At 67.9% G+C, this 57,391-nt stretch carries 49 protein-coding genes, 1 tRNA gene and 1 pseudogene (1 of these 51 cut by a window edge); 16 read left to right on the top strand and 35 right to left on the bottom strand.

All coding sequences use genetic code 11. From position 1 onward, the window contains the following. From E3O39_RS12895 to rsmI, 3 genes are all read right to left on the bottom strand, one after another. Window positions 1–571, bottom strand: the 5' portion of a protein-coding gene (locus tag E3O39_RS12895; protein ID WP_134448209.1) for a TatD family hydrolase. Its footprint begins 362 nt before the window's first position; the window shows 571 of its 933 coding nt (coding positions 1–571); its start codon is at window positions 569–571; its stop codon lies off the left edge, out of view. After that, on the bottom strand, window positions 564–2,126 hold the full coding sequence (gene metG / locus E3O39_RS12890; RefSeq protein WP_134448207.1) for a methionine--tRNA ligase: 1,563 nt from the start codon (window positions 2,124–2,126) through the stop codon (window positions 564–566). Before metG ends, E3O39_RS12895 begins: the two co-directional genes overlap by 8 nt. Window positions 2,127–2,188: 62 nt before the next feature. After that, window positions 2,189–3,052: a 16S rRNA (cytidine(1402)-2'-O)-methyltransferase gene (rsmI, locus tag E3O39_RS12885; protein ID WP_134448205.1), complete on the bottom strand. Its 864-nt coding sequence runs from the start codon at window positions 3,050–3,052 to the stop codon at window positions 2,189–2,191. 51 nt (window positions 3,053–3,103) lie between these two features. On the opposite strand from rsmI, the gene E3O39_RS12880 reads away from it, so the two are divergent. The 3 genes from E3O39_RS12880 (at window position 3,104) to E3O39_RS12870 (ending at window position 7,120) form a co-directional block, all read left to right on the top strand. Beyond that, on the top strand, window positions 3,104–4,651 hold the full coding sequence (locus E3O39_RS12880) for a dolichyl-phosphate-mannose--protein mannosyltransferase (RefSeq protein WP_241985068.1): 1,548 nt from the start codon (window positions 3,104–3,106) through the stop codon (window positions 4,649–4,651). A 223-nt stretch (window positions 4,652–4,874) separates the two neighbouring features. Then, on the top strand, window positions 4,875–5,975 hold the full coding sequence (locus E3O39_RS12875; RefSeq protein ID WP_134448201.1) for an acyl-CoA desaturase: 1,101 nt from the start codon (window positions 4,875–4,877) through the stop codon (window positions 5,973–5,975). Window positions 5,976–6,079: 104 nt separating this feature from the next. After that, window positions 6,080–7,120 carry a YeiH family protein gene (locus tag E3O39_RS12870; RefSeq protein ID WP_134448199.1) on the top strand — a complete coding sequence of 347 codons (1,041 nt, stop codon included), beginning with the start codon at window positions 6,080–6,082 and terminating at the stop codon, window positions 7,118–7,120. 271 nt (window positions 7,121–7,391) lie between these two features. On the opposite strand, the gene E3O39_RS12865 is transcribed toward E3O39_RS12870, so the two are convergent. Beyond that, window positions 7,392–8,576, bottom strand: a complete 1,185-nt coding sequence (locus E3O39_RS12865) for an FAD-dependent oxidoreductase (protein ID WP_134448198.1) — start codon at window positions 8,574–8,576, stop codon at window positions 7,392–7,394. A gap of 206 nt (window positions 8,577–8,782) precedes the next feature. Here E3O39_RS12865 and E3O39_RS12860 point away from each other — a divergent pair, with 206 nt between their 5' ends. Together E3O39_RS12860 and E3O39_RS12855 are read left to right on the top strand one after the other, a co-directional pair. After that, window positions 8,783–10,159, top strand: a complete 1,377-nt coding sequence (locus tag E3O39_RS12860) for an L-serine ammonia-lyase (RefSeq protein ID WP_134448195.1) — start codon at window positions 8,783–8,785, stop codon at window positions 10,157–10,159. Between the two features lie 108 nt (window positions 10,160–10,267). Then, complete coding sequence (locus E3O39_RS12855; protein ID WP_134448193.1) at window positions 10,268–10,789, top strand: LysM domain-containing protein; 522 nt, start codon at window positions 10,268–10,270, stop codon at window positions 10,787–10,789. A gap of 427 nt (window positions 10,790–11,216) precedes the next feature. Here the strand turns inward: E3O39_RS12855 and E3O39_RS12850 are convergent, their stop codons facing one another. Beyond that, entirely contained in the window at window positions 11,217–12,269 is a 1,053-nt protein-coding gene (locus E3O39_RS12850) for a Gfo/Idh/MocA family oxidoreductase (protein WP_134448192.1), read from the bottom strand. Between the two features lie 104 nt (window positions 12,270–12,373). Further along, window positions 12,374–14,872 (bottom strand): RNA helicase, encoded by a 2,499-nt coding sequence (locus tag E3O39_RS12845; protein WP_134448190.1) that lies wholly within the window; start codon window positions 14,870–14,872, stop codon window positions 12,374–12,376. A 149-nt stretch (window positions 14,873–15,021) separates the two neighbouring features. On the opposite strand from E3O39_RS12845, the gene E3O39_RS12840 reads away from it, so the two are divergent. Together E3O39_RS12840 and E3O39_RS19010 are read left to right on the top strand one after the other, a co-directional pair. Further along, a complete protein-coding gene (locus E3O39_RS12840) occupies window positions 15,022–16,623 on the top strand; it encodes a molybdopterin-dependent oxidoreductase (protein WP_134448188.1) in 1,602 nt (533 codons plus the stop codon). A gap of 178 nt (window positions 16,624–16,801) precedes the next feature. Next, window positions 16,802–17,191 carry a TraR/DksA C4-type zinc finger protein gene (locus tag E3O39_RS19010; protein ID WP_166787332.1) on the top strand — a complete coding sequence of 130 codons (390 nt, stop codon included), beginning with the start codon at window positions 16,802–16,804 and terminating at the stop codon, window positions 17,189–17,191. Window positions 17,192–17,221: 30 nt separating this feature from the next. Here E3O39_RS19010 and E3O39_RS19155 read toward each other — a convergent pair whose 3' ends face one another. From E3O39_RS19155 to E3O39_RS12810, 5 genes are all read right to left on the bottom strand, one after another. Then, on the bottom strand, window positions 17,222–17,581 hold the full coding sequence (locus E3O39_RS19155; protein ID WP_174774852.1) for a DUF202 domain-containing protein: 360 nt from the start codon (window positions 17,579–17,581) through the stop codon (window positions 17,222–17,224). A 114-nt stretch (window positions 17,582–17,695) separates the two neighbouring features. Further along, a complete protein-coding gene (locus E3O39_RS12825; protein WP_134448184.1) occupies window positions 17,696–18,055 on the bottom strand; it encodes a YidH family protein in 360 nt (119 codons plus the stop codon). A gap of 4 nt (window positions 18,056–18,059) precedes the next feature. Then, window positions 18,060–20,048 carry an ABC transporter ATP-binding protein gene (locus E3O39_RS12820; RefSeq protein ID WP_134448182.1) on the bottom strand — a complete coding sequence of 663 codons (1,989 nt, stop codon included), beginning with the start codon at window positions 20,046–20,048 and terminating at the stop codon, window positions 18,060–18,062. Continuing rightward, window positions 20,045–21,778: an ABC transporter ATP-binding protein gene (locus E3O39_RS12815; protein ID WP_134448180.1), complete on the bottom strand. Its 1,734-nt coding sequence runs from the start codon at window positions 21,776–21,778 to the stop codon at window positions 20,045–20,047. The genes E3O39_RS12820 and E3O39_RS12815 overlap by 4 nt, the downstream gene beginning before the upstream one ends. An 8-nt stretch (window positions 21,779–21,786) precedes the next feature. After that, on the bottom strand, window positions 21,787–22,452 hold the full coding sequence (locus E3O39_RS12810; RefSeq protein WP_134448178.1) for a TetR/AcrR family transcriptional regulator: 666 nt from the start codon (window positions 22,450–22,452) through the stop codon (window positions 21,787–21,789). 123 nt (window positions 22,453–22,575) lie between these two features. On the opposite strand from E3O39_RS12810, the gene E3O39_RS12805 reads away from it, so the two are divergent. The 4 genes from E3O39_RS12805 (at window position 22,576) to E3O39_RS12790 (ending at window position 25,625) form a co-directional block, all read left to right on the top strand. Continuing rightward, window positions 22,576–23,136, top strand: a complete 561-nt coding sequence (locus E3O39_RS12805) for a TetR/AcrR family transcriptional regulator (protein WP_134448176.1) — start codon at window positions 22,576–22,578, stop codon at window positions 23,134–23,136. A 162-nt stretch (window positions 23,137–23,298) separates the two neighbouring features. Next, the gene (locus E3O39_RS12800) at window positions 23,299–24,387 is read left to right on the top strand and encodes a medium chain dehydrogenase/reductase family protein (protein WP_206751189.1); all 1,089 of its coding nucleotides are present in this window, start codon (window positions 23,299–23,301) and stop codon (window positions 24,385–24,387) included. Window positions 24,388–24,507: 120 nt separating this feature from the next. Beyond that, window positions 24,508–25,008: a methylated-DNA--[protein]-cysteine S-methyltransferase gene (locus E3O39_RS12795; RefSeq protein WP_134448174.1), complete on the top strand. Its 501-nt coding sequence runs from the start codon at window positions 24,508–24,510 to the stop codon at window positions 25,006–25,008. Then, a complete protein-coding gene (locus E3O39_RS12790) occupies window positions 25,005–25,625 on the top strand; it encodes a DNA-3-methyladenine glycosylase I (protein ID WP_134448172.1) in 621 nt (206 codons plus the stop codon). The genes E3O39_RS12795 and E3O39_RS12790 overlap by 4 nt, the downstream gene beginning before the upstream one ends. Before the next feature lie 91 nt (window positions 25,626–25,716). Here the strand turns inward: E3O39_RS12790 and E3O39_RS12785 are convergent, their stop codons facing one another. The 14 genes from E3O39_RS12785 to prmC form a co-directional block, all read right to left on the bottom strand. Beyond that, a complete protein-coding gene (locus tag E3O39_RS12785; RefSeq protein WP_174774851.1) occupies window positions 25,717–26,712 on the bottom strand; it encodes a malate dehydrogenase in 996 nt (331 codons plus the stop codon). A 32-nt stretch (window positions 26,713–26,744) separates the two neighbouring features. After that, complete coding sequence (locus E3O39_RS12780; RefSeq protein ID WP_134448168.1) at window positions 26,745–27,515, bottom strand: YaaA family protein; 771 nt, start codon at window positions 27,513–27,515, stop codon at window positions 26,745–26,747. A 17-nt stretch (window positions 27,516–27,532) separates the two neighbouring features. Further along, a complete protein-coding gene (locus tag E3O39_RS12775; protein ID WP_134448166.1) occupies window positions 27,533–27,799 on the bottom strand; it encodes a F0F1 ATP synthase subunit epsilon in 267 nt (88 codons plus the stop codon). A gap of 2 nt (window positions 27,800–27,801) precedes the next feature. Then, the gene (atpD, locus tag E3O39_RS12770; RefSeq protein WP_134448164.1) at window positions 27,802–29,265 is read right to left on the bottom strand and encodes a F0F1 ATP synthase subunit beta; all 1,464 of its coding nucleotides are present in this window, start codon (window positions 29,263–29,265) and stop codon (window positions 27,802–27,804) included. An 18-nt stretch (window positions 29,266–29,283) separates the two neighbouring features. Beyond that, entirely contained in the window at window positions 29,284–30,186 is a 903-nt protein-coding gene (locus E3O39_RS12765) for a F0F1 ATP synthase subunit gamma (protein ID WP_134448163.1), read from the bottom strand. Between the two features lie 51 nt (window positions 30,187–30,237). Next, the gene (gene atpA, locus E3O39_RS12760) at window positions 30,238–31,875 is read right to left on the bottom strand and encodes a F0F1 ATP synthase subunit alpha (RefSeq protein ID WP_134448325.1); all 1,638 of its coding nucleotides are present in this window, start codon (window positions 31,873–31,875) and stop codon (window positions 30,238–30,240) included. Window positions 31,876–31,962: 87 nt separating this feature from the next. Then, window positions 31,963–32,760 carry a F0F1 ATP synthase subunit delta gene (locus tag E3O39_RS12755; protein WP_134448161.1) on the bottom strand — a complete coding sequence of 266 codons (798 nt, stop codon included), beginning with the start codon at window positions 32,758–32,760 and terminating at the stop codon, window positions 31,963–31,965. Beyond that, entirely contained in the window at window positions 32,760–33,308 is a 549-nt protein-coding gene (locus E3O39_RS12750) for a F0F1 ATP synthase subunit B (RefSeq protein WP_134448323.1), read from the bottom strand. Before E3O39_RS12750 ends, E3O39_RS12755 begins: the two co-directional genes overlap by 1 nt. A 33-nt stretch (window positions 33,309–33,341) precedes the next feature. Beyond that, entirely contained in the window at window positions 33,342–33,578 is a 237-nt protein-coding gene (gene atpE / locus E3O39_RS12745) for an ATP synthase F0 subunit C (protein WP_134448159.1), read from the bottom strand. Between the two features lie 48 nt (window positions 33,579–33,626). Beyond that, window positions 33,627–34,415, bottom strand: coding sequence for a F0F1 ATP synthase subunit A (gene atpB, locus E3O39_RS12740; protein WP_134448157.1), 789 nt, complete (start codon window positions 34,413–34,415; stop codon window positions 33,627–33,629). Between the two features lie 175 nt (window positions 34,416–34,590). Next, window positions 34,591–35,067 (bottom strand): hypothetical protein, encoded by a 477-nt coding sequence (locus E3O39_RS12735; protein WP_134448155.1) that lies wholly within the window; start codon window positions 35,065–35,067, stop codon window positions 34,591–34,593. After that, complete coding sequence (locus E3O39_RS12730) at window positions 35,064–36,287, bottom strand: MraY family glycosyltransferase (protein WP_134448150.1); 1,224 nt, start codon at window positions 36,285–36,287, stop codon at window positions 35,064–35,066. Before E3O39_RS12730 ends, E3O39_RS12735 begins: the two co-directional genes overlap by 4 nt. 2 nt (window positions 36,288–36,289) lie before the next feature. Next, window positions 36,290–37,084 (bottom strand): L-threonylcarbamoyladenylate synthase, encoded by a 795-nt coding sequence (locus E3O39_RS12725; RefSeq protein WP_134448148.1) that lies wholly within the window; start codon window positions 37,082–37,084, stop codon window positions 36,290–36,292. A 48-nt stretch (window positions 37,085–37,132) separates the two neighbouring features. After that, window positions 37,133–38,047 (bottom strand): peptide chain release factor N(5)-glutamine methyltransferase, encoded by a 915-nt coding sequence (gene prmC, locus E3O39_RS12720; protein WP_370294889.1) that lies wholly within the window; start codon window positions 38,045–38,047, stop codon window positions 37,133–37,135. Between the two features lie 133 nt (window positions 38,048–38,180). On the opposite strand from prmC, the gene cysK reads away from it, so the two are divergent. Together cysK and epsC are read left to right on the top strand one after the other, a co-directional pair. Continuing rightward, window positions 38,181–39,119, top strand: coding sequence for a cysteine synthase A (gene cysK / locus E3O39_RS12715; RefSeq protein WP_134448145.1), 939 nt, complete (start codon window positions 38,181–38,183; stop codon window positions 39,117–39,119). A 27-nt stretch (window positions 39,120–39,146) separates the two neighbouring features. Continuing rightward, window positions 39,147–39,728: a serine O-acetyltransferase EpsC gene (epsC, locus tag E3O39_RS12710; RefSeq protein ID WP_134448143.1), complete on the top strand. Its 582-nt coding sequence runs from the start codon at window positions 39,147–39,149 to the stop codon at window positions 39,726–39,728. Window positions 39,729–39,839: 111 nt separating this feature from the next. Here the strand turns inward: epsC and prfA are convergent, their stop codons facing one another. The 8 genes from prfA to argS form a co-directional block, all read right to left on the bottom strand. After that, on the bottom strand, window positions 39,840–40,919 hold the full coding sequence (prfA, locus tag E3O39_RS12705; protein ID WP_134448141.1) for a peptide chain release factor 1: 1,080 nt from the start codon (window positions 40,917–40,919) through the stop codon (window positions 39,840–39,842). Further along, complete coding sequence (gene rho / locus E3O39_RS12700; RefSeq protein ID WP_134448139.1) at window positions 40,919–43,594, bottom strand: transcription termination factor Rho; 2,676 nt, start codon at window positions 43,592–43,594, stop codon at window positions 40,919–40,921. Before rho ends, prfA begins: the two co-directional genes overlap by 1 nt. Before the next feature lie 284 nt (window positions 43,595–43,878). Then, entirely contained in the window at window positions 43,879–44,826 is a 948-nt protein-coding gene (thrB, locus tag E3O39_RS12695) for a homoserine kinase (protein ID WP_134448321.1), read from the bottom strand. Between the two features lie 14 nt (window positions 44,827–44,840). Next, window positions 44,841–45,956: a threonine synthase gene (gene thrC, locus E3O39_RS12690; protein ID WP_134448137.1), complete on the bottom strand. Its 1,116-nt coding sequence runs from the start codon at window positions 45,954–45,956 to the stop codon at window positions 44,841–44,843. Continuing rightward, entirely contained in the window at window positions 45,956–47,293 is a 1,338-nt protein-coding gene (locus tag E3O39_RS12685; RefSeq protein ID WP_134448135.1) for a homoserine dehydrogenase, read from the bottom strand. The genes thrC and E3O39_RS12685 overlap by 1 nt, the downstream gene beginning before the upstream one ends. Further along, window positions 47,290–48,723 (bottom strand): diaminopimelate decarboxylase, encoded by a 1,434-nt coding sequence (gene lysA, locus E3O39_RS12680; protein ID WP_134448133.1) that lies wholly within the window; start codon window positions 48,721–48,723, stop codon window positions 47,290–47,292. The genes E3O39_RS12685 and lysA overlap by 4 nt, the downstream gene beginning before the upstream one ends. A gap of 144 nt (window positions 48,724–48,867) precedes the next feature. Continuing rightward, window positions 48,868–49,665, bottom strand: coding sequence for a DUF2993 domain-containing protein (locus E3O39_RS12675; RefSeq protein ID WP_166787331.1), 798 nt, complete (start codon window positions 49,663–49,665; stop codon window positions 48,868–48,870). A gap of 2 nt (window positions 49,666–49,667) precedes the next feature. Beyond that, a complete protein-coding gene (gene argS, locus E3O39_RS12670) occupies window positions 49,668–51,359 on the bottom strand; it encodes an arginine--tRNA ligase (RefSeq protein WP_134448129.1) in 1,692 nt (563 codons plus the stop codon). A gap of 54 nt (window positions 51,360–51,413) precedes the next feature. On the opposite strand from argS, the gene E3O39_RS19005 reads away from it, so the two are divergent. Together E3O39_RS19005 and E3O39_RS12655 are read left to right on the top strand one after the other, a co-directional pair. After that, window positions 51,414–52,064 (top strand): hypothetical protein, encoded by a 651-nt coding sequence (locus E3O39_RS19005; protein WP_166787330.1) that lies wholly within the window; start codon window positions 51,414–51,416, stop codon window positions 52,062–52,064. 84 nt (window positions 52,065–52,148) lie between these two features. After that, window positions 52,149–52,220: transfer RNA gene (locus E3O39_RS12655), tRNA-Arg, on the top strand. A gap of 25 nt (window positions 52,221–52,245) precedes the next feature. Here the strand turns inward: E3O39_RS12655 and E3O39_RS12650 are convergent. Beyond that, window positions 52,246–53,379 carry a site-specific integrase gene (locus E3O39_RS12650; RefSeq protein WP_166787329.1) on the bottom strand — a complete coding sequence of 378 codons (1,134 nt, stop codon included), beginning with the start codon at window positions 53,377–53,379 and terminating at the stop codon, window positions 52,246–52,248. A gap of 124 nt (window positions 53,380–53,503) precedes the next feature. Then, on the bottom strand, window positions 53,504–56,014 hold the full coding sequence (locus E3O39_RS12645; protein ID WP_166787328.1) for a cell wall-binding repeat-containing protein: 2,511 nt from the start codon (window positions 56,012–56,014) through the stop codon (window positions 53,504–53,506). Between the two features lie 635 nt (window positions 56,015–56,649). On the opposite strand from E3O39_RS12645, the pseudogene E3O39_RS12640 reads away from it, so the two are divergent. Beyond that, window positions 56,650–57,265: pseudogene (locus E3O39_RS12640) on the top strand (transposase). The last annotated feature ends 126 nt before the right edge of the window (window positions 57,266–57,391 follow it).

Below are 57,391 nucleotides of genomic sequence, written 5' to 3'. Positions count from 1 at the left end.
AGAAGCAGTGGAAGACCGTGCGCTCGGGGGCGCCGACCCGCAGCAGGGTCGCGATGACCTCGGCGTGCGCGTTGCGGTCGTGGATCTGCAGGGCGAGGCCGTTCTGCTTCGCGATCTCGATGTGCGCCTCGAAGCTGCGGTACTGGGCGGCGAGCCCCTCCGGCCCGGTGCGGAAGAAGTCGAGCCCGGTCTCGCCGATCGCGACGACCCGCGGGCGCCCGGCGAGTTCGCTGATCTCGGCGAGGGCGTCGTCGAGCGTGCCGGCCTGTTCGTAGTCCGGTGCCTCGTTCGGGTGGATCGCGACCGCCGCGAGCATGCGTGGCTCGCTCGCGGCGGCCTCGGCCGACCAGCGGGAGGTCTCCCGGTCGCCGCCGACCTGGATCACGCCCTGCACGCCCACGCTCACGGCCCGGTCGAGCTGTTCGGCGAGGCTGAGCGGATGCTCGCCGTCGCTGATCTCGAGATGGGTGTGGTTGTCGTACACCGGCACGGGGAGCGACTCCGGCGGGGCCGGGTAGCTCAGGTCGCGGCCGGCGGTCTGCTCACGCTGGCGGACGGGTTCGTTAGCCAACCGTCGCCTCGATGCGCGGGAAGAGCGCCTCGAGCGGGGAGACGTGGGTGCCTCCGGTCCACTCCCACGCGCGGTCGATGCGCTGGTCGGTGACGAGGCCCTCTCCGCCGAGGGCGGACCAGAGCTTGGCGCACGCCTCGGGGACGACCGGGGAGAGCAGCACGGCGAGGGTGCCGAGGCCGCGCACGGCGGTGAACAGCACGGCGTCGAGCCGGTCGCGGTCGGCGGGGTCCTTGGCGAGGCCCCACGGTTCCTGGGTCGTGATGTAGCCGTTGAGCTCGTCGACGAGTTCCCAGACGGATGCGATCGCCTCGTGGATCGCGAGGCGGGAGATGGCCTCGCCCGCGGCATCCGTCACCCGGATCTCGGTGGCCCGGATGGCCGCGTCCGCCTCGGTGAAGGCCGTCGTGACCGGGATCTCGCCATCGCAGTAGCGCACGACCATGGCGATGACGCGGGAGGCGAGGTTGCCGAAGCCGTTGGCGAGCTCGGACTGGTACCGGGCGGAGAGGTCCTCCCAGGAGAACGAGCCGTCCTGTCCGAAGCTGATGGCGCGCATGAAGTAGTAGCGGAACGCGTCGGAGCCGAAGGTGTCGGTGATCTGGCTCGGGGCGATGCCGGTGAGCTTGGACTTGCTCATCTTCTCGCCGCCGACGAGCAACCAGCCGTGGCCGAAGACCCGGCGCGGCACCGGGAGCCCGGCGGCCATCAGCATGGCGGGCCAGATCACGGCGTGGAACCGGAGGATGTCCTTGCCGACGATGTGCGTGGCCGGCCAGAGCCTGCTGAACCGCTCGTCGTCCTGCCCGTAACCGGCGGCGGTGATGTAGTTGAGCAGCGCGTCGAACCAGACGTAGACGACGTGGCTGTCGTCCCACGGCACCTTGATGCCCCAGTCGAAGCTCGAGCGCGAGATCGACAGGTCGGAAAGGCCCTGCTTCACGAAGGAGATGACCTCGTTGCGGGCGCTCTCGGGCTGGACGAAGTCGGGGTCTTCCTCGTAGAGGGCGAGCAGGCGCTCGGCGAAGGTGCTCATCCGGAAGAAGTAGTTCTTCTCGTGGAGCAGCTCGACCGGGAGGGAGTGGATGGCGCAGACCTGCTGGCCGATGAACTCGCCGGTGCCCTCGATCAGGTCGCTCGGCTGCTTGTATTCCTCGCAGCCGACGCAGTAGAAGCCCTCGTACTCGCCCGTGTAGATATGGCCGGCGTCGTAGAGGTGCTGCAGGAACTTCTGCGCGTTGACCTCGTGGCGTTCGTCGGTCGTGCGGATGAAGTCGTCGTTGCGAATGTCGACAGTCTTGAGCAGCGGCTTCCACGCGGTCTCGACGAGGCGGTCGGCCCATTCCTTCGGGGTGACGCCGTTCGCGGTCGCGGTGCGCAGGATCTTCTGGCCGTGCTCGTCGGTACCGGTGAGCAGCCAGGCGTCCTCGCCGGCCTGCCGGTGCCAGCGCGCGAGGAGGTCTGCGGCCACTTCCGTGTACGCGTGACCGATGTGGGGCACATCATTCACATAGAAAATGGGCGTGGTGATGTAAAAGGATGCTCCGGCGGACATGCCCCCAGTCTATTGGGAGCAACGGATGCCCCGGGCCGGGTTACGTCCCGCCTCGGTTCGGGTCAGAACGGCAGGGGCGGATGCTGCGGCGCGGCCGGCCCACGCGCCCCCGGCTTCTGCGCGAGGGCGGCCTCGTAGAGGTCGCGCTTGCCGAGGCCGGACACCGCGGACACGTCTGCTGCGGCCTCCTTGAGCCGGGCGCCGGCCGCGACCTGGGCGAGCACCTCCGCGACCCCGGTCGCGAGGTCGAGCACGCGCTTCTCGGCCCCGGCGACGACGATCGCGATCTCGCCCTTGACGCCCGCTGCCGCCCACTCGGCCAGTTCGGCGGCGGTGCCGCGCTTGACCTCCTCGAAGAACTTGGTGAGCTCGCGGCAGACCACGACGCGGCGGTCGGCGCCGAGCACCTCGGCGAGGTCGATGAGGGAGGCGGCGAGCCGGTTCGGCGACTCGAAGAAGACCATGGTGCGGCGTTCGTCGGCCACCTCGCGGAGGGCAGACATCCGGTCGCCGTGCTTGCGGGGCAGGAAGCCCTCGAAGGTGAACCGGTCGGTCGGCAGCCCGGAGACGGCGAGGGCGGTGAGCACTGCGGACGGGCCGGGCAGCACGGTGACCGTGACGCCGGCGGCGACGGCGGCATCGACGAGGTGGAAGCCGGGGTCGGAGACGGTCGGCATGCCGGCGTCGCTCAGCACGAGCAGGTCGGTGTCCCGGGCCAGCTCGACGAGCTCAGCCGCCTTCACCCGTTCGTTGTGGTCGTGCAGGCTGATCAGCTGCGGACGGTTCTCGATCGCGAGGGCCTTGAGCAGATGCACGGTGACGCGGGTGTCCTCCGCCGCGATGACCGTGGCGGTCGTGAGCGCCTCGACCAGCCGGCGCGAGACGTCGCCGAGGTTTCCAATCGGGGTGGCAGCGAGGATGATCATTCCCCCAGTCTCGCAGTCCGCGCATAACCACCGCTCACTACGATGGTCAGCGTGCTCCTCATACGCCGCTGGTTCCCGTGGGCCGGCCCCCTGTTCGTGGTCGTCGTGGCCGCCGTTCTCCGCCTCTGGAACCTCGGCTCCCCGCACGCGCTCGTCTTCGACGAGACCTTCTACGTCAAGGATGCCTGGAGCCTCTTCAACAACGGCTACGAGTCCACCTGGCCGGACAAGGCCGACGAGATCTTCGCAAACGGCAATGCGAATATCTTCACCGACGTCGGATCGTTCGTCGTGCATCCGCCGCTCGGGAAGTGGCTGATCTCACTCGGGATGGCCGCATTCGGGCCGGGAAACAGCTGGGGCTGGCGCATCGTGACGGCCCTGATCGGCATTCTCGCGGTCGTGCTGCTGATGCTCATCATCAGGAAGCTGTTCGGCTCGACCCTGCTCGCGGTCATCGGCGGGTTCCTGTTCGCGATCGACGGCAACGCGATCGTGATGAGCCGGGTGGCGTTGCTCGACAACTATGTGATGTTCTTCGCGCTTCTCGGGTTCGGGGCGATCCTGCTCGACCGGGAGTGGCACGCGACCCGCCTTGCCGCCTGGATGGCGAAACGGGCGGAGACGGGCGAGTGGCCCGGCTGGGGGCCCGCGATGTGGTTCCGGCCGTGGCTCCTCGCCGCGGGCCTCGCCTTCGGGTTGACCATGAGCGTCAAGTGGTCCGGCCTGTACTTCCTCGCCGCTTTCGGCGTCTACGTCGTGGTCGTGGACGCCCTCGCCCGCCGGCGGGCCGGCATCCCGTTCTGGGCGAGCGGTGCCATCCTCAAGCAGGGTCCGATCAGCTTCCTGCTGATGGTGCCGATCGCGGTCACGACCTTCCTCAGCTCGTGGACGGGCTGGTTCGTCACCACGGGCGGCTTCTACCGCACCTGGGCAGACTCCCCCGAGACGGCCTGGACCGGGGCATTCGCCTGGGTGCCGCATGTCGTCCAGAGTTTCTGGCACTACCAGGTCGCCGCATACACCTATCACGTCGGCCTCGTCACGCCGCACCCGTACCAGTCGAACCCGCTGACCTGGCTGTTCATGGTGCGCCCGACGAGCATGTATTACCAGTCGTCTGCGGCCGGTGAGGGCACCTGCAGCTTCTCGACCTGCTCAGAGGCGATCACCGAGATCGCCAACCCGCTGATCTGGTGGGCCGGGACCGCCGCCGTGCTCTACCTCGTCTATCGCCTCGCCCGGTACCGGGAATGGCGGGTGGGCCTGATCCTGATGGGCATGGTCGCCGGGTACCTGCCCTGGCTGATGTACACCGGCCGAACGGTCTTCCAGTTCTACTCGATCGCCTTCGAGCCGTACCTGATCCTCGCCCTCACGTTCGTGATCGGTCTCGTGCTCGGACTCGCGCCGGGCACCGGCGGGGTCGGGGCGGACGCCGTGACGCGCGAACCGGACCGGACCGTCGGCATCCGTGTGCTGATCGGCTACCTCGTGGCTGCGGTGCTGGTCAGCGCCTTCTTCTACCCGCTCTGGACGGGAATGCAGATCCCGTTCTCGTTCTGGCAGATGCATATTTGGCTGCCGAGCTGGCGATAGCCGCGCCCGGATCCCCGGAATTCCGGGCGAAGGACACCCTGCGGTTTCGTACCGTTTCGGCGATTTGAGGACTCTTCATATGCCGTTTGGGCCATATAGCGACTGGGAAACCGTTGTGAATCCGACCCACGGACCGGGGGTGCGCCCGTAGGATACTTCTATCTGCACCACGAGTGATTGCTCCAGAACCGACTGAGAAGTCCAGATCCAAACCAAAGGCCTCATGTCGGAAGCATCCGTCGCACCCACGGTGCGCATCGTCAAGACCCGTCGGGGTGGCGACTCGAAGAATCCCACCACCGAGTACTCCTCGCTGCTGCACACTGTGCGCAACCTGGGCCTCCTGAAGCGCGCGACCGGGTTCTACTGGTTCGTCTTCGGCATGCTCATCCTCGCAACTGCGGGTCTCGGCACCGGTTTCGTGCTCCTCGGCGACAGCTGGTACCAGCTGATCATCGCCGGCGTGCTCGGCATCATCCTCACCCAGTTCGCGTTCCTCGCCCACGAGGCCTCGCACCGGCAGGTGTTCGAGTCCGGACCCGCCAACGACAAGGCCGGCCGCATCCTCGCGAACCTGTTCGTCGGCATCAGCTACGCCTGGTGGATGAACAAGCACAGCCGCCACCACGCCAACCCGAACGTGATCGGCAAAGACCCCGACATCGACCCCGACTTCATCGTCTTCCGCGAGGAGGACGCCGCGAAGGTGTCCTGGCTCGGCTCGTTCGTCACGCGCAAGCAGGGCTACCTGTTCTTCCCGCTCCTGATGGCCGAGGGCTTCAACCTTCACGTCCAGGGCTTCCGCACGGTCTTCGGCCGCGGCAAGGTCGACAAGCGCTGGCTCGAGATCAGCATGCTCACGACCCGTATCGTGCTCTACGTCGCCGTGATCTTCTACTTCCTGCCGCTCGGCATGGCCTTCGCCTTCATCGGCGTGCAGCTCGCCGTCTTCGGGGTCTACATGGGCGCATCCTTCGCCCCGAACCACAAGGGGATGCCGCAGCTCCCCCACGACAGCAAGGTCGACTTCCTGCGCCGCCAGGTCCTGACCTCGCGCAACATCCGCGGCGGCACCTTCATGGACACCTTCATGGGCGGCCTGAACTACCAGGTCGAGCACCACCTGTTCCCGAACATGGCCCGCCCGCACCTGCGGAAGGCGCAGGAGATCACCAAGGAATACTGCCAGTCGCACAACATCCTGTACACGGAGACGGGCCTGTTCCAGTCGTACGGGATCGTCATCGAGTACCTGAACACGGTCGGCCTCGCCGCCCGCGATCCGTTCGACTGCCCCATGGTCGCGCGCTTCCACCACCGCTGACGGCTTTCCGCCGAGCGCGGGTGTTCCGCCGTTGCGCGGGTGGTGCACCGCCAGCGCTCGGCGTGAGGGACCGGCGCCGGTGACGCGGGAGTAGGCTCGAATCCATGTGGCTGCCGGGCGTGCTCGTCGCGGTCGCCGCCGCACTCCTTGCCGGGCTCGTGCACGCCCTCGTCCCCGGGATCCCGCTTCTCACGGCCGCCGTGGTGTTCGGAATCGTCGCCGGCCAGCTGCCGGTTGCGCGCCGGCAACTCACCGGAGTGCTCGCGCCGGGCCTCTCGGTCGCCTCCAAACGCATCATGCGCCTCGGAATCGTGCTGCTCGGCCTCAAGCTCAGCCTCGTCGACATCCTCGGCCTCGGCTGGGTGACCATCGCGACGACCGTCGCTATCGTCGTTCTCACGTTCTTCGGCACACTGTGGTTCGGCCGCAGGATGGGCCTCCCGGGGCACCAGCCCCTCCTGATCGCGACCGGATTCTCGGTCTGCGGCGCGTCCGCGATCGGCGCCATGAGTGCCGTGGTGCACGCGGACGATGACGACACCGCAACACCGATCGCCCTCGTCACCCTCTGCGGAACCCTCGCGATCGCGGTCCTGCCCGCCCTGTGGCATCCGCTCGGCCTCGACGCCCTGCAGTACGGCCAGTGGGTCGGCGCCAGCGTGCACGATGTCGGCCAGGTCGTCGCCACCGCCCAGGTCGCCGGGCCGGCCGCCCTCGCCGTGGCGATCGTCGTCAAGCTCACCCGGGTGCTCATGCTCGCGCCGATCGTCGCCGGGGTGTCCCTGCAGGAGCGCCGCAGAGACGGCAGCGAGGCAGCCTCGACCTCGGATGCGGTGCCCCTGCGGTCCGGCACCCTCGCTGCGGCGTCCGCGGATGACTCGACGCGGCATCCCCCGATCGTCCCGCTTTTCGTCGTCGGCTTTCTGGCTGCCGTGATGCTCCGCACCCTTGTGCCGTTGCCCGAGGGCGTGCTCCTCGTCGCTGACACCCTGCAGACCTATTTCCTCGCGACCGCGCTCTTCGGCCTCGGCGCGGCGGTGCAGCTCGGGGTGCTCGTGCGCACCGGCGGTCGCGCACTCACCGTCGGCCTCGGGTCCTGGGCGCTCATCGCCGCCCTCGCCTACGGCGCCGTCCTGCTCGCCTGACCGGTCGCCTGTCGCGGGTCGACCGCCGCGGTTCGCGCAGGTCGGGTCGCGCCGCAGCGATACCACGTGTCGCACGCTTCGGGTCCCGCGAGAGTACACTTTTGGCCCTTAAACCGCGAGTTTAAGGGCCAAAAGTGTACTCTCGCGGGTGCTGCGAGNCCGCGAGTTTAAGGGCCAAAAGTGTACTCTCGCGGGTGCTGCGAGCGCGGGTGCCGCGAGCGCGGGTGCCGCGCGGGCTGGTCGGGCAGGGGCGCGCGTGGCGCCGCGCGGATCAGCCGCGGGCGAGCCAGCCGCCGGGGCCAGCGTTGGGCGTGCGGGACAGGGCGAAGCGGGGCGGCGCGGCTGCAGCATCCGTGGCCAGATCCGCGAGGATCCGCCCGACCGTCGGCGTGAACTTGAACCCGTGCCCGCTGAAGCCCGCGCCGACGGTGACCGGTCCGACCCTGTCGAGCACGAAGTCCTCGTCTGCCGTGGTCGTGTATGTGCAGCTGACCGGCTCGAGGACGTCGGCGTCGGCACCCGGCAACCACTCGCGCACGTAGCGCTGCAGGGCCGCGAGCTGCACGGGCTCGGGCAGGAAGCTGCGTCGGTCCGGATCGGTGACCGGACCGACACCGTGCCAGCCGGCCTTGATCCCCTCTCCCGGGGTGCGCATGCCGTAGACCGGGGAGTACCAGTAACCGTACCGCGGGTCCGTGGTGTCGCGGGCGTGGTTGAAGCCGGGCCAGTCCTGGGCCGCCGCGTCGCGCTGGGCGAAGTGCGCCGGCTGCTCCTGGGTCACCCGAAGCCGCGGCACCGCGAGCACCCCGGTGAGCAGGCCGGAGGTCCACGCGCCGACCGTGACGACGACGTGTCGCGCTTCGATGACGCCGGTCGCCGTCGTCACGCGCACCCGGTCGTCCCCGATCACGTCGACCCGCAGCACCCGCACACCGTTCCGAACCTCGGCCCCTGCTGCGGCCGCGGCCGCCTGCAGTGCCGCCACCGCAGCATCCGCGTTGATGCGCCCGGCGTCGGGGTTGTGCAGCACCCGGCCGTCGAAGCGGATGCCCGGCCAACGCTCCCCCGCCGCCTCCGGAGTGAGGAACTCGGCTCCGAGCCCCGCTGAGCGGAGCGCATCCGCGACGGCGTCGAACGCCGGGTTCGGCCCATGGTTGACCACGCCGACCTGGTCGAAGACCGCGGCCCCCGACTCGGCCTCGAGCTCGCGCCAGAGCGGCACGGCCTCCGCGAGCATGCCGACGTAGGTGGGATCGGCGTACGCGGTGTTGAAGTTGCGCGATGCGCCGTGCGAGGCGCCGTTCTTGTGGCCCGGCTCGAAGCGCTCGAGGAGGAGCACGGGGTGTCCGCGCCGCGCGAGCTGCCACGTCGTCGCCGAGCCCATGGCCCCGCCGCCGATCACGACGGTGTCGACACGCTCGACGGCGGCGGTGTGCACAACTGATCCGAGGCTCATGCGCCCATCCTGCCAGCCTGCGCGGGCACCGGCCCAGCTCGCGAGTCGCGCGGCGTCACAGACCGGCTGAGGTGTCGCACATCGACGTTCCCCGGCCCAGGGAACGTCGATCTGCGACACCTCAGCACCGGCCGGGCGAGCCGACACCCGGACAGGGCGACCGCGCGCCCCCGGACGCGGGCGGCCGACGCGCATACGATGGACGGATGTCCGCGTATGTCTCGGCCCTCGATCTGTTCTCCATCGGGATCGGCCCCTCCAGCTCCCACACGGTCGGCCCGATGCGGGCCGCCCGCGCCTTCGCCGCCCACCTCACCGAAAGCGGCCGGCTCGGCGAGGTCACCCGGGTGAGCTGCTCGCTCTACGGTTCGCTCGGCTCGACGGGCCTCGGCCACGGCACTCCCGACGCCGTCCTCGCCGGTCTCACCGGCTTGCACCCGGAGACCTGCGACCCTGCCGCCGTCCACGGATCGTGGGCCGACCTGGACGAGGGCGCAACGCTGCTCCTCGACGGCCGCCACACGATAGCGGTCGAGCGCGGCGACATCCGCTTCGAAGCGCGCACCAGGCTGCCCGGCCACCCCAACGCGCTCACCCTGCAAGCGTGGTCGGCGACGGATGCCCTCCCCCTGTTCGAGGAGACCTGGTACTCGATCGGAGGCGGCTTCATCCGGCGCGAGGGCGACCCCATGGTTCCGCCGACGACCTCTCCCCGGCCGATGGACTACGACTCGAGCGCCGAGCTGCTCGCACTCTGCGATGCCCGCGGGGTCGACATCGCCGCGATCGCCCGCGAGAACGAGGAGTCCATCCACGGGGCCGAAGCCCTCGACGCCGGGCTCGACGCGATCTGGGACGCGATGCACGTCTGCGTCGAGGCCGGATTGGCCACGGCCGGCACCCTTCCCGGGGGCCTCAAGGTCAAGCGCCGTGCCGCCGCCATTCGCATGCAGCTCGAGGAATATGAGCTGCTGCCCCTGCGCGAGCGAGACACCTCGACCGAGTGGCTGCACGCCTTCGCCCTCGCGGTCAACGAGGAGAACGCCTCCGGAGGCCGCGTCGTCACGGCCCCGACCAACGGTGCGGCGGGAATCATCCCGGCCGTCGGGCACTACTACCTGCGGTTCGTCCCTGGGGCGAACGCCGAGGGCATCCGCCGCTACCTGCTCACGGCGGCCGCGATCGGATCCCTCGTGAAGGCCAACGCCTCCATATCCGGCGCGGAAGGCGGCTGCCAGGCCGAGGTCGGATCAGCGTGCGCGATGGCCTCCGGCGCGCTCTGCGCGGTGCTCGGCGGCACCCCGCGCCAGGTCGAGAACGCCGCCGAGATCGCGATGGAGCACCACCTCGGTCTCACCTGCGACCCCGTCGGAGGCCTCGTGCAGGTGCCGTGCATCGAGCGCAACGCGATCGCGTCGTCGACGGCGGTCTCCGCTGCCCGCCTCGCCCTGCACGGCGACGGCACCCACCTCGTCTCCCTCGACACCGTCATCGAGACCATGCGCCAGACCGGCCTCGACATGATGACGAAGTACAAGGAAACGAGCGAGGGCGGTCTCGCCGTCAACGTGATCGAATGTTGACCCGACCAGCCTAAACTGGGCAGGCACACGCGATACGGATGTCGGGCGCAGCCCTTTCGTTCCCCTGTCGCGCCGCATTCATCACGTTCACGGCATTCCGGGGGTCTCATGCGTATTCGGTCGTCCCAGCACTCATTCCGGGCCGCGGGCCCATCCACCGCGATCCTGATCTCCGGGATCCTCGTTCTCGGCCTGTCCGGGTGCGCGGCGGCTCCGGCGCCTGCGGTCGTCACGGCCACCGTCGTCGTCACCCAGACACCGACTCCCACGCCGACGCCGACGCCCACGCCCACCCCGACGCCCGTGGAGGTGCCGCTCATCCCCAACCCGCCGAAGGGATCGGCACCCACGACAACCCCGAACGCCGCTGCAATCCCCGTCGCGCCGATTCCGGAGGGGCCTGCGACCGATCTGGGAGCGACAGCGGGCGCCGAGGGATCCGCCGCGTCAAACGGCGCCGGCGCACTCCAGACCTACACGGTCGTCGAGGGCGACGACTTCTTCGCGATCGCGCAGCGTTTCGACGTGCCCGTGCAACAGCTCCTCCGGATGAATCCGTCGGTGCCCGGCCTCGGCGAGGACATCTACATCAACGACGTCATCAACCTCGACTGGACAACGAAGCGCTAGTCACACGCCATTCCCGGCGCACGCGCATCAGATTCCCCGTGGATCGCTCCATAGCCTGCACGCGCCTGCCCGGCAGCTTCGTCCGGCAGGGTGGAACCGGCGCCGATACCCGGTCGCCGGGAGGCCGGGAAACGGCACCTCTCGTTCAGCCGATCCACACTGCTCGTTCATCTCGGTGAACGAGAGTACAACCAGTCCCAACGTGTTGGGGCGCTGAAGCCGACCGGCATCGGTCGGACCGGAAGAACGTGATGCGCGGGCGAGCACACGGTTGCCCGGTCCGGCCGGGGCCGGTCGCTTGCTTTAAGCGGGCATCCACCGCACCGAGCGCGGGTGTTCCGCCGGTGCGCGGGTGGTCGACCACGCGCGGAGCGGCGCAACACCAGCGCTCGACGTCGACGTTCGACCGCCCGGCGAGCGGATGCCGCTAGCGGGTCTGGCGGAAGATCCGCTCGATGATCCCGACCACGCGCAGCGAGTCCTCCGGGTCGACGGGAGCAGGCGCACCGCGCAGCAGCGCGTCGGCGAGTCCCCGGTAGAAGGCCGCGTAGTCGCCGGGTTCGGTGGGCACCGCGTGCTGGGCGCCGTCGAGCCCGAGCATGCCCCAGGCCGACTCGTGCTCGATACCGAAACCGGCATCCGTCGGAAGAGCACCGGCGGCAAGGGTGGCCTCCTGGCCGTCGAGGCCCCACTTCGTGTACCCCGATTCAGAGCCGAGCACGTGGAAACGCGGCCCGACCTGGGCGGCGGTCCCGTTCATCCACAGGTGCGATCGCACCCCGGAACCGTGGTGCAGCGACACGAAGGTGTCGTCGTCGGCGTTCCCGCCGGGCACGCGGGTCGCGATCTCTGCGTAGATGTCATCGACCGGCCCGAAGAGCTGCAGGGCCTGGTCGATCAGGTGCGCGCCGAGGTCGAAGAGAATCCCGCCGCCCTCACGGATGCCGGCGCTCGCCTTCCAGGCCTTGGCCGACGGTGTCGGGCGCCAGAACTCGAACCGCGACTCGAAGTGCCGCACCTCGCCGAGGGCGCCCTCATTGATGAGCGCCTTCAGGGTCAGGAAGTCACCGTCCCAGCGCCGGTTCTGGAACACGGTGAGCAGCAGGCCGAGGCGTTTGGCCTTCTCGATGAGCCCCTGGCCTGCGATGCTCGTGGGAGCGAACGGCTTGTCGATGACGACGGCGAGGCCCGCGTCGAGCGCGGCATGGGCGAGTGCGACGTGGCTGCCCGGCGGGGAGCCGATCACGACGAGGTCGAGGTCGTCCGCTGCGGCGAGGAGCTCGTCGACGGTGTGCATCAGGCGCACACCCGGATAGGTCTCTGCCGCCTGCTGGCGCCGCACGGGGTCGCCCGTGACGATCGCGTCGAGGGAGAATTCTGGGTTCGCGGCGAGGAACGGGCTGTGGAACACCCTCCCGGAGAGGCCGAAGCCGATCACGGCGGATCGGATCGGACGGGCGATGTTGTCGGCTGCACTCATGCTTCCACGCTACTCCGCGGGGCACCCGCCGCCCGCCGCCACCGCGCTCCAAGCACCAGGTACGGTCTGCACCAGGTACGGTCTGCACCAGGCACGGGCCGACCTTAGAGCCGATTGACCGCCGTGACCCGGACGTGCGCGGCGCCGAGGTCGTCCGATTCGGCGAGATCGATCGTCGCGCTGATCCCCCAGTCGTGATCGCCCGCCGGGTCGTCGAGGATCTGCCGGACGGTCCACTCCGTTGCACCCTCGTCGAGGATCAGCATGCCGGACCCGCGCGCGTTGGCGCCGGTGAGGACCTCGTCGTGTTCGGCGAAGTATCCGTCCATGGCGTCTCCCCAGGCATCCGCCGTGAAGCCGTGCTCGCGGTCGAGCTCGCCGAGCGCGTCGTAGTTCTCGAGCGCCGCGAGCTGAACGCGCCGGAACAGCTCGTTGCGCACGAGGATCCGGAAGGCGCGCACGTTCGTGGTGAGCCGGCGCGGGGGCGGCGGCAGCACGGACACGGCGCCCTGCTCGTGCGCTTCGAGGTCAGGGTGGATGAGCTCCTCCCACTCGTCGAGGAGGCTCGAGTCGACCTGGCGCACGAGTTCGCCGAGCCACTCGATCAGGTCGAGCAGGTCCTCGGTCTTGGCCTCGTCCGGGATGGTCTGCCGGGCGGCCCGGTAGGCGTCGGACAGGTAGCGCAGCACGACGCCCTCTGAGCGGGCGAGCTTGTAGAACGCGATGAACTCACCGAACGACATCGCACGTTCGTACATGTCGCGCACGACCGTCTTGGGGCTGAGCTCGAAGTCCGCGATCCAGGGCTGCGACTCCTTGTAGGTCGTGAAGGTGTAGGTCAGCAGCTCCTCGAGGGGCTTCGGCCAGGTGATCTCCTCGAGCAGCGCCATCCGCTCGTCGTATTCGATGCCCTCGCGCTTCATCGCGTTGACGGCTTCGCCGCGGGCCGCGAACTGCTGGCCCATCAGCACGGGGCGCGGGTCGTCGAGGGTCGCCTCGACGATCGACATCATGTCGAGCGCGTAGGTCGGCGACTCCGGGTCGAGCAGGTCGAACGCGGCGAGCGCGAACGGCGAGAGCGGCTGGTTGAGAGCGAAGTTCGGCTGCAGGTCGACGGTCAGGCGGATGTCCCCGCTCGCGCTCTGCTCGACGATCCCGGCCGCGCGCAGCGTCTTGTAGATGCCGAGGGCACGGCGGGCGTGCGCGAGCTGGCGCTTCCACGGCTCGTGGTTGTCGAACACGAGCTCGTAGACGTGCGCGAAGGCGTCGCCGCCGCGGCCGATCACGTTGATCAGCATCGCGGCGGTCATCTGCATGCTCGAGTGCAGTGTCTCCGGCTCGGCGCTGACGAGGCGCTGGAACGACGGCTCGCCCCAGGACACGAAGCCCTCCGGCGCCTTCTTGCGGATGATCTTGCGCTTCTTCTTGGGGTCGTCCCCGGCCTTCTCGATCGCCTTGAGGTTCTCGGTCTCGTGGTCGGGGGCCTGGATCACGACGGTTCCCGCGGTGTCGTACCCGGCCCGGCCGGCGCGCCCGGCGATCTGGTGGAACTCGCGGGCGTTGAGCTGGCGCATCTTGACGCCGTCGTACTTGGTCAGGGCGGTGAAGAGCACCGTGCGGATCGGCACGTTGATGCCGACTCCGAGGGTGTCGGTGCCGCAGATCACCCGGAGCAGGCCGCGCTGGGCGAGCTGCTCGACGAGTCGGCGGTACTTCGGCAGCATGCCGGCGTGGTGCACGCCGATGCCCATCCGGATCAGCCGCGAGAGGGTCTTGCCGAAGCTCGTCGTGAAGCGGAACTCGCCGATCAGCTCAGCGATCGCCTCCTTCTGCTCCTTGGTGGCGACCTTGACGCTCGAGAGCGCCTGCGCGCGTTCGAGGGCGGCGGCCTGGGAGAAGTGCACGATGTAGACCGGCGCCTGGCCGGTCTTGAGCAGGTCCTCGACGGTCTCGTGCACCGGCGTGGTCTCGTAGTAGTAGTTGAGCGGGACCGGGCGTTCGACGCCCGTGACGACCGCGACCGTGCGGCCGGTGCGGCGGGCGAGGTCGTCGGCGATCTCGGTCACGTCCCCGAGGGTCGCGCTCATCAGGATGAACTGCACCCGGGGCAGCAGGAGAAGCGGCACCTGCCAGGCCCAGCCGCGGTCGGGGTCGCCGTAGAAGTGGAATTCGTCCATGACGACCTGGTCGACCTGGGTGTCCTCGCCGCTGCGGAGGGCGAGGTTCGCGAGGATCTCGGCCGTGCAGCAGATGATCGGGGCGTCCGAGTTGACCGAGGAGTCCCCCGTCATCATCCCGACGTTCTCCGCGCCGAAGATCTCGACGAGGGAGAAGAACTTCTCGCTCACGAGCGCCTTGATCGGCGCGGTGTAGAAACTGCGCTTGCCCGCGGAGAGCGCGGCGAAGTGCGCTCCGACCGCGACGAGGGACTTCCCGGTTCCGGTCGGCGTGCTCAGGATCAGGTTCGCCCCCGAGACGATCTCGATGAGCGCCTCCTCCTGGGCGGGGTACAGCGAGAGGCCCTGGTCCGTCGCCCACTCTTCGAATGCCGCGAACAGGGCGTCGGGATCGGTGACGGACGGGAGGGCGCTCAGAGTTGCCATGATCCTTCGATCCTGCCCTATCGCGCTGGCCGTTGCCTGCGGAGGGGGCGGAGGACGGGCAAGCGACGGCTGGAGACTCTGGCGAAAACACCAGCGAATCGTAAGGAATGCGCGGGCGCGCCCCGGTGCGGCCGCCTTAGGCTGAACGGATGACCGGCCCCGACGCGCGCACGCCCTCCCCTGGTTCCCGCGCGCGCCGGACGTGGACCCGCAGGCCCACCGTGCTCGCGGCCCTCGCCGGGATCGCGGCCGCCCTCGCCGGTCTCGGCGCCGCCGAACTGGCCGCTGCGCTGCTCGCGCCGGCCGGCAGTCCGGTCCTCGCCGTCGGCGCCCTCGTGATCGACCTCGTGCCCGGCTGGGTCAAGGAACTCGTCATCTCCCTCTTCGGCACGAACGACAAGGCCGTGCTGATCGTGACCCTCGCCCTCGGCGCAGCGGTGCTCGCCGCGGCCGCCGGGGTGCTCGAACTCCTGCGCCCGCCGGTCGGGCGCGTGCTCACGGTCGCGGCGGGCGGACTCGCCGTGTTCGCGGTGCTCAGCAGGTCGAGCGCTTCGACCCTCGACGCCCTTCCCTCCGTCGTCGCCATGGTCGTCGCGGCCGTGCTCCTGACCGTGCTGATCACCCGGCTCCGCGCCGAGACGGCTCCCGCGCCCGCGCACACCGCACCGGGCGGCGCTGACGTCGACCGTCGCCGCTTCCTCGCATACACGGGCGCGAGTGCTGCCGTCGGCGCGGTCGCCCTCGTGATCGGCCAGGTCGTGTCCGCCGGCACCCGGGCAGCGGATGCCGCCCGCGCGCTCTTCACCCTGCCAGCGCCGTCCGTCACGGCGCCCGCGATCCCGCCAGCGGCATCCGTCTCCGTTGACGGCATCTCGCCGCTCATCACCGCCAATTCGGACTTCTACCGGATCGACACCGCACTCCAGGTGCCCAGGATCGACCCGAGCACGTGGAGGCTCAAGGTCACCGGAATGGTCGAGAACGAGGTCGAACTGAGCTTCGCCGACCTGCTCGCCCTGCCCCTCGAAGAGAGCACGACAACGCTGATGTGCGTTTCGAACCCGGTCGGCGGCGACCTGATCGGCAACGCGACGTGGCTCGGATACCCGATCAGGAACCTGCTCTCCCGTGCCGTGCCGACCGCGGGCGCCGACATGGTGCTCTCCCGCAGCCAGGACGGCTGGACCGCGAGCACCCCGCTCGAGGTCCTCACCGACACGGGCCGCAACGCGATCCTCGCGGTCGGCATGAACGGCGTCCCGCTCCCGCTCGAACACGGCTACCCGGTGCGGATGGTCGTGCCCGGCCTCTACGGCTACGTCTCGGCCACGAAATGGGTCGTCGAACTCAACGTCACCCGGTTCGACCAGCACACCGCGTACTGGACGGACCGCGGCTGGTCCGAGCGGGGCCCGGTCAAGGTGTCCTCCCGGATCGACGTGCCGCGCTCGGGCGCCAGGGCCGGAGCGGGCACCGTGACCGTCGCCGGTGTCGCGTGGGCCCAGCACACCGGCATCCGCGGGGTGGAAGTGCAGGTCGACGGCGGCGCCTGGGCCGAGGCGACCCTCGCCACGGCGATCTCGGCCGACACCTGGCGCCAGTGGATCTGGTCCTGGCCTGCGACGGCCGGTGCACACACCCTCCGGGTCCGGGCGACGGATGCCGCCGGCCTCGTCCAGACGGATATCAGGCAAGACGTCATCCCCGACGGTGCGACGGGTCTCGACGAGGTCAGCGTCACGATCGCATAGGGGTCGCGGTTCCCCCCGCCACTCCATCGGCCACCCCATCCACCCTCCCCCGGCGCCGGTTCGAGCACGTTGTGCACCAATGCGCAAGCCCCGAGACAGCCCGGAATGCCGGGCGTATTCTCGTCAGAACATTCTGGCTGCCCGTTCCACGGGTGGCCTCAGCGCGAAAGGACCAACCATGCGCACCCACGCCAACTTCACCGCCGCAGAACTCCGTCGCTTCGAGCGTCTTCTCCTCGAAGAACGCCACGACGCCTTCCTGGCCAAGGGCCGCATGGACGAGACCCTCTCCGGGGTGCTCGACGCCCGCAACAGCGGAACCGACGACGACGAGCACGACCCCGACGGCCCGACGCTCACGATGGAGTGGTCCCGGATGTCGGGCGTGCACAGTGAACTCGTCGCGAAGTCCGCAGCGATCGACCGTGCGCTCGCCCGGATCCACGAGGGCACCTATGGCCTGTGCGTGCGCCGCGGTGAGCTGATCAGCCGCGAACGGCTCGAGGCCCGTCCTGCCGCGGAACTCTGCATCGACTGCGCCCGCGAGATCGAGGCCGGCGCGCGATAACAGCACCGGCGAAGAAACCCCCGGCGTTCGTCACGCCGTGACGACCCGTCCCACGACGCACAGCACGGCGAGCAGGCCGAGCGCACAGGTCGCGGCGGCGAGCGCCGCGAACGGCCACGCACCACGGGAGGCGAGCGTTGCGGAGTCCCGCAACTCGGCGTGCACCCGCCGGTAGCGGTAGCGCACGCCGATGTACGCGGCAAGGGCGAGCGCGAGCCCGGCCGCGCCGAAGAACACGGCCACGACCCCCACGAGCGGTGCCGCGAACCGCACCCCGGCCGCCACGGCGACGGCGAGCGCGAGCACCGTGCGCTGCCACGCCAGCAGGGTCCGTTCGGGTTGCAGTCCGGGGTCGAACGGATGCTCGGCGCCCTCCGGTGCCTCCGTCACGACCCCGCCCGCCGGCATCCGCTCACCGGAACTGACCGCTGTTCACGAGACTGCGCCCCGTCAGAGGGCTGCGCCCTTTCACAGGACTGCATCGCTTCACAGGACTGCGCCGCTTCACAGAAACAAGCCCGCGAAGATCAGCAGCCCGCCAACGACGATGCCGACGGCGAGAACACCGGACAGCGCGGGGGCCGGCAGCGGCCGGTCCTCGCGGAGGGCGCGTTCGATTCGGCTCCAGTTCAGCCACGCGTGCACGGGAGCCAGCAGCCCGAGCACCAGGAAGACGACGGCCGATGCGACCCGGAAGTCCCCCCGGATCGGCAGCTCGAGCACCTCGAGGGCGACGCCGACCGCGAGGAGGGCGAGCGAGGTACGGATCCAGGCGAGGAACGTGCGCTCGTTGGCGAGGCTGAACCGGGGGTCCGGTTCCCGGCCGTGTCCGTAGACCGACCGGGGAAACCGTCCTTCGGGCATCTGCCTAGACCTCGTCGGTGACGGGAGCGGCGAACTGGGAGTTGTAGAGGGCGAAGTACGCGCCCCCGGAGAGCAGCAGTTCCTCGTGCGTGCCGAGCTCGACGATCCGGCCGGACTCCATCACGAGGATGAGGTCGGCGTCGCGGATCGTGGAGAGCCGATGCGCGATCACGAAGCTCGTGCGGTCGGCGCGGAGCGCGCTCATCGCCTTCTGCACGAGCACCTCGGTGCGGGTGTCGACGGAGCTCGTCGCCTCGTCGAGGATCAGCACGCTCGGCTTCGCGAGGAACGCCCGCGCGATCGTCAGCAACTGCTTCTCACCGGCGCTGACGTTGCCGCCCTCGTCGTCGAGCACCGTGTCGTAGCCGTCCGGCAGCGAGTGCACGAACCGGTCGACGTAGGTGGCGCGCGCGGCGGCCTGGATGTCCTCCTCCGAAGCGTCCGGACGGCCGTAGGCGATGTTCTCCCGGATCGTGCCGCCGAACAGCCAGGTGTCCTGCAGGACCATGCCCATCCTGCCGCGCAGGTCGTCCCTGGTCATCTTCGCGATGTCGATGCCGTCGAGGGTGATCCGGCCGGAATCCAGCTCGTAGAAGCGCATCATCAGGTTGACCAGGGTCGTCTTGCCCGCCCCGGTCGGACCGACGATCGCGACCGTCTGGCCCGGTTCCGCGACGAGGTTGATGTGCTCGATGAGCGGCTGGTCGGCCGAGTAGCTGAACGACACGTCCTCGAAGGTGAGCCGGCCGTGGTTGTCCGTCGGGCTCTCAGCGGGCTCGGGGTCTGCGCTCTGCTCTTCGGCGTCGAGCAGGCTGAAGACGCGCTCAGCGGATGCGACGCCGGACTGCAGCAGGTTGGCCATCGACCCGAGCTGCGCGAGCGGCTGGGTGAACTGGCGCGAGTACTGGATGAAGGCCTGCACGTCACCGAGCTGCATGGCGCCGGAGGCGACCTGCAGCCCGCCGACGACGGCGATGCCGACGTAGACGAGGTTGCCGATGAACGTCATCGCGGGCATGATCAGGCCGCTGATGAACTGGGCGCCGAAGCTCGCGACGTAGAGTTCCTCGTTCTTGGCCGCGAAGCGCTCCTCGACCTCCTTCTGGCGTCCGAACACCTTGACGAGGGCGTGGCCGGTGAAGGTCTCCTCGATCTGGCCGTTGAGCTCGCCGGTGTTGGTCCACTGGCCGACGAAGAGCTTCTGCGAGCGCTTCGCGATCAGCATCGTCGTCACGAGGGTGAGCGGGATCGTGACGAGGGCGATCAGGGCCAGGAGCGGCGAGAGCAGGAACATCATCACGATGACGCCGACCACGGTCAGCAAAGACGTGACGATCTGGCTCATCGACTGCTGCAGGCTCTGCGAGACGTTGTCGACGTCGTTCGTCACGCGGCTGAGCAGCTCGCCGCGCTGAACGGTGTCGAAGTACTTGAGCGGAAGCCGGTTGATCTTCGCTTCGATCTCCGCGCGGAGGCGGAACACCGTGCGCTGTACGACGCCGTTGAGCACGTAGGCCTGGATCCAGCTGAACGCCGAGGACAGCACGTAGAGGATCATCGCCCAGAGCAGAACGGTGGAGAGCGCGGCGAAGTCGATGCCGAGGCCCGGGGCCAGGGTCATGCCGCTCAACAGGTCGGCCTTGCCGGTGTCGCCGGAAGCGCGGAGGCCCGCGATGACCTGGTCCTGGGTGACCCCGGCCGGGAGCGCCTTCGAGACGATGCCCGCGAAGATCAGGTTGGTGCCCTGGCCGAGTAGGCGCGGGCCGATCACGGAGAAGGTGACGCTGATCACGGCGAGCACGACGACGACCAGGAGCCAGAGCCGTTCCGGCCGGAGCTTGCCCATCAGGCGCTTGGCGGAGGGGCCGAAGTTCATGGCCTTCTCCACGGGCATGCTCATTCCGCCCATCGGGCCGTGGCCGCCGCCGGGACCGCGTCCGCCTGGCCCGCGGGCCGGTGCTGCCGCCGCGGGGCGTTCGGTTGACTCGCTCATGCTGCTTCCTCCGCTGTGAGCTGTGAAGACACGATTTCCTGGTAGGTCGTGTTGGTGTCGAGGAGCTCCTCGTGGGTGCCCCGTCCGACGATCCGGCCGTCCTCGAGAACGAGGATCTGGTCGGCGTCGATGATCGTCGACACCCGCTGGGCGACGATGATCATCGTGGCCCCGTCGGTCCCGACCTTGAGCGCCGCCCGGAGCCGGGCATCCGTTGCGAGGTCGAGCGCGGAGAAGGAGTCGTCGAAGATGTAGATCTCCGGCCGTTTGACCAGGGCCCGGGCGATCGCGAGCCGTTGCCGCTGCCCGCCGGAGACGTTGGTGCCGCCCTGGGAGATGGGCGCGTCGAGGCCTTCTGGCATCTCCTCGACGAAGTCCTTCGCCTGCGCGATCGTGAGCGCCTGCCAGAGTTCGGCTTCGGTCGCGTCGGGCTTGCCGTAGAGCAGGTTGCTGCGCACGGTGCCGGAGAACAGGTAGGGCTTCTGCGGCACGAGGCCGATGTGCCCCCAGAGCAGGTCGGGGTTGAGCTCGCGCACACCGACGCCGTCGACGAGCACGGTGCCGCTCGTCGCGTCGAAGAGCCGTGGGATCAGGTTGATCAGGGTGGTCTTTCCGGAGCCGGTGCTGCCGATGATCGCGGTCGTCTCGCCGGAACGGGCGAGGAAGCTCACGTTGCTGAGCACGGGCTGCGCGGCGCCGGGGTATTCGAAGCCCACGTCGAGCAGTTCGAGCTCGCCGTGGCCGACGGTGGCGTTGACCGGGTTCTGCGGCGGGCGCACGCTCGACGGGGTGGCGAGCACCTCGCCGATGCGGTCGGCGGAGACGGTCGCCCTCGGGATCATCACGGCCATGAAGGTCGCCATCATGACGGCCATCAGGATCTGCATCAGGTAGCTGAGGAACGCGATCAGGGTGCCGACCTGCATCGAGCCGTCCTGGATCCGGAAGGCGCCGAACCAGATCACGGCGACACTCGACACGTTCAGCACGAGCATCACGATCGGGAACATCAGCGCCATCAGGCGGCCGGCGCGAAGTGCAACGTCGGTGACGTCCTCGTTGGCGACCGCGAAGCGGGCCGTCTCCCGGTCCTCGCGCACGAAGGCGCGAATGACCCGGATGCCGGTGAGCTGTTCCCGGAGGACCCGGTTGACGGTGTCGATCTTGACCTGCATCGTGCGGAACAGGGGAATCATCCGCACGATGATGAGCCCGACGGCGATGAGGAGGACCGGAACGCTCACGGCGATCAGCCAGGACAGCTGCACGTCCTGGCGGATGGCCATGATCACGCCGCCGATCGAGAGGATCGGGGCGGAGACCATCAGGGTCGAGGTCATCAGCACGAGCATCTGCACCTGCTGCACGTCGTTCGTGGAGCGGGTGATCAGCGACGCGGCGCCGAACCTGGTCACCTCCTGCTCGGAGAACTCACCGACCCGGGTGAAGACCGCGCCGCGCAGGTCGCGGCCCAGGGCCATGGCCGACTTCGCGCCGAAGTAGACGGCGATGATCGAACAGATGATCTGCGCCAGGGTGATCAGCAGCATCAGCCCGCCGGTGCGGAGGATGTAGCCGGTGTCACCGGTGGCGACGCCCTGGTCGATGATGTCGGCGTTGAGCGTCGGCAGGTACAGCGAAGCGATCGACTGCGCGAGCTGGAACACCACCACCGCCGTCAACAGCCGCCAGTATGGCCGTAAGTACTTCACGAGTAATTTCCAGAGCATCGGTTCTCCTAGGGCAAAGCGGGGATCAGGGTGGAGTCTGTGGCCGGCGCGGGGGCCGGAAGGGTGGTGTCGACGAGTGGTGAGCCGGGCACCGTCGGGCCGGGCGCGGGGAATCCGTCGATCCCGTGCAGGATCAGGGCGGCGATCTCGGCGTCGTCGAACTCGGGCCCGTTACGGACGTGAGGGACCGACGCGGCCAGGGTCAGCATCCGGATGACCTGGGCCGCACGCTCGGCGGACACCGTGAGCCGGTCGAGATCCGGCGCGAGGATCCGCGCGATGATCTCAACGAATTCCCGCCGGGAGTCGTCGCCGGGGTGCGGGCCGCGATGCCCGATCACGGACATCAGGCTGAACACGGTCGTGAACCGGTCCCGCATCAGGGCGACGATCGCGGTGATGCGTTGTTCGAGGGGCAGGGTGGTGTCGATGCCGCGCAGCCGGCGCCGGAACGGTTCGGGGTCGACCTGCCGGGCGACGACGGCATCGATCAGGTCGTCCTTGCTGTCGAAGGCCCGGAAAATGGTGCCCTCCGCAATACCTGCCCTGTCGGCGATCTGCCGGGTCGTGACGGCGTTCCCGTGCTCGAGCAGCAACGGAAGGGTCGCTTCGATGAGCATCGCCCTCCGGTCCTCGACCGGCAGCGGCTTGGCACGGGGCGGCTTGGCTGACATCCCCCCAGCTTAGATGAGTGAGCGCTCACTCACAAGTGGATGCCCGGCGAATTTCTTGTGAACAGCCTTCGGCTTCCGGAAACTGCTTGCACTCTCCCTGAGAGTGAGTGTACAGTCACTCACATGCCAGCCCCCACCGTTCGCCTGTCCACCGCCGAAGCGCGCCGATCGATCGTGATCGACAGCGCGATCGAGGTGTTCGCGCGGACCGGGTACCTCGGCACGCCGATCGCGGCGATCGCCGAACACGCCAGGATCTCCCCCGCCTACGTCTCCAAACTGTTCCCGAACAAGGAGGCGCTCTTCGTCGCCGCACTGGACGAATGCTTCGATCGCGCGGGGGCCGCCCTTTCCCGCGGGGCGGACACCGGCGTCGACCGGAGCCCCGACGGCATCCTCTCCGCGATGGGCGGCGCATACGCCGACCTCATCGCCGACAGGTCGCTCCTGATGCTCCAGGTGCACGCGCAGTCCGCCGCCACCGTTCCCGAGATCGGTGCGGCGCTCCGGCGGGGCATCGAATCGATCACGACTCTGGTCCGCTCACGCTCGGGGGCATCGGACGAAGCGGTGCAGCGCTTCGTCGCCTACGGCCAGCTCTGCCACCTCATCGTCACCACCGGACTCGACGAGGTACCGGCCGAGTGGGCGCGCCTGCTCACGGCCGGCATCCGCCACCCCTGACGCGCTCCCCCTCACCGGGCCCCGCAGCCCGACCCAGCATTCGTCACTCTCGCATCGTTCATTCTCGCCATCAGTGAGTGATCAGTCACCCACTTCCCGTTTCCGACACGACACCAACACCAACACCAACACCAACACCAACACCAACACCAGGAGAACACCATGACGAACAACATCCAGCCCGCAATGACACCCGCGACGGCCACCGCTACACCGAACGCCTCCCCCACGCTCACCACCGAGATCGTGATGCCCGGCGTGGTCGAACCGGACGGCTTCCAGATCCGGCGGCGGATGCTGCCGGCACCGTCCCGCGGCCAGGCCCGGGTGCGCGTCGAGGCGAGCGGCATCTCGTTCGCCGAACAGTCGATGCGTCGCGGGCGCTACCCCGGCCAGCCCGCGTTCCCGTTCGTTCCCGGCTACGACCTCGTCGGCGTCGTCGAGGCCGTCGGCCCGGGTGTCGATCCCGCTCTCATCGGCGGGCGTGTCGCCGCAGCGACCAAGACCGGCGGCTGGGCGAGCGAAGCGCTCGTGCCCGCCGCCGACCTCGTGCCGGTGCCAGCCGGGCTCGATCCGGCGATCATCGAGTCTGTCATCGTCAACGGGATCACCGCCTGGCAGATGCTGCACCGGAAGGCGCGTGTCGGGAGCGGCCAGACCATCCTCGTGCACGGGGCGAGCGGCGGAGTCGGCACGATTCTCGTGCAGCTCGCCCGCCACGCGGGAATCCGGGTGATCGGAACGGCCGCTCCCCGGCACCATGAGGCCCTCCGCGGCCTCGGGGTCGAGCCGGTCGACTACTCGGACCCGGACCTCGCCGCCCGCGTCCGCGAGCTCGCCCCCAGCGGTGTCCACGCCGCCTTCGACCACCTCGGCCTCGCGAGCGCCCGGATCTCGAAGAGCCTGCTTGCTCGCGGAGGCACCCTGGTCTCGTACGGCATCGCCTCGGCCCTCAAGGACACCGGGTCCCTCCTGCCGCTCTTCATCGGGCTGCTCGCCCGGCTCACCCTCTGGAACACCCTGCCGGGCGGCCACCGCGCCCTGTTCTACGACTTCTGGGCCGGGCACCGGGTCACGCCGGCCGCCTATCGCAGGCACCACAGGGAGGACCTCACCGCGGTCCTCGACCTCGTCGAGCGCGGCATCGTCACCCCGCAGATCGCCGCACGGTTCCCGCTCGTCGAGGCCGCGGCCGCGATGCGGCTTGCAGAGTCGCGCAGCGCCCTCGGCAAGGTGATCCTGATCCCCTGAGCCGCGGCATCCGGCCCGGGCACGGATGCCGCGCCTCCCCACCAGACGCGGCTCGCGCCGGGTTTTCCCCAGGTCCGAAACCCGCCAGAGGCGCGCGCGGACGCCGACTACAGTCGAACCATGGACAGCATCCCGACCGCCTTGATCCGTCTCCCCAGCCCCATCGGCCGGCTGGAACTCACCGGCGACGACGTCGGCGTCCTCACGCTCGCCATCGAGCGCGACGGGCACCTGCCGCTCGAAACCCAGCCGGAGCACCCCTCCCCCGTGCTCGAAGAAGCGGCGAAACAGCTCACCGAGTACTTCGCGGGCACCCGCACCCGTTTCGACGTTCCGCTGCACCTCGCCGGCGGCACCGCATTCCAGCGTGCGGTCTGGGCGCGCCTCGACGAGCTCGACTTCGGAACGGTCACGAGTTACGGCGAACTCGGCCTCTCCATCGACCGGCCGGGCTCCGGCCGAGCGATCGGCGGGGCCGTCGGCGCGAACCCGCTGCCGATCCTGATCGGCTGCCACCGCGTGCTCGCGAGCAACGGCCGCATCACCGGCTACAGCGGCGGCAGCGGCATCCCGACCAAGGAGTGGTTGCTCGGCCACGAGGGCATCGAGTACCGTTCGTGACCGACCCGGCGCCCAGGGGCGGTGCGACGGCACTCCCGGCGGCGCCCCCGAGCGCCCTCCGCACCGGTGACGACGGAGTCGTACGCTGCGCGTGGGCGAACGGCGACCCGGAGTACCGCCGGTACCACGACGAGGAGTGGGGTCGCCCCCTCCGCGACGATGAGCGGCTCTTCGAGAAGCTCTGCCTCGAGGGGTTCCAGGCCGGTCTCTCCTGGATCACGATCCTTCGTCGCCGACCGGCGTTCCGTGCGGCGTTCCACGGCTTCGACGTCGACAGGGTCGCGGCCATGACCGCGGCCGACGTCGAACGGCTCCTCGACAACGCCGCCATCATCCGGCACCGCGGCAAGATCGAGGCCGCGATCGGCAATGCCAGGGTCACCCAGAACCTCGGCGAGAGTCTCAGCGACCTGATCTGGAGCTTCGCTCCGCCCGCCCGCGCCATCCGGCCGCGGGAACTCGGAGACGTCCCGGCGATCACCCCGGATTCGACGGCGCTCAGCAAGGATCTCCGCACCCGCGGCTACCGTTTCGTCGGCCCGACGACGATGTACGCGCTGATGCAGTCCGCGGGCCTCGTCGACGACCACATCGCCGGCTGCCACCGCGCCCCCTGACCGAGCGAGAGTTCCTTTTCCGGTCGAGAGTGACCGACGCATCTGGCACTTTCGACCGGAAAGGTAACCCTGGCCGAGAGTGAAGAGGCGGTCAGCGGGCGGCGGGAAGAAGGCCGAGGGCGCGCACGTGGTCGCGTTCCTCGATGAGTTCGGCAACGGATGCGTCGATCCGGGTCCGGGAGAAGGCGTTCAGTTCGAGGCCCTGCACGATCTGCCACTGGCCGTCGACCGACCGCACCGGGAAGGAGCAGACCAGGCCCTCCGGCACCCCGTATGAGCCGTCGGAGACGATTGCGGCGGATGTCCAGCGCGCGCCGGTGCCGTGCACCCAGTCGTAGACGTGGTCGATCGTCGCCTCGGCTGCCGACCCCGCCGAGGAGGCGCCGCGCGCGGTGATGATCTCGTAGCCGCGCTTCTCGACCCGCGGAATGAAGGTTCCGGCGAGCCAGTCCTCGTCGACGAGCTCGCGAACCGGTCGCCCAGCGGCCGTCGCGTGGAAGACGTCCGGATACTGCGTCGCCGAGTGGTTGCCCCAGATGGCGAGGCCGTCGATCTCGGAGACGTGCACCCCGAGCCGCACCGCGAGCTGGGCGACGCCGCGGTTGTGGTCGAGCCGGGTCAGCGCGATGAAGCGCTCGGCGGGAATGTCCGGTGCGAACGCGGCGGCGACGAGCGCGTTCGTGTTGGCCGGATTCCCCACGACGAGCACGCGAACGTCGGATGCCGCCCCCGCGTTGATGGCGGTGCCGTGCGGCCCGAAGATGCGGCCGTTCCCCTCGAGAAGCGCAACGCGTTCCTCGCCGATGCCGCGCGGACGGGAGCCCACGAGGAGGGCGACGTTCACCCCGTCGAAGGCGCGCGTGGGGTCATCCGTCACCATCACGTCCCGCAACAGTGGGAAGGCGCAGTCCTCGAGTTCGAGGGCCGTCCCCGCCGCGGCGGCGAGCCCGGCCGGGATTTCGAGGAGCCGGAGGTTGACCGGGGTCGTCGGGCCGAACATCTGGCCGGACGCGATCCGGAAGAGCAGCGCGTAGCCGATCTGGCCGCCGGCGCCGGTTACGGTGACATTCATCGTTGGAGTGGACACGCTGCCAGCATACGGCCGGGTGCCGGGGTTCGTCAGGCGAGGGCCCTGGCGAGCGGCGCGTCTTCCAGAAGCTCGAGCGAGGCGGGCCCCGCCGCACGCAGGGTGAAGCCGGCGCCGGGAGCCCAGTCCAGCAAGTCGTCGACGGTCGCGAGCTCGGGGGCGCTCCGGATCAGGGCACGGGTGAACCGGCCCTTCGCGGTCTTGTTGAAGTGGTTGAGGGCGCGCACCTGCCCATCGGGGGTCTCCGTCACGACGCGGAGCACGACCGAGCCGACCCGCGCCGGTGCGGCACCGAGGGCGACGTAACCCGCGGAGCGGAGGTCGAGCACGAGGCCGGGCTCCTGGGCGAGCAGTGCCGCGATGCGCGGCCCCCAGTGCTGCTTCAGCACGAGTCCGGGCAGCCGGCTCGTCGTCGACAGCCGGTAGGCCGGAATCGGATCGAGGGCGCCGATCGGACCGAACAGGGCCGAGTGGACCAGCACGTGGGCCGCGGCCCAGTCGCGGTCGGCGAGGGTCAGGGTCGGGGCGTCGAGCGCGTCGTAGAGCACCCCGGTGTACCGGTCGAGGGCCGCCGTCGTCGGGGCGGTTGTGAGCGCCCGGTTGTGGGCGACCTCGCCGGACTGGGTGCGGCCGAGCTTGAGGGCGGCCATCATGGCTTCGGGGTGCCGGGCGAGTGAGCGCAGCTCACGCACGAGTACCCGCCGCTGAGCGTTCAGCGACGGGTACCTGAGGTGATTCAGATCGAGCGGTTCGCCGGTACCGCCTGTGCGTTTCGTCTCGGACGGCGGCAGCAGGAGCAGCACGGGCTAGATCGACACGGCTAGACGAGCCCCGCTTTGCGCGCGACGATCGTGACCTGGTTGTTGGCGACCGACAGGAAGCCGTCCTCCGCCTGCGCGACGATCTTCTCGCCGCCGGGCAGGGTCAGGCGCACTTCGCCGCTCGCCAGGATGGCGAGCAACGGCTCGTGGCCAGGCAGGATGCCGATCTGGCCTTCGACGGTGCGCGCGACGACCATGGTCGCCTCGCCGGACCAGACTTCCTGGTCGGCAGAGACGACGCTGACGGTGAGCGGGGCTCCTGCCATGGCTAGTCGTTCTCCTTCTGGATTTTCGCCCACTTCTCTTCGACGTCGGAGATGCCACCGACGTTGAAGAATGCCTGCTCGGCGACGTGGTCGAAGTCACCATTGGCGATCGCGGTGAAGGATTCGATGGTGTCCTTGAGCGAAACCGTCGAGCCCTCGACACCGGTGAACTTCTTCGCCATGTAGGTGTTCTGCGAGAGGAACTGCTGGATGCGACGGGCCCGCGAAACGGTGACCTTGTCTTCCTCGGAGAGTTCGTCAACACCGAGGATCGCGATGATCTCCTGGAGTTCCTTGTTCTTCTGGAGGATCGCCTTGACGCGGACGGCCGTGTTGTAGTGGTCGACGCCCAGGTAACGGGGGTCGAGGATACGGCTGGTCGAGGTGAGCGGGTCGACGGCCGGGTAGAGGCCCTTCGACGCGATCTCGCGGGACAGCTCGGTCGTGGCGTCGAGGTGGGCGAAGGTCGTCGCCGGTGCCGGGTCGGTGTAGTCGTCAGCGGGCACGTAGATGGCCTGCAGCGACGTGATCGAGTGGCCACGGGTCGAGGTGATGCGCTCCTGGAGGATGCCCATCTCGTCGGCCAGGGTCGGCTGGTAGCCCACGGCGCTCGGCATGCGACCCAGCAGGGTCGACACCTCGGAGCCGGCCTGGGTGAAGCGGAAGATGTTGTCGATGAAGAGCAACACGTCCTGCTTGGCGACGTCGCGGAAGTACTCGGCCATGGTCAGCGCGGAGAGGGCGACGCGGAGACGCGTTCCCGGCGGCTCGTCCATCTGGCCGAACACGAGGGCGGTCTTGTCGAAGACTCCGGCCTCTTCCATTTCCTTGATGAGGTCGTTGCCCTCACGGGTGCGCTCGCCGACTCCGGCGAAAACCGAGACACCGCCGTGGTCCTGCGCGACGCGCTGGATCATTTCCTGGATGAGGACGGTCTTGCCGACGCCGGCTCCACCGAAGAGGCCGATCTTGCCGCCGAGGACGTACGGCGTGAGCAGGTCGATGACCTTGATGCCGGTCTCGAACAGCTGGGTCTTGGCCTCGAGCTGGTCGAAGGGCGGCGGCTTGCGGTGGATGGGCCAGCGCTCCGTGATCTCGATCTTCTCGCCGGGCTCGGCGTTGAGCACCTCACCGATGGCGTTGAAGACGCGGCCCTTGGTGACCTCGCCGACCGGAACCATGATGGGAGCTCCGGTGTCCCGGACCTCCTGGCCGCGGACGAGGCCGTCGGTCGGGTTCAGCGCGATCGCTCGGATCAGGTCGTCTCCGAGGTGCAGGGCGACCTCGAGGGTGATCTCAGTGGAGACGTCACCGATGACGATGGTGGTCTTCAGTGCGTTGTACATGCCCGGGATCGAGTCGTGCGCGAACTCGATGTCGACGACCGGGCCCGTGACGCGGGCGATCCGGCCGACGGCAACGGTCGGGGCCGGCGCGTGGACTGGCGCGGTTGCGATGTCAGTCATTGCTCTCTCTTCTCTGGTTTAGTTCTTGGCGGATGAGAGCGCATCGGCCCCACCCACGATCTCGGAAATCTGCGAGGTGATCTCGGTCTGCCTGGCGTTGTTGGACAGCCGGGTGAAGGTCGTGATCAACTTGTCGGCGTTGTCGGCGGCCGACTGCATCGCCTTCTGGCGTGCTGCGTGCTCGGCGGCGGCCGACTGGAGCATCGCGTTGAACACGCGACTCTCGATGTACACCGGCAGGAGCGCGTCCAGGACCGTCTCGACGTCCGGCTCGAATTCGTAGAGCGGCAGGACCTGCCCGTCTCCGGGCTCCTCCACGCCTTCGACGACCTCGAGGGGAAGCAGTCGGACGACCTGGGGCACCTGGGTGACCATGCTCACGAAGCGGTTGAACACCACGTGAATCTCGTCGACGCCACCGTCTTCGGCATCGCGAAGGAAGGTCTCGAGCAGCGACTCGCTGATCTCTCGCGCAATCTCGAACTGCGGCTGGTCGGTGCCGCCGGTCCAGACCCGCTCGGACGCACGCCGGCGGAAGCCGAAGTAGGCGACGGCCTTGCGTCCGACGAGGAAATAGACGACGTCCTTGCCCTGGCTGCGCAGCAGTTCGCTGAGTGACTCCGCTTCGCGCAGCACCTGGGAACTGAATGCTCCCGCGAGGCCTCGGTCCGACGTGAAGATGACGACCGCGGCGCGCTCGATCTTCTCCGGTTCGGTGGTCAGAACGTGCGCGACGTTGGAATACGTCGCGACGGCCGAGACCGCCCGGGTGATCGACTGCGAATACGGAGTCGAGGCCGAAACCCTCGCCCTCGCCTTCTGAATGCGCGAGGCCGAAATCAACTCCATGGCCCGAGTGATCTTCTTCATCGTCTGGGCAGACTTGATCTTCTGCCGGTAGACCCGAAGTTGCGCTCCCATGTGTCTCCTGTGCTTCCTTCTCAGTGAATAGTGGTTGTCTCAGCGCGCGGGTTAGCGGCGGTGCTTGACAATCTTTTCCTGGTTCACGTCGTCGGCGGTGATCGCTTCGAACTGTTCCTTGCCGACGGAGGCGAGCGGCTTGCCCTCACCGGTCTGGAATTCGCGCTTGAAGACGCTGACCTCACGCTCGAGGATCTCAACGGTCTCATCGCTCAGCACGTTCGTGTCGCGCAGCGTCTTCAACACCTCGGTGTTGCGTCCGAGGTGGTCGAGGAGGCCACGCTCGAAACGGAGCACGTCCTCGACGGGAACCTCGTCGAACTTGCCGGTCGTGCCTGCCCAGATCGAGACGACCTGGTCCTCGACCGGATACGGCGAGTACTGCGGCTGCTTGAGCAGCTCGGTCAGGCGGGCGCCGCGGGCGAGCTGGCGACGGCTGGCGGCGTCGAGGTCGGATGCGAACATCGCGAAGGCTTCGAGCGAGCGGTACTGCGCCAGTTCGAGCTTGAGCGTTCCGGAGACCTTCTTGATCGACTTGACCTGCGCATCGCCACCGACGCGCGAGACCGAGATACCCACGTCGACCGCCGGACGCTGGTTGGCGTTGAAGAGGTCGGACTGCAGGAAGATCTGGCCGTCGGTGATCGAGATCACGTTGGTCGGGATGTACGCAGACACGTCGTTCGCCTTGGTCTCGATGATCGGCAGGCCGGTCATCGATCCCGCGCCGAGCGCGTCGGACAGCTTGGCGCAACGCTCGAGCAGACGGGAGTGCAGGTAGAACACATCGCCGGGGTACGCTTCGCGTCCCGGCGGACGACGCAGCAGCAGCGAAACGGCGCGGTAGGCCTCCGCCTGCTTGGACAGGTCGTCGAAGATGATGAGGACGTGCTTGCCCGCGTACATCCAGTGCTGGCCGATTGCCGAACCGGTGTACGGCGCGAGGTACTTGAAGCCGGCCGGGTCGGACGCCGGGGAGGCGACGATGGTCGTGTACTCCATCACGCCGGCATCCTCGAGCGCGCCCTTGACGGCGGCGATCGTGGAGCCCTTCTGGCCGATGGCGACGTAGATGCAGCGAACCTGCTTGTTCACGTCTCCCGAGGCCCAGTTGGCCTTCTGGTTGATGATGGTGTCGATCGCGATGGCAGTCTTGCCGGTCTGGCGGTCACCGATGATGAGCTGGCGCTGTCCGCGGCCGATCGGGATCATCGCGTCGATCGCCTTGATGCCGGTCTGCATCGGCTCGTGCACGGACTTGCGGTCCATGACGCCGGGCGCCTGCAGCTCGAGGGCACGACGGCCTTCGCTCTCGATCGGGCCGAGGCCGTCGATCGGGGCGCCGAGCGGGTCCACGACGCGACCGAGGTAGCCGTCGCCGACGGGAACGGAGAGCACCTCTCCGGTGCGGTGCACCTCCATGCCTTCGACGATGCCGGCGAACTCGCCGAGCACGACAACACCGATCTCGTCTTCGTCGAGGTTCTGGGCGAGGCCCAGGGTGCCATCGGCGAACTTGATGAGCTCGTTGGCCATCACGCTGGGCAGGCCCTCGACGTGGGCGATACCGTCGCCGGCTGTCGTGACGTAGCCGACCTCCGCGGTCGCGGTCTTGCTCGGCTCGTAGGACTTGACGAAGTCCTGGAGAGCATCGCGGATCTCATCGGGGCTGATCGTTAGTTCTGCCATCATCTTCCCTTTCCCGTACGGCTGTACAGGTTCTGTCTTGAACGAAGCGTTGCCGCTCGTGGTTTTTCTGTTCCGTCTGACCAGAGGTCAGCCGGCAAGCTGGAGTCGCAAATCCTTGAGGCGGGTGGCGATGGTGCCGTCGATGACGTCGTCACCGATCTGCACGCGGACACCGCCGACGAGGGAGCGGTCGATGACCTGGTTGATCGTCAGCGTACGTCCGTATCGTGCCGTGAGGCTGGTGCGCAGGCGCTCCAGCTGTGCGGAACTCAGTAGCTCGGCCGTCGAGACGGTCGCAATCGCGGTGCCGCCCTCGTCCGCGACGATTGTCGCGGAGAAACGCAGGAGTGCACCGATGCGACGGCCGCGGGGCTGCTGCACGAGGTGGCGCACGATCACGAGGGTCTGTTCCGAAACCTTGCCGGTGAGCAGGGAATCGATGAGCCCGACCTTGGCGCTGACCGCGCCGAGCTTCGAGGCAAGTGCCAGTTCGAGTTCACCGTTCGACGCGACGGCCGTTCCGAATTCGAACAATTCCGCTTCCACGGCACCCGCGACCGGGGCAGAGGCCGCAACGGCCCGCAGCCCCAGTTCTTCGATGCCGGCGAGCAGGTCGGAGTGACTCGACCAGCGCGCGGCGGCCACCGACTGGAGCAGGTCCAGTGCCGTGGGGGTCAGTTTCGCCGAGAACACGGCGGCAACGAGTGCCGCCTTGGCTGCGGCATCCGCGGCGGGATCGACCAGGGCAGACAGCAGCTGCGCAGAGTCGCCGATGACACGGCCGGAGTCGAGCAGGCCTTCGCCCGTTGCGAGATCGGTCGTTCGGCCGTGGGCGGCGAGAACCGCCCTCGTTGAGGCCAAAGCTTCCCTGGTGGCGCTTCCCATTACTTAGCTGCTTTCTCCGAGGCCTCAAGGTCGGCCAGGAAACGGTCGACGATGGCACTCGCCTTCGCGTCGTCCGTCAGGCTTTCGCCGATGACACCGGACGCGAGGTCGATGGCCAGGGCGCCGACTTCGGCACGGAGGGACAGAACTGCCGCCTGACGTTCCGCTTCGATCTGGGCCTTGGCACTCGCGGTGATGCGGGCCGCCTCAGCGCCGGCCTGCTCCTTGAGTTCGGAGATGATCTTCTGGCCGTCCGCACGGGCTACGTCGCGGATCTTGCCTGCTTCCGCACGGGCGTCGGCGAGCTGGGCCGTGTACTGCTCGAGAGCGGCCTCGGCCTTGCGCTGGGCGTCATCCGCCTTGGCGATGTTGCCCTCGATGGCCTCAGCACGGTCGTCGAGCATCTTCTGCATCCTCGGAAGGATGAGCTTCCAGAAGAAGAACAGAATCACGACAAAGCACACCGCGGACCAAATGATGTCCGGCCATGCGGGAAGGAGCGGGTTGTGCGCCTCTTCCGCGGCGGCTGCAATTACTGCGTGAAGCATCATGCCTCCATATCTAGGTGAAAAAGAGGACGATTAGGACGTGAAGATGAAGTACGTTGCGATACCGATGAACGCGAGCGCCTCGGTGAAGGCGATGCCGATGTACATCAGGACCTGGAGCTGGCCGGCCAGTTCGGGCTGACGAGCAACGCCCTCGATGGTCTTGCCGACGACGATACCCACGCCGATTGCCGGGCCGATTGCGGCGAGGCCGTAACCGACAGTGGCGATGTTTCCTGAGATTGCCGCGAGAACGGTAGTTGCGTCCACGTTTGTTTCCTTCCGTTGTGACGAATACGGCGAGTGCCGGGTTCGAGGTTAGTGTTCTTCAGCCACCGCGAGCTGGATGTAAACGGCGGTGAGCAGGGCGAAGATATACGCCTGGAGCACGGCGATCAGCACCTCGAAGAGGGTGAACGCGAGTCCGAAGACGAGGGTGCCCGCACCGAAGAGCTTGAAGGCTCCATCGGCCGTGAAGAAGAAGAACTGGGTCGCCGTGAAGAACAGCACCAGCAGCAGGTGGCCGACGATCATGTTCATCAGCAGTCGCAGGGTCAGCGTGACCGGGCGCACGAGGAAGGTCGAGATGAACTCGATCGGCGTCACGATGATGTAGAGCGCCTTCGGCACGCCGGGCGGGAAGAGCGAGTTCCGGACGAAGTTGCCCGGGTTCTTCTTGAGGCCGGCGTAGATGAAGGTGCAGTACGAGATGACGGCGAGGAGCAGCGGAACGCCGATCACCGACGTGCCCGCGATGTTGAAGAACGGGATCGGTCCGGTGAGGTTCATGAACAGCACGAGGAAGAAGATCGTCGTGAGGAGAGGCAGGAAACGCTTGCCCTCCTTCTTGCCGAGGATGCTTTCCGCGATGTTGACCCTGGCGAAGTCGAGGCCCATCTCCACGAGGCTCTGCAGCCGGGTCGGTACGACCTTCATGCGGCGCGTGCCGAGCCAGAAGAGCAGGATCAGGGCGGCCATCGCAATGAAGCGGATGAGCATGATCCGGTTGATCTCGAATGGCGTCCCAACGAAGAAGACGCCCTCGGGGAAGAACTCATTGATGGATGGACCTTGGAAGGTACCGTCGCCGGTAGCCAACGGGAGCATCAGGTTTACGGCGGTTTCTAGCAGCGCTTTCTCCTGGTTCGGGGCGGGGAGCTCTGCTCTCGCGAAGACGAAAAATGGGTCGGAACGTCGAGCACGACAAAAGCAGCGCTGCGGGGCGAACCGGTCATTACCCTACCAAGAAACCCACCTCGGGCCGAATCCTGCGGGTGAATATTCATCGGTTTTTCTGTTCTCCGCTGCGGGGCAGATCACTCACGTACGGAACGCGGCTCTTGCGGATGACCACCACGTCGACGATCAGGGATCCGATGACGCCGGCGATGATACTCAGGAACAGCACGACCGGCTGCACCCAGGGCTGCCCCTTGAGCAGCACGACGAGCACGAGGAAGATCACGAATTTGAGCAGCCAGCCGCCCAGGACGATTCCGAAGAACGCGCCGACGGCGGCTGCGGTCCCGGCGAAGCGGTTGGCGATCAGGATGCTGCCTGCCGTGATCCCCATGAACACGAGCGCCATCCCGGTGCCGATCAGGGCGCTGAGCACTCCGATGCCGCCGGCGGCGAGCCCGCCGGCGATCATCCCGACCACGGCGATGCCGCCGGCGAGGTAGCCGCCGTAGACGAGGATGCTGCGGAACACCCGGTTGGACGTCGGCTGCAGGGATCCGGCTGGCTGGGTGGCGCTCATACGTGCTCCTCGGCTTGCGTCGATGCCTCGTCGAGGCGATCGAGCTTCACGATGTCGTGGGGAAGGGTGGCTGGGTGGGCGAGCTGGGTGGCCGCTTCGATCTTCTTGGAGCGGCTGAGCGGCGCGAGGGTCACGATCGTGCAGGCGACCAGGGCGCAGATCAGGAAGATCGTCGCCCACCAGGTCTGCACGCCGAAGTAGACGGGCAACACGAAATAGAGCAGGCAACCGACGGCTACGGCGGCCGTCCAGCCGTAGAAGATCAGCACGGCGTGCAGGTGCGAGTGCCCCATGTCGAGCAGCCGGTGGTGCAGGTGCTTCCGGTCGGCGCTGAACGGGGACTTGCCCGCGCGCACCCGGCGGAACACGGCGAGTGCGAAATCGAGCAGCGGGATGATCAGGATCGCGAACGGCAACAGGATGGGGATGAACGCGGGAAAGAGCTGGGACCGGTTCACCGCGGTCGGGTCGACCTGGCCGGTGATCGCGATCGCCGAGGTCGCCATCAGGAGGCCGACGAGCATGGAGCCGGAGTCGCCCATGAAGATCTTGGCGGGACGCCAGTTGAGCGGCAGGAAGCCGATGCAGGCACCCACGAGGATCGCGGCGATCACCGAGGCGAGGTTGAAGTAGTTGCTCGGGGAGGTGTCCCGTACGAGCAGGTAGCTGTAGATGAAGAAGACGCCGTTGGCGATGAGGGCGACCCCGGCGACGAGGCCGTCGAGGCCGTCGATGAAGTTGATCATGTTCATCACGAGCACGATCACGAAGACGGTGATCAGGATCGACATCCACGAGGAGCCGACGGTGAGCCCGCCGATCGGGAGGGAGAGCACCTGGACGCCCTGCCAGGCGACGAGCCCTGCCGCGATGAACTGGCCGGCGAGTTTGGTCATCCAGTCGAGGTCCCAGAGGTCGTCCGCGACGCCGAGCAGCACGATCATCAGGGCGGCGCCGACGATGGCGAGGATCTGCTCAGGATCGGAGAAGACAAGCCGGAGCGGCGCGAACTGGGCGGAGATGAGGTAGGCGACCCCGAAGGCCGCGACAACGCCGAAGAAGATGGCGACCCCGCCGAGCCGGGGGGTCGGCCGGGTGTGCACGTCCCGCAGGCGGATCTTCGGATAGATCTTGTAGCGGTGGCTGACCTTGAGCACGACCCAGGAGAGGACGGCCGTGACAACAGCCGAGACGATGGCCAGCAGGACGAATACGGTCATGGCTAGCCCGCGACATCCGTTTCGGTCGAATCGCCGGTCGCGTCTTCGCGGGCGGATGCTGCGGGCACCTCGTCCTGCGGAGTCGCGGCAACGGGGGCGACGAAGCCTTCCGGTGCGAGCGCGTCGCCGACGACGGCTGCGAGGGCCTCCCGGGAGATCACGCCCTTCCGCACGATCACGAGCTTGCCGCCATTGGTGTGGAAGCCGGTCGCATCGATGATCGTCGAGGAGGTATCGCCGGCCCGGTCGCCGATCGGCTCGTAGCCGGTGCCGGCCGCTCCCCCGTCGAGGTAGACCTCGACGCTCTCGCCGAGCATCTCGGCGGCGGTCGCCGCGTCGACCGCTGACGGCAGGCCGCTCGTATTAGCACTCGAGACGGCGAGGGGGCCGGTGTCGGCGAGGAGGTCGAGGGCGATCGGGTTGCTCGGCATCCGCAGGGCGACGGTGCCGCGGGTGTCGCCGAGGTCCCAGACCAGGGAGGGCTGGGCGTGGAGCACCACAGTCAGCCCGCCCGGCCAGAATTCCGCGACGAGCTCCCGCACGGGCTGAGGAATATTGACCGCGAGCGCGTCGAGGGTGCCGATACCCGGAATCAGCACGGGCGGCGGCGACTGCCGGCCGCGGCCCTTCGCGTCGAGCAGGCGTTGCACGGCCTCTGGGCTGAACGCGTCGGCGGCAAGGCCGTAGACCGTGTCGGTGGGGATGACGACGAGCGCGCCGCGAGCGATCGCCGAGCGTGCCAGTCTCATGCCGGTTGCGTAGTCCGAGACAACCGTGCAGTCGTAGATGCGTGTCATTGCGCCCAATTCTAGTGCAGGGGTGTTTCCCAAGGCTGGGAGTGGGGGTCAGGGCGTAGGGCGGATGGCCGTGGTCGCCCGGTCGCGGGTGGTGTAGTCGCGGTGGGTCGCGGTCGCGCGCCAGCCGTCGCCGGTCAGCAGGGCACGGATGTCGGCGCCCTGCAGTTCGCCGTGCTCGATCACGAGCACTCCGCCGGGGCGCAGCAGGCGCAGGGCCGTCTGCGAGACGTGCCGGACGACGTCGAGGCCGTCCGCCCCGCCGAAGAGTGCGTGCGCGGGATCGAAGAGACGCACCTCGGGGTCGCGCGGCACGGCATCCGCCGGTATATAGGGAGGGTTCGAGATCAGGACGGCGACGGTGCCGTCGAGTTCGGCGAGGATGCCCGTGTCTGCGAGGTCGCCGAAGACGAGGGTCGCATTGGCCGCGTTCACCGCCGTGAAGTTGCGGGTCGTCCAGGCGAAGGCCTCCGGCGAGTTCTCGACGGCCCAGATCCGCGCGTTCGGCACTTCGACGGCGAGGGAGAGCGCGATCGCGCCGCTCCCGGTGCCGAGGTCCACGCCGATCGGGTCAGGGTCGGGCACGGAGCGGAGGGCGTCGATCGCGAACTGGGCCACCTGCTCGGTCTCGGGTCGGGGTACGAAGACGCCCGGGCCGACGAGGAGTTCGATCGACCGGAACGGGGCTCGCCCGGTGATGTGCTGCAGCGGTTCGCGCAGGGCGCGGCGAGAGACGAGGACGTCGATAGCGGCGGCATCCGCCGACGTGACACCGGTGCGAAGGATGACGGCGGCCTGCACCTCTCCGCGGCTCCGGCCGAGCACGTGGCCGATCAGGAGGTCGGCGTCGACCTCGGGGTCGGCGATGCCCGCGGCGGCGAGGATGCCGATGGTGCGGGCACGGATCGTGTCCACCGCGTCCGGGACCGCTTCGCCCGCGTCGGGGGCGGAAAAAGTGCCGGGAATGGAATGGTCGTCGTCTTCAGTTGTCACACCTTGGAATGTAACGTAATGAAGCGCGCTCTCCCAATGCCGGAGCCGTAGGCTGGGCGAGGTTCCCGATCCGAATGACCCGATGACCCGACCGAAAGGCACTGCGATGACCGCACGCATCTACTCCGACATCACCAAGGCAGTTGGAGGGACACCGCTGGTCAAGCTCAACCGCCTCACGGCGGGCCTCGACGCGACCGTGCTCGTCAAGCTCGAGTTCTACAACCCCTCCGCGAGCGTCAAGGACCGGATCGGCATCGCGATCGTCGACGCCGCAGAGGCCTCCGGTGAACTCCTGCCCGGCGGCACCATCGTCGAGGGCACGAGCGGCAACACCGGCATCGCGCTCGCGCTCGTCGGAGCGGCCCGCGGCTACAAGGTCATCCTGGCGATGCCGGAGACCATGAGCAAGGAGCGCCGCGTCCTCCTTCGCGCCTATGGCGCCGAGATCGTGCTGACGCCGGGGGCCGCCGGCATGCGCGGCGCCGTCGAGAAGGCCGAAGAGATCGTCGCGAACACGCCCGGTGCGATTCTCGCCCGTCAGTTCGACAACCCCGCCAACCCGGCGATCCACTTCGCGACAACCGGCGTTGAGATCTGGGACGACACCGAAGGCGCCGTCGACATCTTCGTCGCGGGCATCGGCACCGGCGGCACCATCACGGGCGCCGGGCGACTGCTCAAGGAACGCAAGCCCTCCGTGCACATCGTCGGCGTCGAGCCGATCGACTCCCCGATCCTCACCGGCGGCAAGCCGGGTCCGCACAAGATCCAGGGCATCGGCGCGAACTTCATCCCGTCCGTTCTCGACACCGACCTCTACGATGAGGTGACCGATGTCACCCTCGCCGATTCCCTCACCACCGCTCGCGCACTCGCGACCGACGAGGGAATCCTCTCCGGCATCTCGGGCGGCTCCGCCGTCTGGGCGGCCATCGAGCAGGCGAAGAAGCCGGAGAACGCCGGCAAGACCATCGTCGCCATCCTCCCGAGCTTCGGAGAGCGTTACATCTCCACCGTGCTGTACGAGGACCTGCTGGACTAACAAGAACGGGAACAACTGAAAACCGACATGGGAGTCATTTCACGCATCCGTGAGGACATGGCGATGGCGCGCGCCCACGATCCGGCAGCCCGCAGCAACGTGGAGGTCTTCCTCGCGTACAGCGGGCTGCACGCCGTCTGGTCGTACCGCATCGCGCACCGGATGTGGGTGGCCGGGTTCTACCTGCCCGCCCGGCTGGTCTCCCAGTTCACCCGGTTCCTCACCGGGATCGAGATCCACCCCGGCGCCCGGATCGGGCGCCGGTTGTTCATCGACCACGGCATGGGCGTCGTGATCGGGGAAACCGCCGATGTGGGCGACGACGTGATGCTCTATCACGGCGTCACTCTCGGCGGGAAGACCCGGCACGGCGTCGTCCGCGGTGAGAAGCGGCATCCCACCCTTGGCGATGGCGTCACGATCGGCGCGGGCGCGAAGGTGCTCGGCCCGATCACGATCGGCGCCTGGAGCACGATCGGCGCGAACGCCGTCGTCACGAGGGACGCCCCGCCGAAGTCCCTGCTGCTCGGCATCCCCGCGACGATCCAGCCGGTGCGCGCGCAGACGATCGAGGGCGCGCGCGGTCTCCCGGTCTCCGACGAGGACTAGCCGGCTCGCGGCATCTGCCGCCGCCGCCGCCCAGAGTCACCAGAAATGCCCAGAATCGCCGTTCGACCGGCGATTCTGGGCATCTTCCGCGACACTCGGGCGCGAAACCGGTTAGTCGTGGTCCCCGATTTCGGCGAGGCGGGTGGCCTCGTCCGCGAGGATGCAGGACTCGATGACGGCGTCGAGGGCGCCGTTCATCACGGTGTCGAGGTTGTACGCCTTGTAGCCGGTGCGGTGGTCGGCGATACGGTTCTCCGGGAAGTTGTACGTGCGGATGCGCTCTGACCGGTCCATCGTGCGGATCTGGCCCTTGCGGACCAGGGACGCGGCCGCGTCGATCTCTTCCTGCTGCCGGGCGAGGACGCGAGCGCGCAGGACGCGCATCCCGGCTTCCTTGTTCTGCAGCTGGCTCTTCTCGTTCTGCATCGCGACCACGATTCCGGTCGGAAGGTGGGTGATGCGCACCGCGGAGTCCGTCGTGTTGACGGACTGGCCGCCGGGGCCGCTCGACCGGTAGACGTCGATCTTGAGGTCGTTGTGGTTGATCTCGACTTCTTCGGGCTCATCGACCTCTGGAAACACGAGCACGCCCGCCGCAGAGGTGTGGATGCGTCCCTGCGACTCGGTCGCCGGCACCCGCTGGACGCGGTGCACGCCGCCCTCGTACTTGAGGTGCGCCCAGACGCCCTCAGCGGGGTCGTTGGTGTTGCTCTTGATCGCGAGCTGGATGTCCTTGATACCGCCGAGGTCGCTCGTGGTCTGCTCGATGATCTCGGTTTTCCACTTTTTCGACTCGGCGTAGTGCAGGTACATCCGGAGGAGGTCGGCGGCGAACAGTGCGGACTCCGCACCGCCCTCCCCCATCTTGATCTCCATGATCACGTCGCGGGCGTCGAGCTCATCGCGTGGGATGAGCAGGCGGCGCAGCTTCGCGGAGGTGTCCTCGAGCTGGACCTCGAGCCCGGGGATCTCCTCGGCGAAGGACGAGTCCTCCTCCGCGAGCTCCCGGGCGGCGTCGAGGTTCTCGCCGATTTCTTTCCACTCGTTCCAGGCCGCGATGATACGGCTCAGCTCGGCGTAGCGCCGGTTGACCTTCTTCGAACGGGCCGGGTTGGAGTGCAACTCCGGGTCGGCCAGTTCAGACTGCAGCTCGTCGAATTCGGCCTGCAGAGTCAGAACAGACTCGAACATTACTTGTCCTTGTCTGACCCGTTCAGGGACGGCATCGACTTCTGAACCTGCATGAGGAACTCCACGTTGGAGGACGTCTCCTTGAGGCGGCCGAGGACGACCTCGAGCGCCTGCTGCTGGTCGAGTCCGGCAAGCGCACGACGGAGCTTCCAGGTGACCTTGACCTCGTCCGAGCTCATCAGCATTTCTTCACGACGGGTTCCCGATGCGTTGACATCGACCGCCGGGAAGATCCGCTTGTCGGCGAGCTGGCGCGAGAGGCGCAGCTCCATGTTGCCGGTGCCCTTGAACTCCTCGAAGATGACCTCGTCCATCTTGGAGCCGGTCTCGACGAGCGCGGACGCGAGGATGGTGAGCGAGCCACCGTTCTCGATGTTGCGCGCGGCGCCGAAGAAGCGCTTGGGCGGGTACAGGGCGGATGCGTCGACTCCACCGGAGAGGATCCGGCCCGACGGCGGCGCGGTCAGGTTGTACGCCCGCCCGAGTCGCGTGATCGAGTCGAGGAGCACGACGACGTCGTGTCCGAGTTCCACGAGGCGCTTGGCACGCTCGATGGCGAGCTCGGCGACCGTGGTGTGGTCCTCGGCCGGGCGGTCGAAGGTGGAGGCGATGACCTCACCCTTGACCGTGCGCTGCATGTCGGTGACCTCTTCCGGCCGCTCATCGACCAGCACGACCATGAGGTGGACCTCGGGGTTGTTGGTGGCGATGGCGTTCGCGATCTGCTGCATGACGATGGTCTTGCCGGCCTTGGGCGGCGCGACGATGAGGCCGCGCTGGCCCTTCCCGATCGGGGCGACGAGGTCGATGATGCGCTGGGTGAGCTTGCCGGGCTCGGTCTCGAGGCGGAGACGCTCCTGCGGGTACAGCGGGGTGAGCTTCTGGAACTCAACGCGGTTGGCGGCTTCCTCGACGGACAGGCCGTTGATCGAGTCGACCTTGACGATCGCGTTGTACTTCTGGCGGCCGTTCTGGTCGCCCTCGTGCGGCTGGCGGATGGAACCGACGACGGCGTCACCCTTCCGCAGGTTGTACTTCTTGACCTGGCCGAGGGAGACGTACACGTCGCTCGCACCGGGCAGGTAGCCGGAGGTGCGCACGAACGCGTAGTTGTCGAGGACGTCGAGGATGCCGGCGACGGGGATCAGCACGTCGTCGTCGTTCAGCTCGGGCTCGAAGTCGTCGCCGGCGGTGACGCCGCGGCGCTTGCGGTCACGGAACCGGTTGCGGTTGCTGCGGCTGTTCAGGTCGTCGTCCTGGCCACGGTCCTGCTGGTTGCGGTCCTGCTGGCCGCGCTCCTGCTGCTGGGCCTGACGGTCCTGGTTGCGTTCCTGGTTACGTTCCTGGTTGCGCTCCTGCTGGGCCTGGCGGTCCTGCTGGTTGCGGTCCTGCTGCGCCTGGCGGTCCTGGTTGCGGTCCTGCTGGGACTGGTTGTTCCGGTCCTGCTGCGCCGCGTTGTTGCGGTCCTGGTTGCGGTCCTGATTGCGGTCCTGGTTATCCTGGCCGCGCTCGGCGTTCTGGTTCTGCTGGTTCTGGTTGCGGTTCGACTGGCGGCCGTTCTGCTGACGGGAGTTGTCGTCCTGCTCGCCGCCCGCCTGGTTCTGGTTGCCGCCCCGGTTGCGGTTACGGTTGCGACCCTGGCGCGGCTGTTCGGCCTGCTCGGTGGACTCGTCGGAGTCCGTGTCGGTGTCCGTGTCGGCGGTGACCGTCTCGGCGTCCGCCGTGCGGTTGCCGGCGAAGTGGTCGACGGGAGCGTCTGCGGATGCCTCGGCGGTCGCGACGTCCTCATCGGTCGCGACGGGGATGCCCGCCGTGCCCTGTGCGAGTTCGTCGTTCAGGGCGTCGATGCGGCTGCGCGCGTCGATGCTGTTGCGGGCGGAACCGTTACGTCCGTTGCCGCGGGCACTGCTGCGGCGCGAGCGGCCGGTGGTGACGGGGGCCTCGGTGACCTCGGCGGTCTCGGTGTCGGTCGCTGCGGCATCCGTCGCGGCGGAAGACGCGGGCGCTTCGCTCGTGGGAACCTCGACGACGGGAACCTCGACGACGGGAACCTCGACGACGGGAGCCTCGACGACGGGAGCTTCGGCGGAAGGCGCCTCGGTCGGGGCCTCGGTCGCTGCTGCTTCCGCGGCGGCCTTGACCGACACGGACGTGGCGCGCTTGCGCGCCTGGCGGACCGGCTTCTCGGCGGCGACAGGGGCCTCCGTGGTGCCGGTGCCACCGGCGTAGGTGGTGGGGGCCGTCGTGCGACGGGTCGTCGCGGCGGCGTCCGGGAGGATGAGGCCGATGCCGAGGTCGCCGTCAGCGTTGACGTGCGCGGCGGCGGGGGCAGCGGTCGCGGTGGTGGCGCGGCGCGGCGCACGCTTGCGCGGCGGGGCTTCGACGAGAGTCGCGGTCGCGGCTGCTGCCGCGGCCGGCTCGGCGACGGCCGGCTCGGAAACGAGCTGCTCGGAGACGACCGGCTCGGTCGCGGCGAAGGCGGGGATTTCGAGCTCGGGGCTCACGGTGTCGCCACCGGCCTGGACGGCGGTGATGGCGGAGACGAGCTCGCCCTTGCGGAGCTTGGAGGAGCCGGGGATGCCCAGTTCGAGCGCGAGAGCCTGAAGCTCTGCGACACGGAGGGTTCCCAGGCGGGATGAATCCGCGGCACTTGCGCGGAGGTTGACGTCAGTCACGAAAATTTGTCCTTTCCCCCGGCACGAACATTTACGAAAACCGGGGAAGCTGTGGCAACGTCGGAGGCGCTGCGGGTGGTTCAATCCCACAGAAAGTGGATTGAAGTGAACACACACAGCCACGCACAGATGTCGCGATAGCAGTGAGTTACGGGAAATGCACCATCGAAAGGAACCGGTCGTTAGGCGATTTCTTCGGGTACGCCATCGACTCTAGCAGAGCATTCCGAGAACGGATGCCGCGCCATCCCCTGCCGCGGCACCCCCCGTTCGCGCGCTTCAGGTCAGGCGGCGACTGCCGCGTCCGTGCGGGTGACGGTCGCGCCCTGGAAGTCCACGGCGAGCATGAGTGCCTGCCAGGGGGTCTCCGAGTTCGCGGCGACGAGCTCCGCGGCGACGAGGCGCTGGCCGGGGTCGCTCGCGAGCACGAGGATCGACGGGCCGGCTCCGGAGACGACGGCCGCGAAGCCGTGCTCCCTGAGCAGGGTGATCAACCGGTTGGTCTCGGGCATCGCGGCGGCACGGTAGCTCTGGTGCAGCTTGTCCTCTGTCGCGGCGAGCAGCAGCTCCGGGCTCTGGATGAGCGCGGCGATGAGCAGCGCGGAGCGGGACAGGTTGAAGACGGCGTCCTCGTGCGGCACGGTCTCGGGCTGGAGGCTGCGGGCGAGCGCGGTTGACATGGCCTGCTCAGGCACGAACACGAGCGGCTTCACGCCGCGGTGCACCATCAGCTTCTTGTGCCGGGGGCCCTCCGGGGTCGTCCACGCGATCGTGAGGCCGCCGAAGAGTGCGGGCGCGACGTTGTCCGGGTGCCCCTCCATCTCGGTGGCGAGGGTGAGCAGTGCTTCGGAGTCGATGTCGACGATGCCCTCGAGCAGGCCCTTGGCGGCCATGATCCCGGAGACGATCGCTGCCCCAGAGGATCCCATGCCGCGGCCGTGCGGGATCTTGTTGTGGGCGACGAGCGCGAGGCCCGGCATCCGCTGCCCATAGGCGGCGAAGGTGTGCGCGATGGCCTGCACGACGAGGTTCGTCTCGTCGGTCGGCACCACGCCGGCGCCGACGCCCTGCACGTCGACGAACACGCCGGGTTCCTCACGCACGTTCACGTCGAGGCGGTCGTAGTAGGAGAGGGCGAGGCCGAGGGTGTCGAAGCCGGGGCCGAGGTTCGCGGTCGTCGCGGGAACCTGGACGGTCACCGAACGGCCGGCGAGGAGGGAGGGACCGGACACGGCTTCGGCCAGCGTCACTTCTTGGCCAGACCGAGGACGCTGGCGATTTCGGCGGTGTCGACGGGCACGACGGTCGGAGTGATCTCGGCGCCGTCCGCGGTGCGGAGCGCCCACTGCGGGTCCTTGAGGCCGTGGCCGGTGACCGTGAGCACGACCGTCGCGCCGGCGGGGATGAGCCCGGCTTCGGCACGCTCGAGGAGGCCTGCGACGCTGATCGCGGAGGCGGGTTCGACGAAGATGCCGACCTCTGCGGAGAGGATGCGGTAGGCCTCGAGGATTTTGGCGTCGCTGATCGCGCCGAAGTAGCCGTTCGTGAGCTTCTGCGCCGCGAGGGCGAGGTCCCAGGACGCCGGGTTGCCGATGCGGATGGCGCTCGCGATGGTCTCGGGGTGGTCGACGCGGTGGCCGAGCACGATCGGGGCGCTGCCGGCGGCCTGGAAGCCGAACATGCGCGGGAGCTTCGTGGTCGCGCCGCGCTCGAGTTCTTCGGTGTAGCCGCGGGTGTACGCGGTGTAGTTCCCGGCGTTTCCGACGGGGACGATGTGGATGTCCGGCGCGTCTTCGAGCACCTCGACGACCTCGAAGGCCGCCGTCTTCTGGCCCTCGATGCGGTCGGGGTTGACCGAGTTGACGAGGTGCACCGGGTAGTTGGCCGAGAGGTCGCGGGCGATGTCGAGGCAGTCGTCGAAGTTGCCCTGCACCTGCAGGAGCTGCGCGTTGTGCGCGATGGCCTGGCTGAGCTTGCCGAGGGCGATCTTGCCCTCCGGAACGAGCACGACCGCGAGGATGCCGGCGTGGGTCGCGTATGCGGCGGCCGAGGCAGAGGTGTTGCCGGTCGAGGCGCAGATGACGGCCTTCGCGCCGTCTTCGACGGCCTTCGAGATCGCCATCGTCATGCCGCGGTCCTTGAAGGAGCCGGTCGGGTTCATGCCCTCGTACTTGATCCAGACCTTCGCGCCGGTGCGCTTCGACAGCGCGGGGGCGGGAATCAACGGCGTGCCACCCTCGCCGAGCGTGATGATCGGGGTCGCGTCGGTGATGTTCAGGCGGTCGGCGTATTCACGCAGCACACCCCGCCACTGACGGGACTGGGTCTTCACGGCCTGCGTGGACTCTCGTTCGCTGGACATCAGGCTCCTTCAACTCTCAAAACGGATGCGACGGTGGTGACAAATCTGTTGGCGGCGAGGTCGGTCACGGTGGCGGCGAGTGCCGCCTCCGTTGCCTCGTGGGTTCCGATCACAAGGGTAGCCGTGGACGGGACGGCCGCGTGACTGGACGTGAGGGGACGTGCGGGGGTCATCGACTGCTCGACGAGGGCCAGCGAGACGCCATGGTCACTGAACACCCCGGCCAGGGTCGCGAGCACGCCCGGCTCGTCGGTCACCTCGAGGGTGACCGCGTAGCGGGTCGTGATGCTGCCGATGTCGAAAACGGGCAGGTCGGCGTGGATCGAGGCCGCGACTCCGGGGCCGCCGGCGATGTGGCGGCGGGCGAGGGAGACCAGGTCGCCGAGCACTGCGGATGCGGTCTCGACTCCCCCGGCGCCCGCGCCGTAGAACATCAGGCTGCCCGCGGATTCGGCCTCGACGAAGACGGCGTTGTTCGCTCCGTGCACGGCCGCGAGCGGGTGGCTGCGCGGCACCATCGCGGGGTAGACCCGGGCGGAGACCCCGGCCTGGCCGGTCGCGGCATCCGTGATGCGTTCGCAGATGGCGAGGAGCTTGACCACGTAGCCGGCCTTGCGGGCGGACTCGATCTGCGCGGGCGTGACCTCGGTGATGCCTTCGCGGTAGACGGATGCGAGCGGCACGTGGGTGTGGAAGGCGAGGCTCGCGAGAATGGCCGCCTTCTGCGCCGCGTCGTAGCCGCCGATGTCCGCGGTCGGGTCGGCTTCGGCGTAGCCGAGCTCCGTCGCGGTGGCGAGGGCTTCCTCGAGGCTGTCCCCATCGGTGTCCATCCGGTCGAGGATGAAGTTCGTGGTGCCGTTGACGATGCCGAGGATGCGGTTGATCTGGTCGCCGCCGAGGCTGTCGCGCAAGGGCCGCAGGATCGGGATGGCGCCTGCGACGGCGGCCTCGTAGTTGAGCTGGGCGCCGACCTGGTCTGCGACAGCGAAGAGTTCGGGCCCGTGGGTCGCGAGGAGAGCCTTGTTCGCGGTGACGACATCCGCCCCTGAGTTCATCGCCATCAGGATGTAGCTGCGGGCCGGTTCGATGCCGCCGAGCAGTTCGATGACGACGTCCGCGCCGAGGATGAGGGACTCGGCGTCGGTCGTGAAGAGCTCGTGCGGCAGGTCGACGGTGCGTTCGGCGTTGACGTCGCGCACGAGGATGCCGACGAGTTCGAGGCCGGCGCCGACCCGGTTGGCGAATTCCTCGCTCTGCTCGAGCAGCAGCCGGGCGACCTGGGCGCCGACGTTGCCGCCGCCCAGGAGGGCGACGCGCAGGTTGCGGTATTCGATCATCGGATGGCTTCCTTCGGTTGATCGGTGCCGGCGGGGGCCGCGACGACGGCGGTGATCCCGGTGTCGCGGGAGAGCAGGTCGGCGATCGTCTCGCCGCGGACGAGCAACCGGGCGGCGCCGTCCAGCACGGCGACGACCGGCGGGCGGCCAAGGTAGTTGTAGTTACTCGCGAGGGAGTAGCAGTACGCACCGGTCGCGGCGACGGCGACGAGGTCGCCGGGGCCGACGTCGCCGGGCAGGTAGTCGGCGTCGACGACGATGTCGCCGCTCTCGCAGTGCTTGCCCGCGACGCGTACGAGCACGGGTTCCGCGGTGCTCGAGCGGCCCGCGAGCCGCACAGAGTAGTCGGCGCCATAGAGCGCCGGCCGGGCGTTGTCGCTCATGCCGCCGTCGATGCTCACGTAGAGCCGCGGCGCACCCGACACGTCGACGGCCTTGGTGGTGCCGACCTCGTACAGGGTGATGCCCGCCGGGCCGATGATGGAGCGGCCGGGCTCGAAGGCGACGATGGGCACCGGGATGCCGCGCGCCGCACACTCTGCCGCGACGATGTCGGCCAGACGGGCGGCGAGTTCGTGGATCGGGGTGGGCGTGTCCGCGTCGGTGTACGCGATGCCGAAGCCGCCGCCGAGGTTGAGCTCGGGAACAGGCCCGCCGACGAGGAGCGCGGCGTGCACGGCGAGCAGGCGGGAGGCGGACTCTGCGAACCCGTCGGCTCCGAAGATCTGGGAACCGATGTGGCAGTGCAGGCCGATGAAGCGCAGGGCCGGCTCCGCACGGATCAGGGCGACGAGGCGCGGGGCATCCTCGAGCGTGATGCCGAACTTCTGGTCCTCGTGCGCGGTGGCGAGGAACTCGTGCGTGTGCGCGTGCACGCCGCTGTTGACCCTGAGCCGCACGTTCTGCACGATGCCGTGCCGGGCCGCTGCCGCGGCGACGCGGGAGATCTCGACGGTCGAGTCGATCACGATCGTGCCGACGCCGGTGGCACAGGCCTCGTCGATCTCGGCGAGGGACTTGTTGTTGCCGTGGAAGCCGAGGCGGGCGCCGGGCGCGCCGGCCGCGAGGGCGACGGCGAGTTCCCCGCCGCTGCAGACGTCGATGTTGAGTCCCTCGGCGAGCATCCAGCGGGCGACCTCGCTCGACAGGAAGGCCTTGCCGGCGTAGTAGACCTTGACCGTGGTGCCGATGCGGGAGAATTCGGTCTCGAAGGCGGAACGGAGGGCGGATGCGCGGGCGCGGGCATCCGCTTCGTCGATGACGTAGAGCGGGGTGCCGAACCGGGCGGCCAGGTCAGGCGCGGAGACGCCGCCGATGACGAGGTCGCCGGCAGGCGCGCGGTGCATGGTCGCGGGCCAGAGGCCGGCCGAGAGCGCGTTGGCGTCTCCGGGCAGGACGAGCCAGTCGGGGGCGAGCGGGTTGGTGGCCACGGGTGAAAACCTCACGGGAAAGTCGAGTGGGTGTCTCACTGAGTGGCGAGCGAACCCGGATTGGTCCCTGAAGCCAGTGAAGATTCCGCCGGTATGACAGCGAACCTGCACCGATTCTAGCGAGCAAGGGGTGCGCGCGCCGAATCAGCCGGCGGAGCAGGTGCCGAGGGTGGTCAGCGACTGCGCAGTGAGCATCAGGGTGCTCGACTCCAGCGTAATGCGCGCCCGCCCCGGTGTGACGTCGACTCCGGCGAGGTTGACGCCCTCGGGAAGATACCCGGCCACGCACACCCGGACCGGCTGCTGGCCGAGCACGAGCGACAGGATTGCCGTCGCATCGAGGCTGCCCGCCCCGGTGGTGATCGTCGCAGTGCTCGGTGTGAAGAGCAGAGAGTCGGCCGCAGCGGTCGGGGTGGCGGTGGCCTGGTAGCCGATGTCCAGGCCGAAGACGCTCACGCTGCCCTCGTACTGCACGGTGCCGTCGCCGAGCACGAGGTTGGCTGCGGGCGCCCCCTTCGGCAGGGACGCCGCGAGCAGGGTGTTGAGCGCCGCCTGGTCGAGGTCGACCGTTCCGCGCACGTCGCCGACCTGTTTGGCCTGGTCGACGGGCACGTCGGTCGCGACAAGGTGAACGGATGCCGGCACGCCGTTCACCGTGAGGGCGGGAGCGACCAGGGTGACCCGGTCGAAGCTCCCCAGCAGGTACTGCGCGATCACGGACAGGCCGCCGATCGAGACGGACACATCGCCCGTGACCGAATCGGGCAGGTGCGCCGCGATCTCGGCCTTCGCCCGGTTCTCGGCGTAGTTGCGCACGCCGGCATCGGCGATGAAGAAGGCGGCGACGAGGGCGAGCACCACGATCGTCGCGATAATGAAACCGCTCAGGCCACGGCGCCTGCGCGTTGCGGCTCCCCTGCCCGTTGCGGCGTCGCGGTCCACGGTCACATCCGCTCGGGAGCAGCCACGCCGAGGAGGCCGAGGCCGTTGCGGATGACCTGGCCGGTCGCGTCGTTGAGCCAGAGGCGCGTGCGGTGCAGTTCCGTGACGGGCTCGTCGCCAAGCGGGATCACCCGGCAGTTGTCGTACCAGCGGTGGTAGTAGCCGGCAACCTCTTCGATGTACCGGGCGATGCGATGCGGCTCGCGCAGTTCGGCGGCGAGAGCGACCATGCGCGGGTATTCCTGGAGCACGCCGAGAAGGGCGGACTCGCTGTCGTGCACGAGCAACTCAGGGGCGAAGTCGGTGCGTTCGACGCCCGCTGCCGCGGCGTTGCGGGCGACGGAGCAGGTGCGCGCGTGGGCGTACTGCACGTAGAAGACCGGGTTCTCGTTGCTGTGCTTGCCGAGCAGGTCGAGGTCGATGTCGAGCGCGGTGTCGCTCGAGGAGCGCACGAGCGAGTAGCGGCCGGCGTCGACACCGACGGCGTCGACGAGGTCGTCGAGGGTCACGATCGTGCCGGCGCGCTTGGACATCCGCAACGGTTCGCCGTCCTTGAGCAGGTTGACCATCTGGCCGATCAGAATCTGCAGGTTGACCCCTGGGACGTCACCGAAGGCCTCGACCATGGCCATCATGCGGCCGACGTAGCCGTGGTGGTCTGCACCGAGCATGATCAGGTTCTGGTCGAAGCCGCGCTCGCGCTTGTCGAGGTAGTAGCCGAGGTCGCCGGAGATATAGGCCGGTTCACCGTTCGAGCGGATGATGACCCGGTCACGGTCATCGCCGAAGGTCGTCGTACGGAGCCAGATGGCGCCATCCGCTTCGAAGATGTGGCCGAGGCCGCGCAGGCGCTCGATGGCCCGGTTGACCGCGCCGGACTCGTGCAGCGAGTCCTCGTGGAAGTAGACGTCGAAGTCGACGCCGAAGCCGTGCAGCTTCTCCTTGATCTCGGTGAACATCAGGTCGACGCCGATCGAGCGGAAGGTTTCCTGCTGTTCCTCGCGGGGCAGGTCGGCGATCGGGGTTGTTCCGTCGTACTTCGCGACGACCTGGTCGGCGATGTCGCCGATGTACGCTCCGCCGTAGCCGTCCTCGGGGGTGTGCTCGCCGAGATAGGCGGCCAGGACGCTGCGGGCGAAACGGTCGATCTGCGAACCGTGGTCGTTGAAGTAGTACTCGCGCGTGACATCCGCGCCCTCCGCCTGAAGCACCCGGGCGAGGCTGTCGCCCACCGCGGCCCAGCGCACGCCGCCCATGTGGATGGGGCCGGTGGGGTTGGCCGAGACGAACTCGAGGTTGATCTTGATGCCGTCGTAGAGGTGGCCGGTGCCGTATGCCGGGCCGGCTTCGACGATGGTCTTCGCGAGCGCGCCGGCGGATGCCGCTTCGAGGCGGATGTTGATGAAGCCGGGGCCGGCGATTTCGACGGAGGCGACGTCGGGCAGCGCCTCGAGCCCTGCCGCGAGTTCGGTGGCGACCTCGCGCGGCTTGTAGCCGAGCGGCTTGGCGATCTTCATCGCGATGCTCGAGGCCCAGTCGCCGTGGTCGCGGTTGCGCGGGCGTTCGAGGGTGACGTCGCCGGCGTTGGCCAGGACGAGGTCGAGCCCACCGGTGTCGATGCCTTCTGCGCGTCGGCGCTCACCCAACTGCTGGATCAGGGCGAACAGGGATTCGGAAAGCTCGGCGGGGGTCACGGAAACCAAGCTTACCGGCCCGGTTTCGAGGACCTCGCTTGGTAAGGTCAACCCGTGACTCTCTTCGATTCGCCCGCCTCCCCGTCCGCCCGGCGCTTGCGCGCCGGAGTCTTCCTCTGCGTCGGCGCGCTGAGTCTCATCGGCTTGTCCGGCTGCGCAGCGGATGCAGCGCCCTCGGCCTCCGGTTCGGCGAGCGCCCCCGCGACCGGGGGTTCTTCCTCGTCAGCGAGCGCATCGGCCGCCGCGACGGCAACACCGACGCCCACGCCGACCCCGGCAGGGACCGCTGTCGCGATGACGTGCACCGACCTGCTCACCCTGGACGACGTCTACGCGTTCAACCCGAACTACGGCACCGACCCCTCCTACAAGCCGACATCCTCATCGGCCAAGACCGCGGCCTCCTTCCAGGGACTCACGTGCGGCCTGCTCAACCAGTCGAGCGACGGCACAATCGAAATCTCGCTCACCCAGCCCAACGCGCAGCTCATGACGCAGCAGCAGGACAAGGCCGTCGCGTCGTCGAAGATCGTCCCGACCTATGGCACTCCCCCGACCGCCCAGGGCTTCTTCGCCGTGACCAACGGCATCGGCGAGGCTCAGGTCTTCACCGACACGTACTGGCTCACGATCAGCTCATCGAACTTCCTGGAGCCCGGCGACGCCGAGTCCCTCGTCTCCGCGGCCCTCGGCCACCTGAAGTAGATCGCCCGGCCTGGCCGATTCGCCGGGCAAGGTGCCGATGGGAACACCGGCCTCCCGGATGCTGGTAACCTAGTGTTTTCCCTGGCCCCCATAGCTCAGGGGATAGAGCACTGCCCTCCGGAGGCAGGGGCGGCAGTTCGAATCTGCCTGGGGGCACACCAATAAAAGTCCAGACCAGCGGCTAATCTGTCTCAGTCCCGAGGTTCTCAAGATCGTCGTTTGACTTCGATTTGACTTCAATTACTTTCACGGCCACCTGATTCAGCGCGACTGCAACACTGTCGAGGTCCGAATCAAAGAGGTCCGCGTAGGTGTCGAGAGTCTCCTTCGCGGAGGCGTGACCCAGCATTCTTTGGAGTGCTTTGACGTTGGCACCGGCCGATACAGCAAGGCTTGCGCATGTATGACGGAGCTCATGCGGAGTCAGGCCCGGGACGCCGATTTCCGCGGCTGCCGCAGTCAGGAAGCCACGGCGGAAGATGCGATTGCGGAGCACACCTCCGCCTCGTTGTCCGACGAAGACGTGGTCGCCTGGCTTCCGGTCCGCGATTGCCTGTTCCAGTCTCAAGAGAATGAATGCGGGAACCGGGATTGATCGCTCCTCATAGTCTTTGGGCGTGGATTCCTCGAGGTAGCCGTTGATCTCGATCATCGTGTGCCGCACCTCGAGCCGGCCGCGCTTTACATCAACATCAGCAACGGTGAGTCCGGCCAGTTCGCCCCAGCGAAGGCCGCAATAGCTCAACACGAGGACCACGAGTCCATATCCAACGCCTCGACCCTCGACGGCTTCCTCGAGGTCATGGACCTGCTCGTGAGTCAAGTACGTCTTGGAAACTTTGGAAACCTTGGGGAGCTTCAGGCGGGCGGCAGGATTCGTAGTGATCCGGCCATCGTCGACGGCCATCTGCAGCGCGCCCCCCAGCGTATTGACGATTTTGCGCACGGACCAAGGCGCTTGGGTTTCAGAGAGCCTTGAGGCCCATTCCTGGACGGTCATCCGTTCCAAGTCGCCGAGGGGAATGCCCCCGAGGTCGGGAGCGATATTGCGCCGGATTATGCCTTGGGCCCTATCGATGGTGGAAGGTCGGAGATCGCTACGCGTCGCGAGCCAGCGATCCATCCACTCGGCCACAGTTACCCGAGAGCGCGTGGGATCTACGTAGGAGCCGCGACTCTTCGACACTTCAACCGAGGCGAGGAACAGCGTTGCTTCCTTCTTCGTTGAGAACCCACGTCTGGTGGTAGAGCTGTGGTCGGGCTTCCGGTACTGAACGCGATATTTCTTTCCCGACGCAGTCGTGTATGAAGTCACACTTCCCACGTTCGCAACCCCTCTCCCAACAGATGTCGAAATCATTTTCTTCGAGGAATGCCCAGACGGTGATACCGCCTGGGCATCAAAAATGTTGCTGTTCAGCTGCAGGACAATGGTCGTCCTATTTTGCGAGCGATAGCGCCTGCGCCATGACGGAATCGGAAATCGCCAGATTCCCACCGAGGATCACGATCTTCGTTGGCTTCAACCGCGTTAGCTCGGCGCCGATCACTGCGGGAATACCGTTCGGCTGGACGAGGAGCACTGGACCGCCATTCACGACCGCTGCAGACCCGCCCGAAAGAGCATCCTGGTAGGTGGCCCCAGTTGCGAGGTACACCACCGGAACCCCGGTTGCAAAGGTTCCGGCCGATACGGCCGCTGACGTTCCGTACGCATCAGGTCCCCAAAGTCTGGTCGTCGGTGCGATTCCTGCCAGCGCCGCCGCAACACCGTCTGAAATGGCCAGGTTTCCACCCAAGATGATTATCCGTGCGGGACGAAGCCGGGCCAGCTCAGTTGCGATCACGCCTGGAATTCCGTTCGGTTGAACCAGCAGGACCGGCCCCTTGTTTATGCCAGCCGCGGGCGCGCCCGACAGGGCATCCTGGTAGGTGTCCCCAGTGGCGATGTAGGCGACCGGCACGCCGGGGGCGAACGTACCTGCCGATACCGCGGCTGACGTGCCGTAGGCGTCAGGACCCCACAATCTGGTCGTCGGCGCAAGCCCTGACAGGGTCGCGAACACTCCGTCCGAGACGGCAAGGTTTCCGCCGAGCACGACGATGCGAGCCGGTCGGAGTCGCGCCAGCTCCGCGGCGATCACGCCCGGGATCCCGTTCTGTTGAACGAGAAGGACAGGCCCTTTGTTCACCCCCGCCGCAGGCGCACCAGACAGCGCGTCCTGGTAGGTTTCTCCGGTTGCTACGTACGCCACGGGAACCCCCGCGGCAAATGAACCCGCGGACACGGCCGCCGAGGTTCCGTAAGCGTCAGGACCCCACAACCGTGCGACGGTGGCCGCGGCAGCCGGGGCAACCGGGGTAGTCGCAGGGCTCGATGCTGCCACCGAGGGCAGGCCCGTCTGCGAGCCCGTGATCGTTACGGTCACCGCCTTGCCGACATCCCCCAGTACCGGCGTGTACGTTGCCGTCGTGGCTCCAGCGACAGCAACGCCAGCCACGAACCACTGGTATGCGAAGGTGACGGTAGCCGGAGCCCAAACGCCAGGAAGGGCCGTGAGAACCAGACCGACCCCAGGCACTCCGGAAATGGTGGGGATTGCAGACGTCACGGCGGTCGCCGGTGCGCCAACGGTGTCGTACAGGGCGTAGTCATCGGTGACCAGAGTGCCATTCGAGACAAGGTTGAGCCCGAAGCTGAGCCCGGTGGATCCTGCCGGGACCGGGGGCGTGTCCCAAGCCACCTGGGTATATGTCGTCGAGGGCAAGTACTGAGGACCAGACGTCCAATAGATCCAGCCACCGACGGCATTTCGGTAGTAAACATCGAATTGCGTGTTGGCCGTCGAGGTGTACCACGCCCGAAGCGAGTAGGTATGACCGGGAGTGGCCGTCGGCGCACAGGTGCCGAGGTCCTGCGTGAGTGCGAGCTTCGCGTCTCCCGTGACCAGACCTGTCACGACCAGTTGTTCAGCGGCGGTTCCTGTGTGTGCGGCGGTCACGGTACTGAACGTCCTCGTGCTGATACCGAATCCACCCGGCTGCCAGCACTGCGGCGTCTGTCCAACGGCTCCGGGCGTCTCGAGGCTTGGGTTGAGCACAGCGTTCTCGCCTGGGCCGGGAGCGGCGCGGAAAGTGTTGGTCGAGGTGACGAGGGGCTTGACAGCCCCGCCGATGACCTGCGCGACCGTCTTGACGGTCGTGTTGTTCGTGGCGGCGCGGAGTTTGAGCCAGTCAACGAATTGCTGGAGCAGCGTCGGGGTGATCGTCAGATTCAGCGGGTCACATGCCCCGGTGCAGACGTGGTGCAGAGTCAGCTGAACCCAGCCACCGCCCGCCGTCTCCGCATCGGTCACAGTCTTCTGCAGGTCCGCGAGCGTCCACGTTGAGTCGATCTCGTCGGGGGCACGAGTCTCGAAGGCATTCAGCGGCGGTATCGTCTCAGCGAAGAGACCGGCAGTACCGCCAAACCGCGTGAACGTGTCACCGAGGTTGCGGGCGCTATTGAAGCCGCAGGCTTGCACAGCAGCGGAGACGGCCGGGTTCAGACTCGCGTACGGGTAGGCAAAGTCCGTGGTGGGGTAGCCCCAGCCGGCGAGGGTATTCCTGCCCTGACAGATCTGTTTCGTGACCTCATCCGCTGGGACGAGCGTTAGGTCGGGATGGCTGACGGTGTGTCCCCCGATCTCGTGGCCTCCGGCCTTGAGAGTGGCCAGGTCAGCCTGGGTCATGTAATCTTGGGCGCCGATCCAACCGGTAGCGATGAAGAATGTGCCCTTCATGCCGGCGGAGTCGAAAATCGGCAGCGCGGCCATCTGGTCTGCGTTGCCATCATCAAAAGTGAAACTCACGACCGTGGGAGGATCTGTGATCGCGGCCTGCGCGGGCGCCATCCCGAGCGATAGAGCCAGCCCGACCCCGGTGAGTACAGCCATGTTGCGCAGCAGCATTCGGCGGCGACTTGAAAGTTCATACATGATGTCTGTGCTCCTCAATGGTGTTCGGCAGCTGGTCGACGGTGACGCGCTATCCCGGGAGTTGACGTGAGGTGAGACGCAGAAAGGTGCCCGGTGCCTCAGTCTTAGTTTCGAACAGGTGCCAGAGCAATGGCTCGTCGGGACTCTGCGGGTTTCGCGCTGGTATCACGCACACGCATGTGGTTAACCGAACGATCCTCTACTGGCGCGCTCGTTTAATGGCGTGTAGGGGTGCTCGAAGCGAGTTGAACGGGCAATTCCGGAACGCGCCAATCGTGTCTAAGGTGAAGCGTTGCCGATCCTCGGCAAACAGAGCGAAGGGCGAACCCGAGTTGCGCAGAAATCTCTACGTGTCGGTGCGGCTCTGGACGGAGAGCGCGAATACAAAATCGAACGGTCAAATGGGCGCGAATTCAATTTGAGCTTCGAAAGCGGCATCCGTAAATGGCACTTATGCCCCGTTACTTTCTTCGTAGTCTTCTTCGCAGCCTCAATCGGCGTGACCTGTGCGGGCGTTGTAACCGGGCCTGACTGGCATCAAGTGATCGCTGAGAGGGGCTGGGTCGGGACTCGTCCCAGACCGTTCGCCATTTGGATGCCAAGACCTGATGCCGCGGTTCCAGGCTAGCGAAGCCAGGGATGGGAGCACTCATGACAGTGCGGTCGCCCTCAACCGGGCTGGCAGGCACCTTTTCGCCAAGGCCGTGCCCAACGAGGAAGCCAAGCTGCGGGACCCGGTCGGGCGGCAGAAGAGACACGGCCAGATCCTGTTCACCATGGACCGACCAGCCACGATCGGCGCGTTGCCGATCGGTGTCGCGCAGGCCGACAAAGTGCTCGTGGGTTCGGGCGGGCTTCACCATATGCCGGATCGCGGACCTCCACACTGCTGAAGCGAAGACCGACGCCCGGGATGGGGCCATCGTCGCGTAAACGGCTGGCCCTGCCATACGCTTGCGGTCCATCCAACTCGCCGCCTACGCCGGACTCGCCCCAGTAACCCGGCTCTCCGGTACATCCATCCATGGCTATCACCCATCCCGTCGAAAAGAGGATCCTCAAATGGGCCTTGTTTTTCTCTGCGCTCACCGCGCATCGAGATCCGGTCTGACGGACCTACGACCATCGCAAGGTCGCCCAAGGCAATAACACAACCACGCCCTCGTCTCCCTCGCCCGACGTCGCTATGACGTCCTTTACGCCATACTCCGCGTCGGCACTTAATAGCTCACGCCGGCCGCTAGCTCGTCGCTCTGTCGGCGGCCATGACAAGCTGCCCATAGGCGGCCATGGAACTGCCCGCTGACGGCCAGTAGAACTGCCCGCTGGTGGCCATGAGATCTGCCCACT

The organism is Cryobacterium sp. MDB2-A-1, assembly GCF_004402675.1.
GTDB lineage: Bacteria > Actinomycetota > Actinomycetes > Actinomycetales > Microbacteriaceae > Cryobacterium > Cryobacterium glucosi.
The sequence above is the reverse complement of the archived record's forward strand: the minus strand, read 5'-3'. Positions and strand labels throughout refer to the sequence as shown.

Excerpts from the sequence above, each read along its gene's own strand:
- metG (WP_134448207.1), bottom strand. The coding sequence starts at position 2,126 with ATGTCCGCCGGAGCATCCTTTTACATCACCACGCCCATTTTCTATGTG.
- rsmI (WP_134448205.1), bottom strand. The coding sequence starts at position 3,052 with ATGATCATCCTCGCTGCCACCCCGATTGGAAACCTCGGCGACGTCTCG.
- E3O39_RS12875 (WP_134448201.1), top strand. The coding sequence starts at position 4,875 with ATGTCGGAAGCATCCGTCGCACCCACGGTGCGCATCGTCAAGACCCGT.
- E3O39_RS12870 (WP_134448199.1), top strand. The coding sequence starts at position 6,080 with ATGTGGCTGCCGGGCGTGCTCGTCGCGGTCGCCGCCGCACTCCTTGCC.
- E3O39_RS12865 (WP_134448198.1), bottom strand. The coding sequence starts at position 8,576 with ATGAGCCTCGGATCAGTTGTGCACACCGCCGCCGTCGAGCGTGTCGAC.
- E3O39_RS12860 (WP_134448195.1), top strand. The coding sequence starts at position 8,783 with ATGTCCGCGTATGTCTCGGCCCTCGATCTGTTCTCCATCGGGATCGGC.
- E3O39_RS12855 (WP_134448193.1), top strand. The coding sequence starts at position 10,268 with ATGCGTATTCGGTCGTCCCAGCACTCATTCCGGGCCGCGGGCCCATCC.
- E3O39_RS12850 (WP_134448192.1), bottom strand. The coding sequence starts at position 12,269 with ATGAGTGCAGCCGACAACATCGCCCGTCCGATCCGATCCGCCGTGATC.
- E3O39_RS12845 (WP_134448190.1), bottom strand. The coding sequence starts at position 14,872 with ATGGCAACTCTGAGCGCCCTCCCGTCCGTCACCGATCCCGACGCCCTG.
- E3O39_RS12840 (WP_134448188.1), top strand. The coding sequence starts at position 15,022 with ATGACCGGCCCCGACGCGCGCACGCCCTCCCCTGGTTCCCGCGCGCGC.
- E3O39_RS19010 (WP_166787332.1), top strand. The coding sequence starts at position 16,802 with ATGCGCACCCACGCCAACTTCACCGCCGCAGAACTCCGTCGCTTCGAG.
- E3O39_RS12825 (WP_134448184.1), bottom strand. The coding sequence starts at position 18,055 with ATGCCCGAAGGACGGTTTCCCCGGTCGGTCTACGGACACGGCCGGGAA.
- E3O39_RS12820 (WP_134448182.1), bottom strand. The coding sequence starts at position 20,048 with ATGAGCGAGTCAACCGAACGCCCCGCGGCGGCAGCACCGGCCCGCGGG.
- E3O39_RS12815 (WP_134448180.1), bottom strand. The coding sequence starts at position 21,778 with ATGCTCTGGAAATTACTCGTGAAGTACTTACGGCCATACTGGCGGCTG.
- E3O39_RS12810 (WP_134448178.1), bottom strand. The coding sequence starts at position 22,452 with ATGTCAGCCAAGCCGCCCCGTGCCAAGCCGCTGCCGGTCGAGGACCGG.
- E3O39_RS12805 (WP_134448176.1), top strand. The coding sequence starts at position 22,576 with ATGCCAGCCCCCACCGTTCGCCTGTCCACCGCCGAAGCGCGCCGATCG.
- E3O39_RS12800 (WP_206751189.1), top strand. The coding sequence starts at position 23,299 with ATGACGAACAACATCCAGCCCGCAATGACACCCGCGACGGCCACCGCT.
- E3O39_RS12795 (WP_134448174.1), top strand. The coding sequence starts at position 24,508 with ATGGACAGCATCCCGACCGCCTTGATCCGTCTCCCCAGCCCCATCGGC.
- E3O39_RS12775 (WP_134448166.1), bottom strand. The coding sequence starts at position 27,799 with ATGGCAGGAGCCCCGCTCACCGTCAGCGTCGTCTCTGCCGACCAGGAA.
- atpD (WP_134448164.1), bottom strand. The coding sequence starts at position 29,265 with ATGACTGACATCGCAACCGCGCCAGTCCACGCGCCGGCCCCGACCGTT.
- E3O39_RS12765 (WP_134448163.1), bottom strand. The coding sequence starts at position 30,186 with ATGGGAGCGCAACTTCGGGTCTACCGGCAGAAGATCAAGTCTGCCCAG.
- atpA (WP_134448325.1), bottom strand. The coding sequence starts at position 31,875 with ATGGCAGAACTAACGATCAGCCCCGATGAGATCCGCGATGCTCTCCAG.
- E3O39_RS12755 (WP_134448161.1), bottom strand. The coding sequence starts at position 32,760 with ATGGGAAGCGCCACCAGGGAAGCTTTGGCCTCAACGAGGGCGGTTCTC.
- E3O39_RS12750 (WP_134448323.1), bottom strand. The coding sequence starts at position 33,308 with ATGCTTCACGCAGTAATTGCAGCCGCCGCGGAAGAGGCGCACAACCCG.
- atpB (WP_134448157.1), bottom strand. The coding sequence starts at position 34,415 with ATGCTCCCGTTGGCTACCGGCGACGGTACCTTCCAAGGTCCATCCATC.
- E3O39_RS12735 (WP_134448155.1), bottom strand. The coding sequence starts at position 35,067 with ATGAGCGCCACCCAGCCAGCCGGATCCCTGCAGCCGACGTCCAACCGG.
- E3O39_RS12730 (WP_134448150.1), bottom strand. The coding sequence starts at position 36,287 with ATGACCGTATTCGTCCTGCTGGCCATCGTCTCGGCTGTTGTCACGGCC.
- E3O39_RS12725 (WP_134448148.1), bottom strand. The coding sequence starts at position 37,084 with ATGACACGCATCTACGACTGCACGGTTGTCTCGGACTACGCAACCGGC.
- cysK (WP_134448145.1), top strand. The coding sequence starts at position 38,181 with ATGACCGCACGCATCTACTCCGACATCACCAAGGCAGTTGGAGGGACA.
- epsC (WP_134448143.1), top strand. The coding sequence starts at position 39,147 with ATGGGAGTCATTTCACGCATCCGTGAGGACATGGCGATGGCGCGCGCC.
- prfA (WP_134448141.1), bottom strand. The coding sequence starts at position 40,919 with ATGTTCGAGTCTGTTCTGACTCTGCAGGCCGAATTCGACGAGCTGCAG.
- thrC (WP_134448137.1), bottom strand. The coding sequence starts at position 45,956 with ATGTCCAGCGAACGAGAGTCCACGCAGGCCGTGAAGACCCAGTCCCGT.
- E3O39_RS12685 (WP_134448135.1), bottom strand. The coding sequence starts at position 47,293 with ATGATCGAATACCGCAACCTGCGCGTCGCCCTCCTGGGCGGCGGCAAC.
- E3O39_RS12645 (WP_166787328.1), bottom strand. The coding sequence starts at position 56,014 with ATGCTGCTGCGCAACATGGCTGTACTCACCGGGGTCGGGCTGGCTCTA.